This window comes from Desulfomicrobium norvegicum, assembly GCF_900114595.1.
Taxonomy (GTDB): Bacteria; Desulfobacterota; Desulfovibrionia; order Desulfovibrionales; family Desulfomicrobiaceae; genus Desulfomicrobium; species Desulfomicrobium macestii.
Map to the genome: position 1 here is coordinate 112,652 of NZ_FOTO01000003.1, position 56,942 is coordinate 169,593.

Genomic DNA, 56,942 nt, shown 5'->3' on the forward strand with positions numbered 1-56,942 from the left:
GAAGATTGCCTGTCATGATCCTGAGCAAGCGCGAAACCGCAGTCCTCACCGCAGTGGTCGAGACCTATGTGGAGTCCGCCCTGCCCGTGTCGTCCCAGGCTCTGGCCGTGGGCCTTGGACTGAGCCCCGCGTCGCTGCGGTCAACCATGGCCGCCCTGACCGAGAAAGGATATCTGCAACAGCCGCATACGTCCGCCGGGCGGGTTCCAACGGTTCCGGCTTTTCGCTATTATCTCGATGAGGTATTAAAGCTCGGGCCCCTGCCGCGCAGGGAACAGTCCCGCCTGCACGACCACATCCAGCCGGGCGCGGGGGATTTGCCCCAGGTCCTGCGTCGCGCCGTCCGGACCCTCTCGTCCCTGACCCGTCAGGTGTGCGTGATCATGGCTCCGCGTCAGGATCTGGCCCGCTGGCGGCAGATAGATTTCGTCCTCTTGCGGCCGGGCATGATCATGGCGGTGCTGGTCATGCAGGGCGGGCTGGTCAGCAATCGTCTGGTGCAGATGGACGAGAGCCTGAGCGCCGACGAGCTTGTGCGCTACGGGAATTACCTGAACAGCCTGTTCGAGGGCCGCACCACCCATGAGGTGCGCGGTGAGATCGAGCGTCAGCTGCACAACGTGCGCAAAACGCTGGATGCCTATCGCCGGGCCTGGGAACTGGCCGCGCAAGCCCTGGCCGAGGAAGAACAGCCCGAGGTTTTCGTCGGTGGCGCGAGCCATCTCACGGATCAGCCCGAATTCACGGAGCTGGAGACCATCCAGGAGCTGTTGCGACTCATCGAGGAGCGTTCGCGCCTGCTTGAACTCCTGGACAAGACCTCGGCCAGCCAGTCCGTCTCGGTCAGCCTGTCCCAGGACATGCCCGGACTCGCGGGATGCTCGCTGGTGGCCTCTCCCTACAGCGCTTTTTCCACCAATCACGGAACGTTGGCAGTGCTTGGGCCGGTGCGCATGAACTACGCACGCATCATGCCCATGGTTGACTTTGCCGCTCAAATACTTAGTCAGTGCCTCAAATCCCGCTTCTAAGGATATTCGTGAAGCGTTTTATCAAATATTTCAAGGATCAGGAGTTTTTCATGTCCAATAAGGAAAAAGAGGGCCAGAACCCGGAAGAAGTGCAGACCGAAATGCAGACCGAAGAAACGCCGGAGCTGACCCTGGAGGAGAAGTACGCCCAGGCCCTGGCCGACGTGGAGGAGCTCAAAAAAGACAACCTGCGCGTCCTGGCGGACAGTGAGAATTTCAAGAAGCGTTTGCTGCGCGAAAAGGAAGACTATTTCAAATTCGCGACCTCCGCCATCCTCGAGGAGATTATCCCGGTCATGGACAATCTCGACCTGGCCCTGGCCCACGGCAAGCAGACCGAGGCCTGCAAGGATCTGGTCACGGGCGTCGAGATGACCATGAACATTTTTCTCGACACGATGAAGAAGCATGGGCTGGAGCAGATCGCCGAAGTGGATGTGCCTTTCGATCCCGCGCGCCACGAGGCCTTGGGGCAGGTCGAGCGGGACGATGTCGGGGAAAACACGGTCTGTCAGATGCTGCAGAAGGGCTACATGCTCAAGGACAGACTGCTGCGTCCGGCCAAGGTCATGGTCAGCCGCAAGGCGGGAGCCTGAGGCCATGGCACAGATTGTCGCGGTGCTCGGAGCGAGCCACAAGCCGGAACGTTACTCGAACAAGGCCGTGCGCATGCTCAAGGAGCACGGGCATTCGGTCATCCCGGTCACGCCGGGTCGATCCGTCATCGAGGATCTGCCCGTCGTGCCCAGCCTGGACGCCATCGATCGCAAGGTGGACACCCTGACCCTTTATGTCGGGCCGGAGCGCAGCGCGCAGCTGCAGGACTCCATCCTGGCGCTAAGGCCCGGGCGTGTGATCCTCAATCCCGGCACGGAATCGGCGACCCTGGAACAGGCCCTGACCGAAGCGGGCATTCCCTGGGAGCACGCCTGCACCCTGGTCATGCTCAGAACCGGACAATTCTAGACGGTACGTCCCTGATCGGGGAGCCTCCGTGGCTCCTCGAAACCTCACCCCGCAAGCGCGCCGCTTTCAAGGGCCAGGGTCCATGCCCAGACCGCAAGTGCCAGCCCCGCCGCGCCGCACATAGCCCCGACCCTCGCCTTCCATCCCGTTGCCCCGTGCCAGTCGCCGACCAGCAATCCAAAGGGCAGACCACAGCACATACCGAAAAAATGCGCTCCCAGGTCCACGCGTTCCTCTCCCGCGCCAAGCATGGCCAGCAGGCTGAAACCGAAGCCCAGGGCCAGTAGAAGGACCTGTCCCCGTGAGCCGCGTTCGGCCCGGCCCGCACCTCCGGCCAGAACGCCGATCAGCCCGAATACGCCCGTGGACGCGCCCACGCTCAGGTGATCAGGCGCTTGCGCCCAGGCGTTCAGGGCGTTGCCGAGGCCACCCGAGAGCAAAAAGAGACCCCAGGTCAGACCCGATCCGATGCGGCGCGCCAGGAGCGAGGCGAGCACCGCCAACGCTCCGGCATTGGCCAGCAGATGCCCGGCGTCGGCGTGCAGGAACAGGGCGGTCACGCAGCGCCACCACTGTCCTTCAAGGATGAGCCCGGCGTCGGCCCGGCCCGCGACATGCCACGAGATGCGCCTGCCGAGCCCCTGGGCGTCGAACCACATGGTCAGGCCCAGAAAGATGGCGATGACCAGCAGGCTGACCCAGGAGTTGTCGGGTAAGGGAGCCGGACGGGATCTGGGCCGGTTTTCCTCTTCGTAGGCGATGATTTCCCGCACCGCGAGCGGCGCCAAGGCGGGCGCGACCAGCAGCGTTCCTTTATCGAAACGGTGCAGGAATCTTCGACTGGACAGGACCAGGGCCCAGGCGCGGATGGTGGCCTTGTCCGGGCTGTGCTTGGAGGTGGCCAGGGCCAGGGTGGGCAGGATGTCGATCACCTAGAAAACTGATATCTGCCCGCGCACGAAGGACCAGGCCAGACCCATGTATTCGTGCACGGCCATGTTGCAGGTTTTGATGTTGTCCGCGCCGGGCAGGAAATTCTCGGGCTCGCCCTTGTCACGGAAGCAGGTTGGAGCGGGGATGGGCTTTAGGCCCTGGTTTTCGAACAGTTTTACGGCGCGCAGCATGTGCGAGGCCGAAGTAACCAGCACAAAGGCGTCGGAACCGGCCAGGGCCCTTATGTGCATCGCTTCGTCGTGGGTGTCGAGGGCCTTGTCGGAGAGCATGATCCGGGCCGGGTCGAAGCCCAGGTCCACGGCTGCGGCGGCCATGACCTGTGCGCTTGACTGTTCGTCTTTGTATTTTCCGCCCGAAAGAACCAGGATGGAGCCCCGAAACCGGTTTGCCACCCGAATGCCTTCGGTGAGCCGGTACAGGGCCGCCTCTTCGAGCATGGACCCGGGGGACAGGCGCTTGTCCGTCCAATGCCCCGAGCCGAGCACGACCACCCATTTGACGGGCCTTCTGACGATTTCCGCGTTGGTCAGATCCAGGGGCGGGTGGGCGTCCTCAAGGGGACTGATCATGTATCCGGAGACGGAGTTGAGGGAAAAGGCGTAGAGCAGGAGCGCGCCCATGACAAAGGGGGCGATGGCGTCCTTGGAGCGGCGCAGCAGCACGTAGACCATGCCGAGGGCGAAAAGAATCAGACAGACCGACAGGGGCATGAAAAGCGTGCCCAGGGCTTTCTTGAGGATAAAGCCCGCGCCGACGCTCATGTGCCGCCCCCCATGCGCCGTTGCAGCAGAACCATGTCGGCCAGGACCAGCCGGACCATGGCCGAGAGCACCGGGACCACGCGCGGGATGGCGCAGATGTCGTGCCGTCCGCCGACGCGGATGGTCCGGGCTGCCCCGAAGCGGTCGCGGGTGTGTTGGTCGAGCGCGATGGACGGGATGGGTTTGATGGCGGCGCGCAGTACGATCTCCTGGCCGCTTGAGATCCCGGCCAGGATTCCACCGGCGTTGTTGGATGCAAAGCCCGTATCCAGCATGGCGTCGTTGTTTTCGCTGCCGCGCATGCGGCTGGCAGCGAAGCCGCTTCCGATCTCGATTCCCTTGACCGCGCCCACGCTCATGAGCGCGGCGGCCAGGCGGGCGTCGAGCTTGTCGAAGACCGGTTCGCCAAGTCCCGCGGGCACGCCCTGGGCGCGGATTTCGACGATGCCGCCCAGCGTGTCGCCTTGGGCCGCGACCTTTTTGACCAGTTCCTGCCAGCGCAGGACAGCATTGTCGTCAGCCGCGAAGAATTGGCGGTGTTCCGCACCTTTGATGTCCAGGCTCTCGGCCGCGATGCCGCCAAGTTCCACGGCGGCGGCCCGGACAGTGATCCCGAGCGGTTCCAGAAACGCCCCGGCCACGGCTCCACCCGCCACGCGCGAGACGGTCTCCCGGCCCGAGGAGCGGCCTCCGCCGCGATAGTCGCGCAGCCCGTACTTGGCCTCGTAGGTCATGTCTCCGTGACCCGGCCGGAAAACGTCTTTTATCTCGCCGTAGTCGCGGGAGCGCTGGTCCGTGTTCTCGATGGCGAAGCCGATGGACGTGCCTGTTGTGCGGCCCTCGAAGACGCCGGACAAGAGCCGGATGCGGTCCGGTTCGTTGCGGGCGGTGACGGCCAGGCCGCCCTGACCGGGTCTGCGCTTGTCGAGTTCCGTCTGGATGGCGGCCTCATTGAGGGCGATCCCGGCGGGACATCCGTCCACCACCCCGCCCAGGGCCGGGCCATGGGATTCGCCGAAGGTCGTCAGTTTGAAGATGCTGCCGAAAGTGTTTCCCGCCATCAGTTCTCCAGGGGCCCGGCCCCGGCTAGTAGTCTTTGCCGCGCTTGCACCAGTCGGCGTATACGTTTTCGAACTCTTCCTCGTCCAGGGGGCTTTGATCGTACATCCCTGCGGCCAGGCGCTGGCGCATGGCCTCGTAGAGGATGGTCGCGGCGGCCACGGACACGTTCAGGCTCTGAACCATGCCGAACATGGGGATGTAGATTTCGTCCGGCACATGAATCTTGACGTCGGGGTCCATGCCCCGGTGCTCGTTGCCGAGAATGATGGCCGTGGGTTTGGTGAAATCGATATCCATGATGGGCCTTGCCGTGGAGCTGAAGCCCGTGCCCACGATCTGCATGCCCCGGTCGCGCAGGCCCTGGATCATGGTTCCTGCTTCGCGGTGGCGGGTCAGGTCGATCCACTTCTTGGCGGAGCCGGATGAGCTGTTGGCCAGGGAAGGAAATTTTTCCTTGGTGTAATAGAGGTGCACGCCGAACACCCCGAAGGCGTCGCAACTGCGCAGGATGGCGGACACGTTGTGCGGGTCGTGGATATTGTTCAGTACCAGGGTCAGGTCGGGCTGGCGTTTGGCCAGTACGTTTCTGAGCTTGGTTTTGCGGTCTTCGGTCAGAAATCTGTCAGGCATGGGCTCGAATTTGGTTGAAGTGTTGACGATGAACGCGGTCTGTACCCGCATCGGCCTCTCTTGGCAAAGTCTGAGCTCAGCGCCGCAAATGGAGCAGGTATTCCTGGTTGCCCTTGGGGCCCTTGATCCCTGCCGCGACGGAGCCCAGGACGTGCAGTCCGAGCTCCTCCCGGGCGAATTCCCGTATTTCGTCCACGGCCCTGAGTTGCAATTCCTCCGAACGGACCACGCCCTTGACCGCATGCTCGGGGCCCAGCTCGAACTGCGGCTTGACCAGGGCCAGGATCTGTCCTTCGTCCTTCAGGAATTGCAGGCAGGGGGGCAGGATGAGCCGCAGGGAGATAAAGGAGCAGTCGGCCACCACCAGGTCCACTTTTTCGGGAAGGAGGTCGGCGGTGGCGTGACGCAGGTTGACCCGCTCCAGATTCACGACGCGCGGGTCCGTGACCAGCTTCCAGTGCAGCTGGGCGTGCCCAACGTCCACGGCGTAGACCCGCGCGGCCCCGAATTGCAGCAGGCAGTCCGTGAATCCGCCGGTGGAGGCCCCTGCGTCCAGGGCGACCATGCCGCTCACGTCCAGGGCGAAATGCTCAAGAGCCGTGAGCAGCTTGTAGCCGCCGCGCGACACGAAACGCTCCGCTTCCTTGAGCTCCAGCCGCGCATCGCGCGGAATCTGCTGCCCGGGCTTGGCCACGGGGGTCCGGGCCTCGCCCTGGAGCAGTAGAACCTGACCGGCCATGATCATCCGTTTGGCCTTTTCGCGGCTCTCGACCAGCCCCTGCTCGGCCAGGACCACGTCGGCCCGATCGACTTTCTTGGCCATCCTTCTACCCTTGGAGTTTCGGCGCGGGCTCGTCGGCCCAGAATATCAGGCCCAGGCTGTGCGCATCGCGCAGCAATGGGTGGTGCGGCAGGATGCGCACGGTGAAGCCGAACTTGCCGGTGGCCATGGGCATGGCCTTGCCGCGATACACGTACCAGCCGTCCGGGGTGCGTTCATCCGGGCTCATGAGGAAGGTGGACCTGCTGGCAAACTTGCCGGTGTGATCGAGGGGGCCGGTGTAGATCTCCACGCGGATGTCCTGGATGCCGAGTCCCTCGACCTTGACCTCGGCGCTGACCTCCAGGTTCTCGCCGACGAACATCTCGTGGGCCGTGATGCACTGCACGTTGCGGATGTCGAGCGCTCCCCAGTGGGTGAGCAGGTTCATGCGCCACTCGGCCAGTTCCACGACCGGGCGGTACTCGTTGGCCGAGAGCTTGCCGTAGCTGATGTTGGACGGGAGGTAGGCGCGCTTGGAATATTCCTCGACCATGCGGTGTCCGTTGAAGACCGGACCCAGGGTTTTGAGCGCCTGCTTCATTTTCTGCACCCAGCGTCTCGGGAAAGAGCCCTGCACGCGATCGTAGAAGAGCGGGATGACGTCTTTTTCGAGGATGTTGTAGAGGGTCTGGCTCTCCACGAAGTCCTGGTACTCGACGTCGTCGTATTCCTCGGCGTTGCCGATGGCCCAGCCCACGGAATTGTCCGGGCTCCAGGCTTCGTCCCACCAGCCGTCGAGGGTACTCAGGTTCAGGACGCCGTTGGCCATGGCCTTCATGCCGCTGGTGCCGCAGGCCTCAAGGGGGCGGCGCGGGTTGTTGAGCCAGATGTCGCAGCCCTGGACCAGGTAGCGGGCTACCTGCATGTCGTAGTCTTCCAGAAAGACCATGGACGCGCGGCTCTCGGGGGATTGGCAGAGGCTGATGAGCTCCTGGATGATTTTCTTGCCCTCGTTGTCGCGGGGATGGGCCTTGCCGGCAAAGACGAATTGCACCGGGCGGGCCGGGTCGGTGACGAGGCGTTTCAGGCGGTCATCGTCCTTCAAGAGCAGGTAGGCGCGCTTGTAGGACGCGAAGCGGCGGGCGAAGCCGATGGTCAGGGCCTCGGGGTTCAGGACATTGTCGGCCACTTCCAGCTCCCAGCTCCGGCCGCCGCGGGACATGATCTGCTGCTGCAGCCTGCGCCGGACGAAGTCCACGAGCCGCTCGCGCAGGCGTTCGTGGGTGCGCCAGAGCTCGATGTCGGGGATGGTCCCGAATTTTTCGCCCACGCGCTCGCAGTCCGGATCCTCGCGCCAGGACTGGCCGAGAAAGCGGTCGAAAAGGACGGACATTTCCGGGGCCACCCAGGTCGGGAAATGAATGCCGTTGGTGACCCAGCCGATGGGCACATCCTCTTCCGGGTACTGGGGCCAGACCTTGGCCCACATCTTGCGTGAGACCTTGCCGTGCAGCCGGCTTACGCCGTTGTTGAACCGGGATAGGCGCAGGGCCAGGATCGTCATGCAGAAGTGCTCGGCATCGTCGCGCGTGTTTTCACGGCCAAGGGCCAGGAAAACCTTCCAGGAGAGTCCCAGGTCCGCGGAGTATTCCTGGAAGTATCTGGCCATAAGGTCCGGGGAGAAACGGTCGTTGCCCGCCGGAACAGGAGTGTGCGTGGTGAAGACCGAGCTCTGGGCGACCAGTTCAAGGGCCGCTTCGAAAGACAGGTGCCGGTCCTGCATGAGCACGCGGATTCTTTCCAGACCGGCAAAGGCCGAGTGCCCTTCGTTCATGTGGATGACCCGGGGCGAGAGACCCATGGCCTCCAGGGCCTTGATGCCGCCGATGCCGAGCAGGTATTCCTGCATGAGCCGCATTTCCAGATCGCCGCCGTAGAGCTGGGAGGTCAGCTCCCGGCGCTCGGGCGGATTTTCGGGGATGTTGGTGTCCATCAGGAACAGCGGCACGCGGCCCACGTCGGCCCGCCAGACGCGAAAATAGAGGGGCTTGCCCTGCATCTGAAAACGCACTTTAAGGGGCAGACCTTCTTCGTCCAGCACGGGAGAGAGAGGCATCTGCTCAAAGTCGTTGGGCTGGTAGCGCTCCTGCTGCCAGCCGTCGTGGGTCAGGTACTGGCGGAAAAATCCGCGCTGGTAGCAAAGGCCGATGCCGACCAGGGGAATGTTCAGGTCACTGGCGGATTTGAGATGGTCTCCGGCCAGCACGCCAAGCCCTCCCGAATACACGGGCAGGCATTGGGCGATGCCGTATTCGGCGCTGAAATAGGCGACCACCGGCCCGCTGTCGAGGGCGTCGAGTCCGGTCATGGGGCCGCGCTTGGAGATGTATTTTTCGAAACCCGCCGCAATGGTTGACAGACGGTCCAGAAAGAATTCATCCTCGCCCAGCTCTTCCAGTGTGCTCTGGGGCAGATGGTTCAGGAACCAGACCGGATTGTGTTCGCTTTTTTCCCACAGTTCGCGGTCTATCTGGGCAAAGAACTCCTCGATTTCATGCTGCCAGGAAAAATAGAGGTTGCTTGCCAGCGTCTTGAGCGGCAGAAGTTTTTCCGGAAGCTTGGGCACAACTGTATAGACATGCAATGGTTGCATAAATCCCCCTGTCATAAATTTGTAACGCATCCCTGCATGCGCTTGGAGTACAAGCTAGCATGCCAAGGAGAAGAAATGAATCCCTGTTCCGGAATTGTCACCATGCCGGTCAAGGTCCGTTTTTTATCGGAAACGTGCCCGCCGGAGAAGTTCAACTATGCCACTTCGGGATCGGCCGGTATTGATCTGCGGGCTTGTATGGCGGAAGCGGAGGTCTTGATCCCCCCCGGAGGAAGGCACCGCTTTCCAACGGGCATCGCCGTGGAATGCACGATGCCGGGAGTGGCCGGTTTTGTCTATTCCCGAAGCGGCCTGGGAACCAAGGATGGACTGGTCGTCAGTCAGGGGGTTGGGGTCATCGATCCGGACTATCGCGGCGAGATCCTGGTCAGCCTCCTGAACACTTCGGACCAGACCCGCACCGTGACCCGGGGACAGCGCATCGCCCAGCTCGTTTTTCAGCCTGTCGTGCGCGCGGAGATCATCCCGCAGGAAAATCTTTCGGACACCGCGCGCGGTGCCGGAGGATTCGGGCACACCGGCACGATCTGATCCAACTCATTTGCGAGGAGAATTTCATGAACAGCGAAGATATAAAACAAGGCGAAGCCTCGGCCCTGTGCCGGACCTATGCACGTTATCCCCTGGCCGTGAGCCGGGCCGAGGGGACCAAGCTCTACACCCCCGAGGGGCGCGTCTACACCGATCTTCTGGCGGGCATCGCCGTCTGCAATCTTGGGCATTCCCATCCCGAGCTGGTCGAGGTCATTTGCGCGCAGGCCGGCAAGCTCATTCACGTCTCCAATCTTTTCTATCAGGAAGAGCAGGTCGCCCTGGCCAAAAGGCTGCTCGGCACCTCGCACCTGGAAAGGGTCTTTTTCTGCAACTCCGGCGCCGAAGCTAACGAAGGGGCCATCAAGCTGGCCCGGCGCTACATGCGCGAGGGCCGGGGCGAGGAACGCTACGAGATCATCACCCTGGGCGGGTCCTTCCATGGCCGGACCCTGGCCACTCTTACGGCCACGGGCCAGGACAAGATCAAGACCGGTTTCGGGCCGCTGCCCGAGGGTTTCATCACCGTGCCCTTTGCGGATCTGGCGGCCATGGAGGCGGCCATGAACGAGCGCACAGCCGCGGTGCTGATCGAGATGATCCAGGGCGAGGGCGGGGTCAAACCCCTGCCCGATGATTACGTCCGTGGGCTGGCCGCTCTTTGCGCCGCCAAGGGCGTGCTGCTGATCGTCGATGAAATCCAGACCGGCGTGGGACGGACCGGAAGATTCTGGGCGCACCAGCACGCGGGTCTCAAGCCGGATATCGTCACCGTGGCCAAGGGCCTGGCCGGGGGCCTGCCCATGGGCGCGGTCATGTGCACCGAAGAGGTCTCCAAGGGTTTTCCTCCGGGCAGCCACGGCACGACCTTCGGCGGCAACGCGCTCATCTCCGCCGTGGCGTCCAAGGTCATCGAGATCATCGAACGCGACGATCTCTGCGACCGGGCCGCGCGCATGGGCGACTGGCTGCGCGGGCGGCTGGAAGGGATCAGGAGCAGGTTCCCGGAGAAGATCGCCGAGGTGCGGGTGCATGGCCTGATGGTCGGCATCGAATTGACCCATCCCGGGGCCGAGGTCTGGAAGGAGCTGCTCGGGCAGGGCTTTGTCCTGAACCTGACCCAGGACACGGTGCTGCGTCTGCTGCCGCCGCTGGTCATCACCGAAGAGGAGCTTGAGTCGTTCTGCCTGGCTCTGGAATCGATCCTGGCCAAGGGCTGATTTTTGCCGAAATTTTGTTCGCGGGCCCTTTTCCCGAAGGAAGCGGGCCCTTTTTCAAACTTCAAATTCCAACGGTGCGCATCCCGTTATCAGGTTCATACATGTCAAACAAACTCGCCCGCCTTGCCCTCGCCTTTGCCCCGGAAAACGAGGATCTTGTCACCGGCCTGCTGTTTCTGCACACCCCGTGGGGTTGGGAGGACGGCGGCACAAAGGATGGCCTGCGCCGCCTGACCGTGCATTTCGACCGCCCGGAGCAGTCCGCCGAGACCGAGGCCGCGCTTCAGGCCGCGTGCCCCGAGGTGCGGCTCGAAAGGTCCAGCGTGGACAATGCGGACTGGACCAGCGCCTGGAAAAAATATTTCACGCCCATCCCCATCGGGTCGCGGTTCGTGGTCCTGCCGGCCTGGCTCAAGGACGAGCCCTGCACGGCCCAGCCCATCCTGATCGAGCCCAAGATGGCCTTCGGGACGGGGCATCACCAGACCACGGCCCTGTGTCTTGAGGCATTGGATCGCCTGGCGACGGAGGGCGTGCTGGCGGCGGGGCAGTCTTTCCTCGACCTGGGCACGGGTTCGGGTATTCTGGGCATCGCCGCCGTCAAGCTCGGACTCGTCGGCCAGGGGCTGGACATCGACCCCGTGGCCATCGACAACGCCCGCGAAAACGCGGTCCTGAACGCGGTGGAGGGCGCTTTCATAGCCGCCACCGGGAGCGTCACGGACATCCCCTCGGAGCAGCGCTTTGATTGCATCCTGGCCAACATCCTGGCCAATCCGCTCATCGACATGGCCGAGGACATAAGTGCCCGCCTGGCCCGGCCGGGGGTGCTCATCCTGTCCGGCATCCTGCGCGAGCAGGCGGACCGCGTCGTGCAGGCCTACGTCGGACAGGGCCTTGCGGCTCCCGAGATCTCATACTCAGGGGAATGGACCCTGCTCGTTTTTCGGACATGAACCGGGAAGCCGTGCTGCTTGACTACTACCGCGCGATGCGGGCCGAGCTGGGCCCAAGCCGGTGGTGGCCGGGAGACACGCCTTTTGAAATCGCGCTTGGTGCCATCTTGACCCAGAACACTGCCTGGGCCAACGTGGAGAAGGCGATGCACAACCTGCGCGAATCCGGCCTGCTCGAACCCCGGGCGCTTGCACGGTTGACCGACGGGGAGCTGGCGATGCTCATCCGGCCGGCCGGGGCTTTTCGGGTCAAGGCGGCGCGGGTGCGCAATTTCCTGAATTTCCTGCACGGGGCCTGTGATCTGGATATGGATGGATTGCGCGGCGAGACGGTGGAAGGGTTGCGCCCGGCCCTGCTTGAGGTTTCCGGCATTGGCCCGGAAACGGCAGACTCCATCCTGCTCTACGCCCTCGGGCTGCCGTCCTTTGTGGTCGACGCGTACACGCGGCGCATCCTGGGCAGGCACGGGCTGATCCCCGAAGACATCGGGTACGGGGAGCTGCGGGATTTTTTCATGGATGTCCTGCCGCCGGATGCGGCTTTGTATAATGAATACCACGCCCTCATCGTGCGCACGGGCAAGAATTGGTGCGCAAAGAAGGCGGGAAAATGCGCGAGCTGCCCCCTGGCGGTGTTTCTGGAAGAGTTCAGCCCCTTGACCTGCGTGGGAAAAAGCATCATCCCTCACCCATGAATCGTCCGTCATCCCGCCTCAAGCCGCGCTTTTTCGCGATCATCCTGATGCTCCTGGGCGGTCTTGTGTTCACGGCCACGCTCGGCCTTGCCTCTCTGGAAGAAGAGATGGCCGCCAAGAACAAGCAGTTGGCCGAGCGCAAAAAAGCCATCCAGAGCCTGACCGAAAAAGAGCGCAGCCTGCACAAGGATCTGGCCAAACTCGAAGGTTCGGTCAAGCAGGCCGCGGCATCCCTCCAGAAGCTCGAAGACGAACTGGCCGTTCTCAAAAAAGAGCAGGCCGAAGGCGCCAGTCGCCTTGATGCGCTGCTGAAGGAGCGGGAAAAGACCACCGGCCGTCTGCAGGAGCTGATGCGAACGCTGTGGCCCATCTACCTGACAGCCAAGGAAGAAGGTTTTGCCTCCGCGGAGCGGTGGGCAGAGGCCAACCGCCGGGAGGCCTGGCTGACGGCCCTGTATGGCGAGGCCCAATCCTTGCGGGAAGATATCGAGCGGCAGAGCCAGATCGTGGCCGACCAGCAGTCGGTTCTTGATCAGAATGCGGACCAGGCCGAGGCTCAGCTGAACAAGATCAAGGCGTCCAGGGCCGAGCTGGAAAAAAAGAGGACGCAGTACGAACGCCAGATTGCCGAGGTGCGGGTCAAGAAGAAGGAGAGCGAAAAGGAAATCCAGAATCTGATGGGTTCCATCGCCGGCATCCGCCACAAGATCAGCCTGCAATCCTCCAAGAAGATTTCAAAGCTGCAGGGCAAGCTGAGTTGGCCGGCCAAAGGCAAGCGGGTGGTGTCCTTCGCGCCAAGCGGAAATCCGCCCAGCAACGGGATTGGCCTGGCCCTGTCTGCCGGCACTCCGGTGCGCAGCGTCTCCTGGGGCAAGGTCGTGCACAACGACCAGTTGCGCGGTTTCGGACAGGTTGTGATTGTTTTTCACGGCGAGGATTATTATTCGCTGTATGCCTTTTTGTCCGACGCCCCCATCCCGGTGGGCCGGGAAGTGGAGCGCGGACAGCAGATCGGCGTGTGCGGATTCTACCCGGCGGCCAAGGGCGAAGGCCTCTATTTCGAATTGCGTTACAGGCAAAAAGTCATTAATCCTTTAAAATGGTTACAGTCGGGGTGAAAAGTGGGTTCGCATTTTTTCGGACTGGACTGCACCACGGTATCCGCTTTCAAGTGATTCCAACAATTTCTCGCCATTCCCTCAGGGAGGATATCATGCGTTTCAGCCATTTTCTTGGCACGATGATTCTTCTGGTCGGCCTTTGCGGCACGGCCTCGTCCAGTCAGGCCCGTGATACAGATCATTATCAGGCCTTGAAGCAGTTCAGCCAGGTTCTGGATCTGATCGAAAAGAATTATGTTCAGGAGGTCGACCGTACGGATCTGATCCACGGGGCCATCGAGGGGATGCTCAATTCCATTGATCCGCATTCCACATATATCGATCTCGACAAGTTCAAGATGATGCAGGAAGAATTTCAGGGTGAATTCGGCGGAATCGGCATCCAGATCGGAGTCCGGGACAAGCGCCTGACCGTCATAGCCCCCATTGAAGACACCCCCGCCGACAAGGCCGGTCTTAAGGCCGGTGACATCATCCTTGAGATCAACGGCGCTTCTGCGCTGGACATTTCCCTTGAGGACGCGGTGTCCAAGATTCGCGGTCCCAAGGGAGAGGCCGTGGAACTGACCATCCTGCACAAGGAGTCCCAGGCTCCGGAAAAGGTGACCATCGTGCGCGGCACGATTCCGCTGGTCAGTGTCAAATTCAAGGAACTCGAGCCCGGCTATGTGCATCTGCGTCTGACCGATTTCAAGGCCAACACCACCGACGACATGCACGACAAATTGCGCGAGTACTCGGCCAAGCAGGAGCTCAAGGGCATTGTCCTTGATCTGCGCAACAACCCCGGAGGCCTTCTCAATCAGGCCATCTCCGTGACCGACACTTTTCTGCGTGACGGGCTCATCGTCTACACGCAGGGACGCGATCCCAAAAGCAGAAAGGACGAGATGGCGTCCCGTCAATCGACGGACGTGACCTGTCCCGTGGTGGTGCTCATCAATTCCGGTTCGGCCTCGGCCTCGGAGATCGTGGCCGGAGCCCTGCAGGACCGCAAGCGGGCCATCCTGATCGGCGAGCGCACCTTCGGCAAGGGGTCGGTGCAGACCATCATGCCCCTGTCCGACGGTTCGGCGGTCAAGCTGACCATCGCGCTCTATTACACGCCAAACGGCCGCTCCATCCAGGCCGAGGGCATTGACCCCGACGTGGAGCTCCCCTTCACGCTCGCGGCCGAGGATGCCGCCGAGCTGCGTGAATTCAGGGAGGCGAATCTTTCCAAGCATCTGGACAATCCCAATGGGGATGCGGTGCTGGACCCGGAAGCGCTTGAAGCCAAGGAAGCATTGGCCAAGGACAACCAGCTGCGCATAGGTCTGAGCATGGTCAAGTCCCTGCCGCGCTTCATGCAGCTCACCAACTGATTCTCATCGCAATGCGGGACGGCTCCTGCCGTCCCGCGTTCTTTCCACCTCCATGCCCCCAAAAAAACGAAAAAAGAAGAAGCCAGCTGCCAAGGCGTCCGGCTTTTCGCTGTTCAAATCACTGCTCTGGATTTGCGTTGTCCTCCTGACCGGTCTGACCCTTTTCGTGGCCATGCATCTGCCGCTCAGAAACGCTCCGAGCAAGCCCGGGAACGTTCAGCCACCGGTCGTACACAAGACGTCCGAAGAGCCCGCCGCGCAAAGCCGCAAGGATTCCCGGTCCAGACAGGCTTCCACCAGGGACGCTTCGGTTCAAAAGAACCAGCCGCTGGCATACGAGGCCCAGATCGACGATTTTGACGCCAAGGTCCGCAGTGTCGATCTGGCCATACTCATGGGCCTTGCCGCCCAGGGCGAATCCGAGAGCCTCATGCGCCACAGGACCGTGGAGGTGCGGCGTCATGGCGGTCAGGAGTTCTATTATCAGAACCTGACCATCAATCTGGGGCACGAAGTTTTTCCCTTCCTGGCCGAGCTCAAGAAGAACCTGGATCAACTCGGGCCGGATTTTAGCCTGAAAACCGTGGACAGCAACCCGCGCGACCTTGAGATTTCCATCCTTGGCGAGCCGACCCATCACATCTTTCTGCCCCTGTCCCTGGTTCCCGAGCCGGAGCCCGAGGTCCCGACCGTGAGGGCCCCAAGGCTCGTCATCATCATCGACGACCTGGGCGAAAGCATGTCCGTGGCCAAGCGGCTGGCCGACCTGCCTTTCGCGGTCAGCTTTTCGGTGCTGCCGCACAACACCAAGGCGCGTCAGGTGGCCGACCTGGCCAGACAGGAAGATCTTGAGCTGCTGCTGCATCTTCCCTGCGAGCCGGAGGGCTATCCCAAGTCGGCCAATTCCGGTCCCGGCACCTTGCGCGTGAACATGAACCCGGCCGTTCTGGAACAGACTCTGGCCGACAATCTGGCGCGTCTGCCGGAAGTGGACGGAGTCAACAATCACATGGGATCGCGTCTGACCCAGGACAAAAAGGCCATGACCGTGGTGCTTGCTCATCTGCAAGGGCGGGGCAAATTTTTTGTTGACAGCCTGACCACGCCCAAAAGCTGCGTGCGCGACGTGAGCAAAACCCTGGGGCTGCGTTACTACAGAAGACATATCTTTCTCGACAACACGGCAAAGGAGCATGCAATCCTGCTGCAGCTCAAAAAGGCCGAGAGCCTGGCCAAGCGTACCGGGCTGGCCGTGGCCATCGGGCATCCCTACCCGGCGACGCTGTCAGCGCTTGAGTCATGGGCAAGGACCCGCGACATGAGCGTGGTTATCTGCAAAATACAAGATATTTGACAAAATCTTGCTTTTTCTCCAAGTAATGAAACCTGTAAATAGAGATGTATTTCAGCTCATCAGCAGGAGCCAAAGATGGAGCCGCTTACCCCTTCTTCGTGCATAAACGTCCTTCTCGGGATTTCCAGGGGACTTTCGCATCGCACCAGCATTCAAAAAACACTCGAAGAAATTTGTGTCCACGTGGAGAGCTTTTTTTCTCCCAGGCACTTGGCGTTTTTGCTTGTGGATCCGGACACCGGGGACCTGACTTTCAATCATGTTGTGGGGGAAAAGACCGATTTGGTCAGCGGAAAGAAATTGCGGAAGGGCACGGGCCTGGCCGGATGGGTCGCAGAGACCGGAGATGCCCTGCTGATTGAGGACACTGCGCGGGACCCGCGCTTCACTACACAATTCCTGACGGCCAAGACCAAGGGCTGTTCAACGGTCATGGCCGTGCCGCTCAAGAGCGGCGATATGGTTTACGGTGTCCTGGAACTCATCGACACCCGTCATGGAGAGCCCTTTACCAAGAGGAATCTGGCGGACTTCGCGGCCATTGCCGAGGTTACCTCCGTGGCTCTTGAGCGGGCATACTATTTTCAGGCCATGAGGCGCATGGCCGAAACGGACCAGCTGACCGGCCTGCCGAACAAGCGGACCTTTGACCGTTACATGGAGCGCGAGATCGAGGTCTGCAAGCGCTATGGAACCCCTTCGAGCGTGTTGATGGTCACGATCGAGAATTTGCGCAGGCTCAACGAGGAATATGGCCCGTCGAGCGTGGACAAGATCATCCAAACGCTCGCCGTGGTCCTGGGCGAGGAGGTGCGAAAAGTCGACGTGCCGTGCCGCATAGCCTCCAACAAGTTCGCGGTGATCATGCCCAATACGGCCAGGCCCGCTGCACTGGATGTCAGCCAGCGCATCAACACCAAGATCGCCCAGCAAAGCGCCACCAGGCAGATGCCCTATTTTTCGGTGCTTCTTGATGTCGTGTCCGGAGTTCAGGAAGATGTCGCCCCGCTGATCGGGATTTGCGATACGAGCAGGGCCACGACCCGGGGCTTTCGCAAATTCCGCAATGTGGCCGCAAATCTTGTGCTGCTCCTCAACGAGGAAAAGCAGGCCATGGAGCGCAGGCAGTATTACCGCAAGAATGTGCAGCTTGCCGGGCAGTTCGAAAATCCCGAAACGGGCGAGACGGGTGATTTTCTGCTGGAAAATGTCTCCCTGAACGGCGTCGGCTTCACGACCTTGCTTTCCCATCGCCTGGTCCGGGGGGCCCTGATCAAGGTCCGTTTCCGTCTGGATGATTCACGCAATACGGAAGTCACCCGGGTGACTCGGGTCAAATACATGAACGATAGGTATGTCGGATGCCAGTTCGCGGACCAGAAAAGCTACGACAGCGACCTCGGTTTTTATTTGATGCGCTGATCGTTTGAATCTTGAATTTGCTGAAAGCGGGCTCCGGGTCCGCTTTTTTTGTGCCTGCGGTCGGTACCCCCCTGCCGGATTCGCGCCAAATTTTGGAAGTTCGCTGCCGGAGGTGTTGACATATCGTCTGTCGGGATTAAATTTTCACCTATTCAAACTATAGGAGGCATCTATGTTTACTCTCCAACCGGCGGCAAAGGCGCAGCTGGACGAGCATTTTGGCGGCAAGGACAAGGAACCCATTCGAATATACCTGGCTTCCGGCTGCGGCGGACCCCGTCTCGGGTTGGCCCTGGACGAGCAGAAAGACACTGATCAGATCTTCGACGTGGACGGATATTCCTTTCTGGTCGAGGGGGCCCTGTTCGAGCAGGCCAAACCCATGACCGTTCTCTTTGATCAGAACGTGGGCTTTACCGTGGAATCGAGCATGGTCTTCCCCGAGGGCGAAGGCGGGTGCTCCTCCTGCGGATGCGGCGGAAGCTGCGGCTGATCGCAAGGAAAAATCATCAAGCGCGAAAAGGGCGGCCAAGGCTGCCCTTTTCGCGCTCGGAACCAAGACATTTTCGTTATCCACTCCCCATGTTCATCACACCCCGCGTACATATCGAAGACGAGGACATCCGCCTCGAATTCATCCGCTCCTCCGGTCCCGGCGGCCAGAACGTGAACAAGGTCGCGACGGCCGTGCGTCTGCGCGTTCGCCTGGACGCGATTCGCGGGCTGGACGAGGACGGGATGGCCCGTCTTGAGGCGCTGGCCGGAAAGCGGCTCACCGTGGACGGAGAGCTGGTCATTCGGGCCGAGTCGCATCGCACCCAGGAGGCCAATCGTAAGGCCGCCCTTGAGCGACTGGCGCATCTGGTGGCCCAGGCCGCCGTGCGTCCCAAGCCTCGCCGGGCCACGAAGCCCACCCGGGCTTCCAAGGAGAGGCGTCTGGCATCCAAGGCCAAACAGTCTCGTCTCAAGAATCTGCGCCGGAACGCAGAGGACTAGCCTTTTTTTCTTCCACGTTTCCCCCTCTCCTGCAGCGCAGGTTTTCCGCTCCAAGCCGGGCCTGAACATACAGCCCGAGGGCCCTCACGGCCCGGTCCGCATCCCTGAACACGGGCATGCCCCGTTCGCGCAGCATGGCCGCGAAGGGGTTGTACATCTCGCCGCCGTCGACCACTGCCACGATGGGCTTGGGACTGTGCCGCGCTATGGCGCCGATGCGCTCGGCAATGTTCTGGCTTGCGTCCATGTCCAGGGAGGACAGGGACGGAGTGAGCGGGATCATGCCGACGACGGCCAGGTCCACACCCGGGTCCGCCGCCAGCGCTTCCACGACCTCCGTGAAAAGTTCGTCGGTGGCCGCGGGGTTCATGTCCAGCGGATTCTTGACCTCGACCAGCCTGTCGAGTCCGCAGGCAGCCAGGGCCTTGGAGATGCGCTGTCTTGTGGCGGGACGGAATGCGGCCATGCGCAGCTCGAAGTCATCGGCCGTGATGTTGTCGGCCATGCCCACCGCCTCGTATCCGGCCGTTGAGACGGCGGCCATGCGGTTTCCGGCAATGGTCTTGCCATGCAGCCCCTTGGCCAGCATGTAGAGTTCCGTGAACTGGTTGAAGGATCTGGCCACCATGGCTCCGGCCTGGGTCAGGCAGGATTCGCAGACCGTGTAGTCTCCCGCCAGGGAGGCCGTGTGGCTGGACGTCGCGGTCTTGCCCTCGGGCGTGCGCCCGGCCTTGTAGAAGATGATCTCCTTGCCGGCCAGGACCGCCTCCCGCACGGCGCGGGTGAAGTGCACGCCGTCCAGGTCATTGAATCCTTCGCAGTAGACGCCGATCACGTCCGTGTCCGGATGGCTCCTGAAGTAGGCCATGAAGTCGCCCAGGGTCAGGTCGTTCTGGTTGCCGATGGAGATCAGATAGGCCGGGTCAAGTTCCGGGGCCCGGCTCATGCGTGTGGCCATGAACGCCCCGGACTGGCTGATGAAGGCGGAGTTGCGATGGTGCTGTCCCCGACCCTTGGGCAGCTTGTTCTCGGGAATGAACCAGGTGTCGTAGTTTCCCGGATGGGAAATGACGCCCATGGAATTGCCGCCCAGGAAGACGGGCCCGTCGCCCTGCCTGTGACCGTCGTCGATCCAGGCCATGATCCTTTCAGCCATGGCCTTGCTGTCCTGCGTTTCGCCCAGGCCGCCCGGGATGAGCAACACGGATGCGGCCTTTTTGCAGTACATGATCTCCTCGATCAGTTCGGGCAGGTTTTCGGCCGCCACGGCCACCACGAAGAGATCCACCGGCTCGTCAAGGGCGGACAGTTCCCGGACGCAGGCGACGCCGTCGATTTCCGTCGCGGCCGGATGGACGACCGTTATCCTGTCCGCCGGGAATCCGTGCGCCAGGACGTTCTGCAGGATGACGCGGCCAAAGTTCCGCCGGGAAGTGGACACCCCGATCAGGCCGATGCGGACCGGATGCAGCAGGGTGTGGATCTTTTCCACGGGCCTGGGGGCGGCCAGCGTCTTTTGCGGCAGCGAGAACCGGCACATTCCATCGAGCGGCACCATCATGAAGTCCGAAAAGGCGAAGGGGTTGATCTCCAGTTCCTCGATGACGAAGGGGGCGTCCACGGCCGTGGGCGAAAAGAAGTTACCGACCTGGATGAACGCCGAAAAGCATTCGATGAGCTGTTCGTCGGCGACCACGCGCTTCTGGCCGCGCGTCTTTCCGGCCAGGACCTTGTAGGCCACGGTGCGCCTGAAGAGTTCAAAAAAGGACTCGCCGTCGTTGAGTTCCGTGGAGGCCGAGACGATGCTGCGGTTCTTGCGGAAATTGTCGGCCAGAAGCTCCGTGTCCGTGCCGCCCACTCCGGCGGTGAGGACCATGCCGAATTCGCGCGTGGCGCGCAGGCCGACAATGAGTTCGTTGCCGAAAGAGGTGGCGTCCGGAGGAATGAACTGCACCAGGAGCACGCCCTGAATGTCCTGGGAGATGGCCGAGACCAGCGCATCGCCGGTCAGTCCCTGGTAGTGCGCCGGAGCATGGGCGGGGCGGCGCTCGATGCGATCGGCATAATTTTCGGCGACTTCATACATCATGCGCCGCCAGGTCGAACGGATCTTGTCCGGATGCTTGGGGATGATGCGCACGCCTCCGACGTCGCTCTTGTGCACGATGTAGGGCGAGACGATCTTGAGCACGACCCTGTCTCCGGGCAGGGCCAGCAGTTCCTCGTCCGATGGCCGCGTTCCGGCCAGGAGCAGGAGGCTGCGCGGCGGCGTCTCGGAGCCGAGGTTGCGCAGCAGGCTGTAAACCTCGTGCTCGTAGAGGAGGTCTCGTCCCTTGCGCCCGGCCTGCGCAAAAATCTGGGTCATGGCCGTGAAATCGATATGCGTGGCGACTTTGATGCTCATGGAAGTGCTCCCGGCGATGGATTTGCCGCAGCGTAGCGCAGGGGAGGGCGACAGGACAAGAAGAGGTTGGCGCGTCCACGAGGATGAGACGCGGGCTTGTCACGGCGTTGCCTCGGCAAAAGGCTGGACATTTTCGTTAAACGCGGCATGTTGCCATCCATGAACTCCAAACTTCGGCTCTACGCCTATTCCATCCCGTGGAACATATTTCTCCTGACCGTGGGCAGCTTTCTTATCGCCATGTCCATCAAGTCGGTGGCCGTGCCGCACGGATTCGTGACCGGCGGCGTGTCGGGCATCGCCCTTTTGATCTACTACTTCACGGAAACGCTGACTCCGGGACTGTGGCTCTTCGTCCTGAACATTCCCATCGCAGTGATCGGCTGGGTCATGATCAGCCGCAGATTCGTGCTGTACACGGCCTATGGCATGTGCGCCATCACGGCCTGGATGGAGATCATCAGCTTCACCCTTCCCGTGCACGACCATCTGCTCGCGGCCATTGCCGGTGGGGCCATGCTCGGCGCGGGATCGGGAATAAGCATGCGTTCCCTCGGATCGTCCGGCGGGCTCGATATTCTCGGCATCCTTTTGCACCAGCGTTTCGGATTCCGCATCGGCCAGGTCAGCTTCATATTCAACGCGGCCCTGTTCACCGTCAGCTTCTCGCTGCTGGAGACGGACATGGTGCTCTATTCCCTGATCATGGTTTTCGTGACCAGCCAGATCATGGATTATGTCCTGAGCATGTTCAATCAGCGCAAGCTTGTGTTCATCATCTCCGATCATGCGCAGGTCATTTCGGACGCCATCATCAAGAGCGCCAACCGGGGCGTGACCCTGCTCGAAGGGCGTGGCGGGTACACCGGGCAACCCAAGCAGGTGGTCATGACCGTGGTCAACAACGTGCAGCAAAAAAAACTTGAGGAATTGATATTCACTCTCGATCCCGACGCATTCGTCATTTTCGAGAACACGTTCAACGTCATCGGCAAGGGGTTTTCCCGGCGCAAGGTGTATTGAGCGCGGCGGGGGACAGGAGCGTACTGGCCAAGCCTGTGCCGGACGGGCAGATTTTCGCACATCAACGCATGGGTCAGGAAACATGAAGAAAATTTTGCGCAGTTTGATTCTCGGGGTTTGGACGGCGGTTTTCATCTCGCTCCTGAGCGCCTGCGCGGGCAAGCCCCGCCCCGAGATCCTGCCCGATTCCGGCCCTGCGCTGGTGGAGACGGACGAGACGCCGCAAGGTCCGGCACTGCTTTCGGAAATCGTCCTTGCCGTGCCGCAGCGGGCAAGCCTTGCAGTGCAGGTGTCGGATCAGCCGCTCATGGCCCCGGCGGAGCAGGTCGCCATGCACAACCAGGCCCTGGAGCGTTTTTTTGCGCCGTGGAAGCAGGTGCGTGCGTCATTGTCCGCGAAAGACATTTCCTGGGGCGTGCGCGGCCTCGGATCCAAACAGGGCTACGCCGAAAATCTGCAGCCGTATCCGCAGGACCGGTGGGTGCATGTCGTGGCCTTGCAGGATCTGCCCACATATCCCTCCTTGAGCGCTCCGGCCATCACCGTACGCAACACCTCCATGCGCGTGCTGCCCTCGAACCGGCCGTTTTTTCTGGACCCGAAACGGCCCGGCGAAGGCTTCCCCTTCGACTATTTTCAGAACACCGCCGTGTGGATGGGCACGCCTGTCTTTATCACCCACGTCTCTTTGGATCGGGCCTGGTATTACGTCGAGACGGCCTTTGCCAACGGATGGGTGCGTAGCGAGGACGTGGCCCTGACGGACGAGAATTTTTGCGCGCAATACGAATCAAGGGCCATGGTGGCCCTGCGCAAGGACGAGACTTCGCTGATCGGGCAGGACATGTTTCTGGGACAGACCCATATCGGGGCCATTTTTCCCCTGCATTCCCGGGGTGGGCAGGGTTTCATGGTCAAGGTTCCTGTCCGGGACGCCACGGGCCGGGCAAAGGTGGCCCTGGCCGAGCTTGGCTATCTGCAGGCGTCGCGCATGCCGCTGCCGCTGACTTCGCGCTCCGTGGCAGATCTGGCCGACGCCATGTCCGGGCAGCTCTACGGATGGGGAGGCATGTTCGAGAATCGCGACTGCTCATCCACCATGCGCGATCTGTTCCTGCCCTTTGGCATCTGGCTGCCGCGCAACTCCTCGCAGCAGGCGAAACACGGAGGAGAATCCCTTTCCCTGGAGGGACTGGACGCTGTCGCCAAGCTGCACGCCATCCGCACCCAGGGAGTGCCGTTTGCTTCCCTGATCTGGCTGCCGGGCCATATCGGGCTCTACCTCGGCACAAGCGACCGGAACGAACCGCTCATGCTGCACAATCTTTGGGGCGTGCGCACCGCTTTGCCGGAAGGGGGCGAAGGGCGTGCCGTGGTCGGTCGTCTCGTAATCTCGACCCTGCGCCCCGGCGAGGAGCGGGACGATGTGCGTCGGGACGACTTCCTGGACAAGGTGCGTGGATTGACGCTGATCGGCGCGAAGTCTTCCGTGATCGGGAAATAGAGACACGCGGATGTTCGTCGTGACGATATGCGGATTCACGCCAATCAAAAAAAATGGCGGGCGCATCCTTGAGAACGAGAAGCAGGAGCTACGAAGAATTGATACAAGCACGGAAAAGAAAAGGGCTTGCGCGGGGGCTAGACCAGGATGAGGTTGTGAAAAAAAGGTCATTCCCCGGGTGTGTTTTCCTTGTCTCATGTCTGCAGGTAGTGACAAACAATCATATTGAATAACCATCAGCGGGGCCCGATTTCGGGTCTCGCGCCTTATCAGCGGGAGATGGCCATGACGGCAACAAAATCAGTGTTCAGTGTCTGCGGCATGTGCACCGTGCGCTGCCCAATCCAGGTGGATGTGCAGGACGGCAAGGCCGTTCGCGTCCAGGGTAACGAATTTTCTCCGCTCAAGAAGGGGCTTTGCGCCCGCGGGGCGGCAGGTATCGCCCTGGAGCAGGATCCGGAAAAGCCCCAGACTCCGCTCATTCGCGTGGGCGAGCGCGGCGAAGGCAAATGGCGGGCAGTGTCCTGGGACGAAGCCCTGGATTACGTGGCCGACAAACTCAAGGGGATCATGGCCGAGCACGGCCCCCGTTCGGTGCTGTGGAGCGACCGCGGAGGTCCCTTCCCGGATCTGCATCAGGCCTTCATGCGCGGCATCGGCTCGCCCAACTACTGCAACCATGACGCCTCCTGCGCCCGCAACGTGCAGCACGGCGCGCAGTCCGTCATAGGCGTGGGCCGCAAGATGGTGGCCTATGACCTGCGCAACGCCAAGCACATCATCCTCCAGACCCGCAATATCATGGAGGCCATCAACGTGGCCGAGGTCAACGCCGCCCTGGACGGCATCGCCGGGGGCGCAAAGCTGACCGTCATCGACATCCGCGGCAACGTCAGCGCGAGCAAGGCCGACAATTTCTTCCTCATCCGTCCCGGAACGGACTACGGCTTCAACCTCGGCGTCATCCACGCGCTCATTTACGAGGGGCTCTACAACAAGGAATACGTCGAGCAGTTCGTGGACGGCTTCGAGCAGCTCAAGGAATTCGTGAAGCCCTACACGCCCGAGTGGGCCGCCGCCGAGACCGGCGCTTCGGCCGAGGCCATCGTCGATCTGGCCCGCCAGCTCTCCGCCGCCGCCCCGAGCGTGGTCTGGCATCCCGGCTGGATGGTCGCCCGCTACAACGACTCCTTTCAGGTCTGCCGCACAGCCTACATCATCAACGCCCTGCTCGGTTCCATCGGCGCCAAGGGCGGACTGCCCTTCGTCAATGCGGCCAAGGAAGTGGGCCGCAAGGGCCTGAAGAAGCTGGTCGATCTCTTCCCCAAGCCGGAAGAGAAGCGGGCCGACGGCGTGGGCTGGAAATACCCGCAGTTCGACGGCGGCCCGGGCCTTGTGAACCTTGCCTATGACGCCATCGTCACGGGCGAACCCTACCCCGTCAAGGCCTACCTCTGTTTTCGCCACGATCCGCTCATGGCCATGCCCGATCCCGAGGCGTTGAAGAAAAAATGGGCCGGGCTCGACCTTCTGGTCAGCATCACCTTCTCCTGGTCCGACACGGCCTGGAATTCGGATGTGGTTCTGCCCCTGTCCACCTACCTGGCGCGTGAGAGCATCATCGCCGGCAAGTCGGGCCTCAAACCCCAGTTCTTTGTCAGGCACCGGGCTCAGGAGCCGACCTTTGACTCCAAGGCCGACTGGGAAATCATCTGCGGTCTGGCCAAGCGCCTGGGTCTTGATCCCCTGGCCTTCGAGACCATCGAGGACCTCTGGAACTACCAGTTGCAGGAGACCGGCGTGAGCATCGAGGACTTCAAGGCCAAGGGTTTTGTGGAATTGGCCGACAAGCCTCTGTACCGCCCCATGTCCGAAATCAAGCTGCCCACGCCATCGGGGAAGATCGAGATGTTGAGCGGCAAGTGGGCCAAGGCCGGACATGACACTCTGCCTCCGTACGTTTCTCCGGCACGTCCGCCGCAGGGGATGTTCCGCATCGCCTTTGGCCGGGTCGGCGTGCACACCCAGGGGCACACGGTCAATAATCCTCTCCTGGCCGAGCAGATGCCCGAGAACGTGGCCTGGATTCACACCAGCCGCGCCGCCGAGATGGGTATCGCCGACGGCGACCTGGTCGAGGTCTTCTCGGTCAGGGGTGAAAGCGGAAGAATTCGGGCGTTTGTGACGGATTGCGTGCATCCGGAAGCCCTGTTCATGGTTCACGGATTCGGGCACAAGCTGCCGGTGGAATCGCGGGCCATAGGCAAGGGCGCGGCCGACCATGAGCTCATGCCCGGCGGTCTGGAAAGCTGGGACAAGGGCGGGGGATGTCTCTCCATGCAGGAACATTTTGTCGGCGTGCGCAAAATCTAGGGGGCAGCGATGAGCAATTACAGAATGAAATTGGACAAGAAGCGTTGCATTCACTGCAAGGCCTGTGAAGTGCACTGCAAGGTCAAGAATAATAATCCCGTCGGGATCAAATACGCCGTACACACCTCCGGCAAGCCAGAACTCAAAGACGGCAAGATCGTGATGAAGGCCTCTTTTCGAAGCTGCTATCATTGTGACGACCCCGCCTGCGTTGCGGCCTGTCCCACGGAAGCCATGGTGCGCCGGGAGTCCGATGGTCTTGTGTACGTGGTTAAGGACTTGTGCATCGGATGCGAGGCGTGCATCGCGGCGTGCCCCTGGAACATTCCTGTCCTGCACGAGGAGGACAATATCGTCGGGAAATGCGATTATTGCATGGACCGCCTTGATGCCGGTCTGGAACCGGCCTGCGTGACTGCGTGCACCACGCATGCGCTGTGTCTGGAACGCAAGAAGTAAGGCTTGCTGTTCCCTGTCATTTCGACGCCCCTGGACTGGATGCAGTGCAGGGGCGTTTGTTCTGAAAAGAGGGCTCGACGCGTAATTCCAGGCCTTTTGTAAAAATTGAATCACTTGATACGAATTAAATGAACACGAAATGTTGAAGTCCCCTGAGTGCTGGGTTATGCGGGAGTACTCTTTGAAAAGGCTCGTGTTCAAATCAAACAGTTGGAGTGTGGCATGAAACTCAGATTTAAATTTGTCCTCCCGCTTTTTATTTCGGTGGTCGTCCTTGGCCTTGCGGGTGCGTTGCTCATCCGCTCGCAGTTGACTGATTTTCAAGGGCAACTGCTGCGCTCCATTGCCGAGGAGAAATCGCGCGAGGTGGACACTGCCATTGCCACGCTGGCGACTCAGGGACTTGAAAAGGCCGCGCTTTTTTCCCGGCGCACGGATGTGGTGCAGGCCTTTGAGCTGGCTCATATGGGTAATATCGAAAATGAAGCGGATCCGCTCATGCAGCAGGCCCGGGACGAGCTCAGGCGGTTGCTTGAAGACGATCTGGCCGGGTTCAAGAGCGTCTCGGGCAAGTCCATGCAGCTTCATTTTCATCTGCCCAAGGCGCGCAGCCTGGTGCGCCTGTGGCGGGAGAAGCAGACCAAGCGCGGCGGGGAGTGGGTCGACATCTCCGACGACCTGACCTCTTTCAGGGAGACGGTGGTGCAGGTCAACACCAACGGCAAGCCCATCAAGGGTATCGAGGTCGGCAGCGGCGGTTTCGCCATCCGGGGCATAGCTCCGGTAGTGGATGCCGACGGCAAGCAGTTGGGGTCGGTCGAGACCCTTGAATCCTTCGAGTCAGTCATCGCGGGAGCCGCCTCCGGAGAAGGGCAGAGCATGGTCGTGTACATGAACGCCGCGAACCTGTCCGTGGCCACGGCCCTGCAAAATCCGGAAAAGAACCCCCTGGTCGGCGACAAGTTCGTTCTGGTCACACCCACCGAGGACGGCCGGGTCGAGGGTCTCGTGACTTCGGATTTTTTGCTTAAAGGACAGCAGGGCACTGTTTACGAACGATACGGCGATGTCGCGTTGGCGGCTTTCCCCGTCAGGGATTATGCGGGCGGGCAGGTCGGCGTTCTGGTCTATGTATTCGATGCGTCCTCCTGGACCTCGGCGATCCGCGATGTGGGATTCTATATCCTGGCCCTCATGGCGGTGGTGCTCATAGCTGCCGGATTGATCAGCTCGTTTGTGCTCATGCGTCTCATCATCCGCCCGCTGTCGCTCATGAAGACGCGTATCGTCGACATCACGGAAGACCGGGCCGACCTGACCGACAGCCTTGCGGTCACGTCCAGCGACGAGATTGGCGAGCTGTGTTCCTGGTTCAACAAGCTCATGGAGAAGATCCGGAACATGCTCGCGAGTGTGGCGCAAAGCTCGAATCAGGTGGCCAGCGCCTCCCAGGGGCTGTTGCAGCTGGCCGGCAGCCTGAACGGCTACGCGGACACGATGACGCAAACTTCCAAGGCGGCGGCATCCTCCACGGACGACATGAGTTCGAACATGAACACCGTGGCGGCGGCCATGGAGGAGTTCACGGTCAACATCAGCACCGTGGCCACCAATTCGGATGAAATGAGCTCGACCATCTCCGAGATCGCGGTCAGCACCGGCAAGGCCAAGGAGATGACTGTCCGGGCCGTGTCCGCCGCGAGCAAGGCCACGGCCCAGGTCAGTGAGCTGGGCGCGGCAACGAGGGATATCGGCAAGGTGACAGAATCCATCACCGCCATTTCCTCGCAGACCAACCTGCTTGCGCTCAATGCCACCATCGAGGCGGCCCGGGCCGGTGATGCCGGACGGGGTTTTGCCGTTGTCGCCAACGAGATCAAGGAACTGGCTCAGCAGACCGCAAAGGAGACCGAAGAGATCCGCAATCGTATCCAGGGCATCCAGCAGGCGACCGGTCATACGATTTCGGAAATCGCAGAGATCACTGAGGTCATCGGTGATGTGGACGTCATTGTCGGGTCCATCGCCGCAGCAGTTGAAGAGCAGTCCGTGACCACGCGCGACATTGCCGAAAACGTCGGCCAGGCCTCTGTCGGAGTTCAGCAGGTCAATGAGAGCGTGGCCCATGTGGACTCGGTGGTGCGCGACATCGCCCGTGACGTGGGGCAGGTGCGCAGCGTCGCCGAGGAAGTAACCTCGACGGCAAAATCCGTGCACGAGAATGCGCAGAACCTGTCCGGTCTGGCCGAGGGCCTTGACACCATGGTCAGCAAGTTCAAGATTTAGGAGCGCAAAGTTTCAGGTCCGGTTTTATGGAGAACCCGCCTGGCGTATGTCGTGAAGAAATGATTGGCAGGAGAGTCGTCCTTTGGGGGCGGCTTTCCTGTTTTTGGGGATTCTTCGCTCCGTCCGGCGCTTGGTTACGGGCTGAGCCTGGGACGTCATTTAAAAAAAGGACACGTGATGCTGAATATCGGATGTCATCTTTCCTCTTCCAAGGGCTTTTTGGCCATGGGGCGCACGGCCATCGAAATCGGTGCGAGCACGTTCCAGTTCTTCACGCGCAATCCGCGCGGCGGGAAGGCCAAGGATATCGACCCGGCGGATGTAGCCGCGTTCAGGGCGCTGGCCGTGGAGCATGGACTTGGCCCCTTCCTGGCTCACGCGCCGTACACGCTGAATCCGTGCTCGGCCGATGCCAAGGTCAGGAACTTTGCCCTGGAGACGATGCGGGACGATCTGGCGCGCATGGAGCATCTTCCCGGAAACATGTACAATTTTCATCCCGGAAGCCATGTGGGGCAAGGCGTGGACGAGGGGATACAGCTCATCGCGGCGCAACTGGACGCCGTGCTCACGATGCAGACGATGACCTTGGTCCTGCTTGAAACCATGTCCGGCAAAGGTAGCGAGGTCGGGAGTACTTTCGAGGAGTTGCGGGAAATCATGGACCGTGCGCGGATGCCGGAAAAGATCGGGGTCTGTCTGGACACATGCCATGTTCATGACGCGGGATACGATATCGTAGGAGACCTGGACAGCGTGCTGGCCGAATTCGATCGAGTCGTCGGCCTTGAAAATCTGCACGCAATTCATCTGAACGACAGCCTGAATCCCAGGGGCAGCCGCAAGGATCGTCACGCCCGGATCGGCGAGGGGCATATCGGGCTGGCGGCATTTAGGCGCATCGTCAATCATGCGCGCTTGCGGCATCTGCCGTTTTATCTGGAAACGCCGAACGAACTGCCGGGATATGCCGAAGAAATCAGGCTGTTGCGTGGGATGCAGCAAGAATGGCCCGCTGGCCAGGCCGTGACGTAAAAAGCGCTTTGAGCATTTGCTTCGGGACCGGGGCCTGCCCTGAATGACGGGATCGAAGCGTGTTTGAACCCGCGCATGTCCAGGAGCGGGATTTTACCGGCGTCCCGTTCGCGGACCGTGCCTCCCGAGGCCGAAGAAGGGCGATGGTTTTTATCGGCGATGCATCATGCGGGCAGGAAGATGCTGATCACGACCTTGCCGTCCTTGCTGCTCACGATGGCGTCCCCGCCGTGCGTCCTTGCGATAAGCCGAGCGGAATATGTCCTGAGCCCGGTTCCGCTTTTTTTGTCGCATGCGTATTTTTCGAAGAAGATATCCCGAAGTTCCAGGGGCGCTTCTGTCTTGCAGGTGATGTCGATCCGAATCAAGCTCGATGATTTGGATTCAATGGACACCAGAACGGAGTCCTCTTGCGGGGAAGCCTCCACGGCCCAATCGACGATGTTCCAGATCATGGAGTGGCAGAGCAGTTCCTCGCCCATGAAATGAACCGGGGCGGGGGTGTCGGCGCCGTTGACGATTAGTTGCAGCCTTATGCCGCGCGTCCGGGCGGCATCTTCGAGGGCCGAGAGGACCTTGTGTGCCTCGGCGGTCAGGTCCATTTTCGCGGGAGCCAGGGTGTAGGCTTCCTGCTCCATCTTGAAGAGCGCGGAGGAGAGATTGGTCATGGCCAGTAGCGAGCGCCCGGCGTCCTCGATGCGTTGCAGCATGTCGCGCAGTCCGTTGGAAAGATTTTCGTCCGAGAGCATGCGCTGCGGCAGGTCAATGACCGTGGTCAGGGGAGAGTTGAGGTCATGCCGCGTGATTTGCTCCACATCTGCCTTGAACCGGGCAGCTTCGCGCAGGGCGAGGTGATTTTTGACCCTGGCCCTGACCACCGCGCTGCTGAAGGGCTTGGTGATGAAGTCGGCGGCACCGAGGTCAAATCCCCGGGATTCGGTGGCCATGTCGGAGAGGGTGGTTACGAAGATGATCGGAACGTCGGAAGTTGCCGCATCGCCCTTGAGCTTCGCGCAAACTCCAAAGCCGTCCAGTCCGGGCATCATGATGTCGAGCAGAATGAGGTCGGGGGGATTGGCGGCGACACTTTCCAGGGCCGCGAAGCCATCGGATGCCGTGCTGACATCATATGTGTCGCCGAGAAATTCCACCAGAATGTCGATGTTCACTTCAGTGTCGTCGACAATCAGGATTTTGGAACGTTTCTTTCCGGTCATTGGTTATCTATCCATAAGGCCCTACAGGCCTGGGTGGCGGAAGAATTATGTCACCTGTCGAAAGAAAGCATTGAACCGTTCAATGTTCGACAATGCCTGATAACTGTTCACAAAACAATTGGATGCTGTTGGCGCATGCGGATTGCGTGCTTACAAAACAACATGTGAATACGGCAAGATGTGTCACGCTCGGACTCGCCAATACATTTTTCTTACAAAAAAAAGCAAACCGTGCGTCACCTCTTGGCGTACCATATAGTTTTGACCCGCTGGGAGGATCAGCGGAAGCCAAAACAAAAAAGCCGTCATTTCTGACAGCTTCGTTGTTTGCGGCATTCAAGTAAACGTAATGTTTTTTAAGCGTTTAAGTGGTGGAGCTACGCGGGATCGAACCGCGGACCTCTTGAATGCCATTCAAGCGCTCTCCCAGCTGAGCTACAGCCCCACAACGCGAAGCCGCCTTTTGATACATTCGCCATCGGCTGTCAACAGGAAAAATTGTCATACGCTCAAGTATGGCGCAAAAGGTTCGTCCCTGATAGGGGGGCCTGACAAATCCGGCCTTGAGAGCTTTCCAGATCGACGTGGTTCGAAGGAGCCAGGCGGCCGGGGCGGGCTTTTTTCCGATGTCGGAAACCGGCCTGTCGCAACCTTAGCGGAGATTTTTTTGATGCGATTTTTTTTGAAGATGGTTTTATTCACTGGTTTTTGCATTTTGGGGCCCGGAGTGCTCCTGGCGGCCGAAAAGGCTCCCGGGCAATGGGATATCGATATGGAGCATTCTTCCGTGGGTTTCCGGATTCGTCATATCGTGGGCTATGTGCCCGGCGTCTTCAGTCGGTTTTCCGGCCAGGTCGAGTATGATGCAGCCTCGCCCGAGAAAAGCCAGTTCTATTTTTTGATCGACAGTTCAAGCGTTCATACCGGCGTACCCGCTCGTGACGATCATCTGCGCAGCCCGGATTTTCTGGATGTGGAAAAGTCGCCCCGGATGATTTTCGCTTCCAGAAAAGTGGTCCTCGAAGAAGGCGGCGTCCTCGCCGTCACCGGAGACCTGACCATCCGCGACGTGACCGCCGAGGTCAGGGTTCCGCTGCGGGTGCTCGGCATCGCACCTCATCCCTTCACGGACAAGATGCCCGGCACCAGGGTGCTCGGCCTGCATGCCGCGTTTTCCATAAACCGCCTGGATTTCCACGTGGGCTCCGAGGAATGGACCCGGATGGGTGTCATGGGCGAAACCATTGATCTGACTATCGACATGGAGCTGCTGCAACGCTAGTACTGTCCTCCGGTCCGGGGCCCACTCCCGGTCAACTTGCCCGCAGCCAGAGGAAGCATGGACAGTCTTGAGATTCATCTTCGGCACGTCGATGTGGATTTGGGCACAGCCCGCATCCTGCACGACCTGAACCTGACCCTTGGTGGTCGTGAACATTTCGCCGTTCTCGGCGACAACGGGGCGGGCAAGACTACCTTGCTGCGCCTGCTGGTCGGCGAGCTGTGGCCTTCGCAGCGAAGCTCCGGCCAGCGCATCTACCGCCTTTTCGGGGAAGAATCTTCGTCGCCCATCGGCGTGCGTCCGCATGTGCGCCTGGTCACGCCTTCCATGGCGGATTGGTACCTGCGCCACGACCTGCGCGTGCCGGTCTGGGAAATCATCTGCGCCGGGCTGCACAACACCCCCTTTCTCTATCACGAACCTGCCGAGGCCGAACGCGAAAAGGCGCGCGCCCTGGGTCTTGAAATGGGTTTGGGGCTGGTCCTGGATCGTCCCATGCGGGCGGTATCCACGGGTCAGGCCAAACGCGCGCTTTTGGCCCGGGCGCTCATCGCCTCTCCAAAACTGCTCGCTGTCGATGAACTGACCCAGGGGCTGGACCGGCAAGGGCAGCTGAAGCTGCTCGATGCGCTGAACCGCATCGCGGCCACGGGCCGCACCCGCCTCCTGGTCAGCGGTCACGGCCTGCTGCCGGTGCCCGAAGAGGTCCGGGGGCGGATATATCTTGAGCACGGACGTCTGGTGGATCGACCAGCGCAGGTACGACCCGGCACCCTGGAACTGCCCCAGGGGCAGGCCGCCTCGGCCCGGTCTGGCGTCGTGGTCGAGCTTGAATCCTGCACCGTGGTCATGGAAGGCCGCGCCGCCGTGGACAACCTGAGTTGGACGGTCAACAGCGGTGAATGCTGGGGCGTGCTCGGGCACAATGGCGGGGGCAAATCGACTCTGCTGCAGCTTGTCACCGGATATCGACGGCCCTGGCCGGGAGGCGAGGCGAGGTGGTTCGGACGTTCGGGGCTCACGCGCATGGCGCAGATCCGGGGCCGCATAGGCATTCTGGCTCCCTGGATCGGGGAGCGCATCGAGCCCAAAGCCACCTGCCGCGACGTGCTGCTTTCGGGCCTGTGCGACGGATTGGGCGTGCATCGCGGCCTTTCCGAGGCGCAAGTCAGCCAGACGCGGGAGCTGGCCCGGGCCTGGGGCATGGAGGACTGGCTGGACCGGCCCCTGGGTTCGCTTTCCTACGGTCAGGCGCGGCAGGTCATGCTGGCCCGCGCCGTTGTGCATGGTCCGGAACTCTTGGTCCTGGACGAACCTTTTTCCGGCCTCGACGCCTCCTGGCAGGCGCGCATGGTCGAACTGCTTCGGCACTGGGCCGACCAGGGGCGCACCCTGGTGCTGGCCACCCATTCTCCGGAATACATGGACGAGCTGCTGACCCACGGACTCATCCTCGACCAGGGACGGCTCGTGGCCGCCACGGAATGGTCCGCATTGCGGCAGACTCCCGCCTTTGCCGCTCTTTTCGAAAGCGCGGAGCGGCCGGCAGGCGGATCATGAACATCGTCTGTCTGGATTCGAGCCTGGGCACGGCTCTGGCCGACCTCGGACACACCGTGAAGGACCTGCGTCCGGGGGCGGGCATCGTGCGCCTTGCCCCGCTTCTGGGGGATTTTGTTCCCGACCTCTTGATCCAGCAGGAAGCCCTTGGCCCCCGGACCCTCGTCGTCGATCTCGACGCTTTTTCCTGCCCCAAGGTTTTCTGGTCCATAGACACGCATTTGAACAGTTTCTGGCATCAGTATTACGCCCGCCTTTTCGACCTCTTCTGCACAACCCAGAAGCATTGGCAGGCCTGGTTCCGGGAGCGGGGCACGGCCCGGACCCTGTGGCTGCCCTGGTATGGATCGCAGCGCGCCCTTGCGCCCTGGGACGAGCGGCGCAGGGGGTTGGGGTTTGTAGGCCGGGTCACCCCGGAGAGGCCGGTCCGGGGATGGTTTCTGGACTGGCTCAAGGAGTTGGGGCCGCTTGAGGCGCGGGCGGATTTGGGCTTTGCGTCCATGCTCGATTTTTACGACCGCAGCCGGATCGTGCCTAACGAATCCATTTTCGGGGAGATCAATTTCCGCCTGTTCGAAGCGGCTTCCTGCGGATGCGCCCTGATCAATCCGGCTACGCCCGGCCTTGAGGAACTGTTCATCCCGGACGAGGAGGTGGCCGTGTATCGCGATGGCGCGGAGCTTGCCGCCTGGGCCCGGCGGCTGGGTTCGGAGGATCTGCTGGCCCGCAGCATGGGCCTGCGCGCCCGTGAGCGGGTCAGGCGCGAGCATCTGCCAGAGCATCGCGCCACGACGCTGCTGGACGCGGCCGAAGATATCGGCGGCCGGTCGGCGGCCGGGGGCGTCGAAGCGCGGGTGGCCTGGTGGCTGACGCTGTATCATCTCTGGGAGGCCGGGCGGCTGGACATGGACGCAAACGCTCTTGCGGCGGGGCTTTCGGCCCTGCCCCTGACGGAAGAGATTCTGGCCGTATTGCTGCGGCTGCAGGCCCGGCTCGGCCGGGACGAGTTCATGCGCCTGGCCGTGCCGGTGGCGGAGAAAGGGCAGTACGAGTCCTCGCCAGAAGTCAATCTGGCGGGCGGCATGGGGTCGCTCCGGTTTGAGGATGTGCGCCTGTCGCGTCTTTTTTTTCTGCGGCACAGGCGTCACTGCGCGCCTTCGTCCCCGGACCCGGGGAGCACGCCGCTTTTGATTTGCCTTGCCTGGGCCAGGGAGCTACAACGTTGCAGGCAGGTTTTCAGGCCCGGATTCGTGTTCAACCCCAAGAAGCACCTGCCGGCATCAAGCCTGGAATGTCTGGTGCTGGCCAGCGAATTCGAGCCACAAAACACGGACGTGTACCGGGAGATGGCCCGAATCCTCGCCCGCGACAGCGGATGGGACGGCCTGCGGCTCAAGGCCCTGTCCTATCTCTCATTGCGCGAACGCACGAACTGGCGGCTGACATTGGAACTCGGGGCCACCAATTGCCGTGCCTTTCGCGTGCGGCAGGGCCTCGAAGAACTGCTGGCGGCCAGGGACGAAGCCCTGCGCCAGGGGCAGGAAGATCGCTTTTGGCGACGGCTTGAGGCCCATGACGAATCCGGACGGATCCGGGACCTGCTGCGCCCCGCGATCGTTCCGGGAACGCACGCAACCTAAGCACAAGGCGGATATGCTCGAAACACTGCGCATTCGGAATCTGGCCCTCATCGACGATGTCGAGCTTGAATTTTGTCCGGGACTGAACGTGCTCACGGGCGAATCCGGCGCGGGCAAGTCTTTCATCCTTCGCGCCCTGGATTTCATCCTCGGCGAGCGCATCGCCGCCGACCTGGTCCGCCCCGGCCGTGAAAAGGCCCTGGTCGAGGCCGTGTTTCACCTTGAAGGCGAGGAGCTTTTCCTGCGCCGCGAACTCTCCGCCAAGACCGGCCGCAGCCGCCTCTTCATCAACGACGACCTGGGTTCCCAGGAGCGCCTGGCCGAGCTTCGTCCCCGCCTCCTGATGCACACCAGCCAGCACGGTCAGCAACGTCTGCTTTCGCCGGAACATCATGTCGAGATCCTGGATGCGTTCCTGGCGGATCCGCAAATCCTTGTCTCCCAGCGCGAGGCCCGCGAAGCATTGCAGGCCATCCTGGCGCGCAAGGCCGAGGTGCAGCGGCGCATGGCCGGGCTGCTGGAGCGGCGCGAATTTCTGGAATTTCAACTGGCCGAGATCCGCAAGGTGGACCCCCGCCCCGGAGAGGAAGATGAGCTGCTGCGCCTGCGTGACGCTTCCCGCAGGGCCGAGAAGACCCATGCGCTGGCCGATGAAGCCCAGGGCCTGCTGCTGGGCGAGAACGGCCTGCAGGACGCGCTGACGTCTCTGGAACGGGCCCTGGCCGGGCTGGGCGAGGCGGACGAGGGATTTGGCGAGCATGCCAGGGAGGTCGGGCGTTTTCGTGATGGCATGTCCGACATGGTGCGCGACCTGCGCGCCCTCGGTTCGGACCGGAACGCGGATTTCGATGCCGAAAAAGTGGAGAAGCGCCTGTGGGAGCTGCAACAGCTGCAGCGCAAGCTCAAGCGATCCCTGGATTCCATCGTGGCGCTTGGCGAGGAGATCGAGGAGAATCTGTCCTTCCTGGACGAAAGCGGCCTTGCCTTGCAACGCCTGGAAAAGGACGAGGTCCAGGCGGCGAAGGCCCTGGGGCTGGCCACGGCGGCGCTGAATTCCGCGCGGGAGGCGGCCTCCGTTGATCTGACAGCGGGGCTCAAGAGCGAGCTCGTCAATCTGGGATTTTCGGAGCATTTGCGGGTGCTGGTCGATTTTCGGACCCTGACCATCCATGCGGGGATTGACGAACTCAGGCCCCGGTTTTTATGGGTGCCCAACCCCGGTCTCGATGCCCAGCCCCTTGATCGTATCGCCTCGGGGGGCGAGCTGTCCCGTTTTCTGCTGGCCGTGGTCAGCCTGCGCGCCAGGGATCAGCTCCCGGCCCTGCTTTTCGACGAGGTCGATTCGGGTATAGGTGGGCAGACCCTGATCAAGGTCGCCGAGCGCATCCGCCTTTTGTCCGCACGCCAGCAGGTCATCCTGATCACCCACTGGCCGCAGCTGGCCCGGCTGGCCGACGAACATTTCGCCATCCGCAAGGAAGTTCACGATGGCGTGACCTACACCTTGTGCGCAAGCCTCTCCCCCGCCGAGCGTCAGGCCGAACTGGCCCGCATGGTGGGCGAGGTTCCACCCGTCACCCATGACCCAGGACAAGAGTCCGGGAATTTCATATGATCGACAGTCAAACACCATGCCGGGATCTGGAGGTTCTGTCCTGCCGTCCCGGAAGCGACCCTTCCCTCATCGACCTTGTGCTTTCCGCGCCCGGCTGGACATGCAAGCCCGGACAGTTCGTCATGATCCGCCCCGCGCATTGGGGCGTGGAGCTGGTCTGGCCCCGTCCCTTTTCCGTCTGCGACGTGTCCGACAAGGGCTTGCGCATCATTTTCCAGACCGTGGGACGCGGCACGCGCAAGCTCGCCGAGCTTGAGCCCGGACAGAAAGTCACGGTCTGGGGCCCGCTTGGACGCTGGTTCCGCATCGACGAGGCTCGTCCCAACCTGATTCTGGCCGGAGGAGTGGGCATCGCCCCCTTTGTCATGCTCGCCCGGCGCGAACGTACGGACAATCTGTCCATGCTCTTCGGACATCGCCTCGACCTTGAACATTATCCGTACGACGAGATAGCGGCCCGCATCAAAAGCGAGGCCATGCAGCAGAAAACCCCGGCCGACATCGCCCAGTTCGAGACGGTGCTCTCGGAGCGCATCAAGGCTCTGGCCGGTGTGGGGCAGGTGCTGGCCTGCGGGCCGGAGCCCATGCTCAAGGTCGTGCGCAAGTACTGTCTTCTGCACGGCACGGACGGCCAGGTTTCCCTTGAAAATCGCATGGGTTGCGGTGTGGGGGCATGCCTTGGCTGCGTCTGCAAGACCACGGCCGGGGACTACGTGCAAAGCTGCGTGCACGGTCCCGTCTTTGACGTGCGCGACATCGAGCTGGGGGTATAGTCATGGATCAGAAAGTACAGCTTGGACCCCTGACCCTCAAGAATCCGGTCATCACCGCGTCCGGCACCTTCGGGTACGGCCTTGAGTTCATGCGTTACGGCGACCTGTCCGCCATAGGCGCGATCTGCCTCAAGGGCATCTCCCTGGCTCCGCGCGCGGGCAACCCCATGCCGCGCATAGCCGAGACCCCGTGCGGCATGCTCAATGCCATCGGCCTGCAGAATGTGGGTGTGGAAAAATTCCTGAAGGAGAAGCTGCCCTACATTCCCGCCGGGGCGACGCTCATCGCCAACCTCTACGCCCAGACTCCCGAGGACTTCGGCGAGCTGGCCGGCATTTTTTCGACCGAGGACAAGATCGCGGCCCTTGAGGTCAACATCTCATGTCCCAACGTGCGCGAGGGCGGCGTCCAGTTCGGCCAGGACCCGCACATGGCGGCGGCTGTCGTCGGCGCGGTCAAAAAGCGGTCCGGAACCAAGCCGGTCATCGTCAAGCTGAGCCCCAACGTGACCGATGTGCGGGTCATCGCCAAGGCCGCCGTGGACGCGGGGGCGGACATGCTCTCGCTCATCAACACCCTCTCGGGCATGTCTGTCGACATCCGCACGCGCAGGAGTCGCCTGGCCAACGTGGTCGGTGGGCTGTCCGGCCCGGCCATCAAGCCCGTGGCCCTGCGCATGGTCCATCAGGTGGCGCAGGCCGTGAATGTGCCGATCATCGGCATGGGCGGAATCACCAGTGCCGAGGATGTACTGGAATTCATCCTGGTCGGCGCGCATGCGGTGCAGATCGGCACCTACAATTTCATGCGTCCCGACAACGCCTTTCGCCTGGTTGAAGAGGTGCGGGTGCTGGCCGAGTCGCTGGGGATAGAGTCATGGGATGACTATCGGGGGACGCTTCAGGTTTGAGCGGTTGCAGAGGAGTACTCAGAGAAATGCATGGATTCCCGCCTTCGCGGGAATGACATGGGTGACCTGCGTTACGTCAGCCGCTTGCCCATCTGTGGGAAAAGGCATGACCGCATATCGTGACGTCATCCCCGCGAAGGCGGGGCTCCATGCCTTACTGAGCGCGTCGCCCGTTAACGAGGCATCACCCAAGGAGGGAAGGGATGATCAAGAGATTCTGCGACATCTGCAGTGTGGAGATCAAGGGCCTCAAGGATGGAATCTACGAGGAACGCTACACGCTGGTCGTTGAGGACCCGGCCAATCTGACCCGCCTCGGCGGGCAGCTCGGCAAGATGAATCCGGTCATCGAGATGAAGCTCCAGAATAGCAACAATACCGATATCTGCCGAGAATGTCTGGAAAAGATTCTGGTCAAGGAGTTCCATCGGCGGGCCAGAAAGCCGGAGTAGCATGGCGGAGAGGTCTTTTTGTCCGCGTCTTTTGCCTGAGCGAAGATGCGGGGGCGGCCTTTTTTAGCTTTTACGCAGGACCGCGCCGTAGAAAAATTCACCCAATCCTTCCGAAGGATCGCTTGTGGATTGCCGCAGGCAGGAGAAAGAGGGATGGTCGCGGGTGAACCGTTCGATCTGCTTCTCGTTTTCTTCCGGATTGAGCGTGCATGTCACATAGGCCAGACATCCTCCCGATGTGAGAATATCGGCCGCTGCCCGGAGAATTTCTCCCTGCAGGGCGACCAAGCCCGCGCAATCGGCCGCTGTACGCTTCCATTTGATGTCGGGCCGCCGGGAGATAACGCCAAGGCCCGAGCAGGGCACATCAAGAAATACGGTGCGGGGCATCTGCAGCAGGGGATAGGGGCCTTGCCCCTGGGCCCGGAATGCCGGGATGTCAAAGCCGAGCCGCGCGCCTTCTGCCTTTAGCTGCCTCAGACGAAAGACATTGACATCCGACGCCCAGACGCTTTTGCCCCGTTCGGCCACCAGATACGTCTTGCCGCCGCGACCGGCGCAGGCGTCGAGCACGGGGGACGGCCAATGGTCAACGCCGAGGAAGTCCATGATTTTTTGTGCGGCAAGGCTCTGACGCGTCGCCGCCCCTTCGCTCACTGCCTGTTGCAGGAATTCCGGCCACTGCGTCACGGCAAATCCCCAATTCGAGGAATCCAGTTTCAGAGGCTGCAGATTGTTTCGCAGCTCTTCCGCCCGGGCGTGCCCGCGGTTGATTCTGACTCCCAGCGGCGGCGCGCCGAGTGTCGCCTGCAGGAAGGCCTGGGTCCGCTCCTTGCCGTAGCTGTTCAGCCACATGCGCACCAGCCACTTGGGGCAGGAGTACCAGGCGGAAAGGAACTGGTCGTGACCGGCGGTCTTGGTCTGGTAATAATCCTCGAAGCGCACGGCCAGCCCAAGGCGCAGCAGGCTTCGCAGCACGCCGTTGGCCACCTTGCCCATGGTCTGGTCCAGTCGTTCGCGCACCAGGGTCACCGCCCAGTCCAGGGTGGCGTAATCGGGGATGCGGCTCAGGAAAAGGAGCTCGTATATGGCCACGCCGAGAATGCGCTTCATGATGGGGGAGGTCTGGACCGGGTTCTTGAGCAACTGGGAGAGAAGAAAATCTATGCGTCCGCGCATGCGCAGATAGCCGTAGGCCAGTTCCGTGGCCAGTCCCTTGTCCTGTGGGGTCGCGGACGACGCGGACAGCACGTCGTCCACGGCGGCCTGCAGATCCTGGTTGTTGTCCAAGGTGCGGCGCAGGATGTCCATGACCAGGCGGCGGGCCGAGGGCGTGCTCATGCCAGGAACTCCTTGATGGCCCACTCGACCTTGTCCAGGGCGACGTCGGTATCCAGGCAGGGGCCGAAGGGGCGGGAGTTCAGGATGCCGTAGACGGGCAGCGGGTGGGTGTCCTGGATGCCGCTGGCCAGGTCGCGCTCGCAGGCCACGGCGATGATGAGCTTGGGCCGGTGCTGGACCACGATGCGCCGGGCGATGGTTCCGCCCGTGGCCACGGCCAGCTTGATGCCGTATTTGTCACGCAGGTTCAGCAGGCCCGCCAGGGCGCATTCGCCGCAGCGTTTGCAGTTGTCGATGTCGTAGGTCAGCCGGTACTTGCAGCGGCTGTTCTGGATGCAGTGGGGCATGAGCAGCAGAAGCCTGTCGGCGGGGTAGCGGTGCCCCTCGCCCCGGACCAGCTCGTTGTTGACCTTGATGAAGGAGGCCCGCACCGTCTGTTTGGGGATGCCCACCGCGCGTCCCAGCAGGGTCATGAGCGGCAGGAAGAGCTTGACCGTGATGCCGCGCAGGCGCTTGGCGAAGAGCACGGGGCGGCCTAGCAGGATGTTCAGGACCAAGGCCAGGGCCGCCCAGCCGATAGCCAGGATCAGGGCGACGGTGATGAAGCCGAAAACCCAGGGTGCGGCGGGATGGATGGTGGTCAGCCCGACAAAGGGGATGAACCAGACCATGGCCAAAAAGAGGCAGATCAGCACCGAAGAGCCGGTGATCAGACCGATGAAGACACGCTTGCGGGTCTGAAAGGAATCCCGGATCTCCTGTTCCAATGGGCTTCTTGTTTTGGCGCTCCTGGGACTGGCCATGGAATTATTCGCCCGGGCAGGCAGGTTCGGGTTTGAGCAGATGGTCGCCGGAGCAGCGACTCAAATAGCCGCAGTAGAACTCCCGGCCCCGCAGGGGCTTGCTGTTCGCGGGCTTGATGACCGGTACCGCATACAGGCGGTCGGCGCAGGCGATGAGCACGCTGTCGTCGGCCACGCCGTGGATTTCACCAGGGTGCACGCCTTCGGGCAGTGGGTCGCCGATGGTTCCCGGATGCACGGTCAGGCGCAGGGTCTTGCCGGGCATGCCGTCCCAGTCGAACCAGGACCCGGGCCAGGGGAAAAGGCCGCGGATGCGGTTGTGCACGTCCAGCACCGGCCGGTTCCAGTCGATGCGCCCCTCTTCCTTGGAAAGCTTCGCGGCATAGGTGGCCCGGGCGTGGTCCTGGGGGATGCGCACGAGGCGTCCCTGATCCATTTTTTCCAGGGCGTCGACCAGAAGCTTGCCGCCCATCTCGGCCAGCTCGTCGTGCAGGGACTGGGCCGTGTCCATGATGCCGATGGCGCGGCTGCGCTGCAGCAGGATGTCGCCGGTGTCGAGGCCCGCCTCCATCTGCATGATGGTGATGCCCGTCACGGGCTTTCCGTCCATGATGGCGCGCTGAATGGGGGCCGCGCCCCGGTACTCGGGCAGCAGGGAGGCGTGTACGTTGATGGCCCCGAGCTTCGGGATCTCAAGCACCGTGCGGGGCAGGATCAGGCCGTAGGCCGCCACGAGCAGAAGGTCGGGCTCAAGGGCCGCCAACTGATCCACGTCCGCCTGCTCCTTGAAGTTCAGCGGTTGGAATACGGGGAGCCGCGACTCCATGGCCAGCAGCTTGACGGGCGGGGGCGTGCAGATCTGTCCCCGGCCGCAGGGGCGGTCGGGCTGACAGTAGACTCCAACGACGTCGCAGCCGCCCCAGTCAAGGAGATGTTTCAGGGACGCGGCCGCGAAATCCGGCGTGCCCATGAACACCACTTTCAGTCTTCGTTTTTCTCTTTCAGCCATTTTTTGAGCTTTCTTTCATACAGGGTGCGTTTCAATTTGCTGATCTTGTCGATGAACAGGACGCCATCGAGGTGATCCACTTCGTGTTGCAGGCAAATGGCCATGAGGTCGTCCGCATCCATCTCCACCGGGTTGCCGTCCAGGTCAGTGGCGGAAAGGTGCAGGCGTTCGGCGCGCTTCACCGTGGTGCGGTAGCCGACGACGGACAGGCATCCTTCCTCGGATTCCACCGTGCCCTCAAGGTTGGAGAGAACGGGGTTGACGAAGACCAGCGGGTCTTCGCGCTTGTCCGGGCCGCTAAGGTCCACGGTGATGAGGCGGATGCTCTCCGCCACTTGCGGGGCCGCCAGCCCGATGCCTTTGTCATTGTACATGATTTCAAGCATCTCGGCGGCCAGGGCGCGTATTTCGTCCGTGATCTCCGTCACCGGCGCGGCCTTTTTGGCCAGCACCGGATGGGGATAGGTAATAATCGATCTCGACATGATGTTTACTCTTTGGGCTTTTCTCGCAGGCGCAGGCCCAGGTCGCGCAACTGTGTGTTTTCGACCGCCGACGGGGCCTCGGTCATGAGGCAGGTCGCCTTTTGGGTCTTGGGGAAGGCGATGACGTCGCGGATGGACTTGGCTCCGGTCAGGAGCATGATCAGACGGTCCAGGCCAAAGGCGATGCCGCCGTGGGGCGGGGCGCCGAAGACCAGGGCGTCGAGCAGAAATCCGAATTTGGCCTGGGCTTCCTCGGCATCTATCCCGAGCGCGGCAAACATCTGCTGCTGAGTCTCGGGATTGTGGATGCGGATGGAGCCGCCGCCGACCTCGGTGCCGTTGAGCACGAGATCATAGGCCCGGGCGACCGCCGACCCTGGATCGGAGGCCAGTGCGTCCATGTCCTTGGGGGCGGTGAAGGGATGATGCATGGCCACCCAGCGCTTTGCCTCGGGGTCCCATTCCAAAAGCGGGAAATCCGTGACCCACAGGGGCGCAAACGTTCCCTCGGGGATGAGCCCGAAGCGCTCGCCGAGCCTGAGGCGCAGGTTGCCGAGGGCGCTGTTGACCATGTCCGGGGCGCCCGCCTGGAAGAAGACGATGTCGCCAGGCTTGAGATTCAGGGCCTCGGTAAGTCCGGCCCGTTCGGCATCGCTCAGGAACTTGGCGATGGGGGACTGCCAGCCGTCCTCCTTGATCTTGATCCAGGCCAGGCCCTGGGCGCCGTAAATCTTGACGAATTCGGTGTAGTCGTCGATCTCCTTGCGCGAAAGCTCCGCGCCGCCGGAGACGGGCAGGGCTTTTATCAGGGCGGCCGTGGCGAAGAGCTTGAACTCGGAGCCGCGCACGATTTCGGTCACGTCGGTGAGCTTCAGGTCAAAGCGGATGTCCGGCTTGTCCACGCCGTATTCGGCCATGGCCTGCTCGTACTTCATGCGCGGGATGGGCAGGGCGAGCTCCTGGCCCAGGGACTCGCGCAGCACGCGGGCGATCATGCCCTCGGCCATGCCCATGACCTGCTCTTCGTCCACGAAGGACATCTCGATGTCGATCTGGGTGAACTCGGGCTGGCGGTCGGCGCGCAGGTCCTCGTCGCGAAAGCATTTGACGATCTGGAAATAGCGGTCCATCCCGCCGCACATCAGGAGCTGCTTGAAGAGCTGGGGCGACTGGGGCAGCGCATAGAACTGGCCCTGATTGACGCGGCTCGGCACCAGAAAGTCGCGCGCGCCCTCGGGGGTGGACTTGGTCAGGACCGGGGTCTCGATTTCAAGGAAGCCGAGCTCGTCCAGATAGCGGCGCACCGACTGGGAGACGCGGCTTCTGAGGATGAGGTTGTCGGCCATGGTCTTGCGGCGCAGGTCCAGAAAGCGGTATTTGAGGCGCAGGTTCTCAGACACGTCCACGCGGTCCTCGATGGGGAAGGGCGGGGTCTTGGCCGTGTTCAGGAGCTTGAACTCCGTGACGTAGACTTCGATGGCGCCCGTGGCCAGCTTGGAATTGACCATGTCATCGGGACGCGCACGGACCACGCCCTTGATGGCCAGCACGAATTCCGTGCGCAGCACGTGGGCGCGGGCGTGGGCCTCGGGAGCGACTTCGGGGGAGAAGACGACCTGGGTCAGGCCGTGGCGGTCGCGCAGGTCGATGAAAATCAGCCCGCCGTGGTCACGGCGATACTGCACCCAGCCCATGAGGCAGGTTTCCCGGCCCAGCTCTTCCGGTCCGAGATCCGCACAGGTGTGGGTTCTGCGCCAGCCGCCGAGGGAGTCCATCCCGAGTTCCGTGTTTCTGTCATCCATATATGTTCCTCGCTTGGGTACGATAAGCTGCAAAATGTGTGTGTAAAGCCCTAGGGCTTGCGAAAACCCAGGGCCTGCTCCAGATCATCCTGGCCGATATTCTTCTGCACGCCCGTGGCCATGTCCTTGACCACGATCTGTCCCTTTTCCATTTCATCCTGACCAAGGATGAGGCACGTCTTGACGCCGAGCTTGTTGGCCTGGCGCATCTGGGCCTTGATACTGCGCGCCTCGAAGGATACCTCTCCGGCGAAGCCCCGCTCGCGCATGCGCTGGGCCAGAAGCAGGGCCGTGTTCAGGGCGCGGGAGTCGAGCACCGCCAGATAGAAATCCGGGGCCGGGATCTGGGCCTGACCGTAGAGCAGGGCCAGGCGCTCCATGCCGCACGCGAATCCGATGCCCGGCAGGTCGGGGCCGCCGAGCTGCTTGATCAGGCCGTCGTAGCGGCCTCCGCCGGCCACGGCGGTCTGGGCGCCGATCTCTCCGGAGACGACCTCGAAGGTGGTGCGCTGGTAGTAGTCCAGACCCCGCACAAGGCGTTCGTTCAGGCGGTAGGGCAGAGCGGCGCTGTCCAGGATGTCGCGCACCTGGGCGAAATGTTCGTCGCATCCGGGGCACAGGGAGTCGGCGATGCTGGGGGCGCCTTCGACCAGCGCCTTGCAGGCCGGGACCTTGCAGTCCAGGACGCGCAGGGGGTTGGTTTCACTGCGGCGTTTGCAGTCCTCGCACAGCTTGGACTGGTCCACTCCGGCCAAAAAGTCCCGCAGGCGCTGGTGGAAGACCGGCCGGCACTCGGGGCAGCCCAGGGAGTTGAGCTCCAGGGAAAGATTTTTCAGGCCCAGCTTGCACAGGAAGGTCCAGAGCATGAGCACGACCTCGGCGTCGGCCTGGGGGGCGTCCGTGCCCAAAACCTCGACGTCGAGCTGATGGAACTGGCGCAGGCGGCCTTTTTGCGGGCGCTCGTAACGGAACATGGGGCCGCAGGCAAAAAGCTTGGTCGTGCCTTCGGATCCGCACTGGCCCGACTCGATGAAGGCGCGCAGCACTCCGGCCGTGGCTTCTGGGCGCATGGTCAGGGAGCGTCCCTTGCGGTCGGCGAAGGTGTACATTTCCTTTTGTACGACATCGGTTTCTTCGCCGATGGAGCGGGCGAAAAGCTCTGTTTTCTCCAGGATGGGCACGCGCACTTCCTGGCAACCGTATGTGGCGAAAACCTGGCGGGCCAGGTTTTCCATCAGGGTGTGGACCGTGCTCTCCGGGCAGAAGAGGTCAGAAAAGCCTTTAATTTTCTGAATTTTAGACATAGAAAATATCTGTCCTTGACGAATGGGATGGGGGATGCGCGCCTTGAGCCAGGCTCCGTTTACGGTGGGGCGGGACTTGCGGCGATGCGCATGGGAAAATTGAATTGGTTAATTGATGAACGAAGGATTGTCAAAGACGGAGGAGCAATGTTCAAGGCTGTTTCAGTGGTGGGTTTCAAGAAATCAGGCAAGACCACTCTTGTGCTCGACCTTGCCCGTGAATTGACGGCGCGGGGGCACAGGGTGGCTGCGGTCAAGTTCTCCCATCACGGGCTGGACCTCGAGGGCACGGATACGTCCCGTTTTGCGCAGGAATGCGTCAGCGTTGCAGGCATCGGCCCCAAGACCACGGCCTTGCTGTGGAATTCGGCGCGGCAACTGCAAGACATCTTGCCTTTGCTGGATGCGGACATCGTGCTGGTCGAGGGCGGCAAGTCCCTGACCTGGCTGCCCCGGATCGTGGCCCTTGGCTCCGGGGAAGACGAGTCCATGCTGGACAACGGCCTGGCCCTGGCTTCCTGGGGAACCGGAGCATTGCCCGGAGTGCGCAAGGCCGACTCCGTGGCGGACCTGGCCACGCTGGCCGACAGCCGGGCCTTTTCCCTGCCCGGGCTTGATTGCGGAGCATGCGGCAGGGAGTCCTGCCTGGCGCTGGCGCGGGAAATCGTGGCCGGCAAGGCCGACGCGGATTTCTGCGTGGCCATGCATGCCAAGCTCTGTATCCGGATCGGAGGCAAACGCCTGGCGCTGAATCCCTTTCTGGACAGGCTGGTCACGGGAACGATTCGCGGACTTTTGACCGAGCTCAAGGGCAATGTGCCTGGGCAGAAAGTTGAAATCATCCTGGAATAAACCCGCGAACAAATGGCGAGGAGAATTCATGCGCAAAGACCCGGCTGAATACGACCGGATCATGGCCATGGGCAGGTGGCTCCTGAATTTTGTGCTCATCGGCGTGGTCAGCGGCCTGGGGGCGGTACTTTTTCATTTGCTGTGCGAAGGCGGCAATTTTCTGTTCATGGACATGCTGGCCGGATACCATCCGCCCGCACCGGCCGGTGAGCGGCATCTGCTGCCCAGCACGGGGAACGAGTTCAACAGGTACATGCTCCTCGTGCTTCCGGCTCTGGGCGGCCTGGTCAGCGGCTGGCTGGTGTACACGTTCGCGCCGGAAGCCGAAGGCCACGGCACGGACGGCGCCATCGACGCCTACCACCGCAAGGCGGGGCACATTCGAGGGCGTGTGCCCATCATCAAGACCCTGGCTTCGGCCATAACCCTGACCTCCGGCGGGTCGGGGGGACGCGAAGGCCCCATCGCGCAGATCGGGGCCGGTTTCGGATCCTTCCTGGCCACGCGGCTGAAACTTTCGGACCGGGACCGGCGGATCATGTTGGCCGCGGGCATGGCCGCCGGGGTGGGCAGCATTTTCAGGGCCCCCCTGGCCGGGGCGCTGTTCGCGGCCGAGGTGCTGTATCGCGATCCTGAAATAGAGGGGGACGTGATCATCCCTGCCGGTCTGTCCTCGGTGGTGGCGTACTGCATCTTCTGCATGTTCTTCGGTTGGGGGAATCTTTTCAGGGCGCCGCATATGGAGTTCTCGAATCCCCTGGCGCTGGGGCCATATACGGTTCTGGCCGTTGTTCTGGCCGGCGTGGGCTGGCTTTACGTGACCAGCTTCCATCGCATCACCGCTTTTTTCAGATCGTTGCGCATGCCCCGGCACCTGCGCCCCGCCCTCGGGGGGCTTGCCGTCGGCGTGATCGGCTTCTGGCTGCCCCAGACCCTGGGTTTCGGATACGGTTTCGTGCAGATGGCCCTGGACGGCGACGCGTCGTTGTGGCTGCTGGGGACGGTCTGTTTCGGCAAGATCCTGACCACTTCGCTGACCATCGGCTCCGGCGGTTCCGGCGGCGTGTTCGGTCCTTCCGTGGTGATCGGCGGCGCCGCCGGTGCGCTGGTCGGAATTTTCTTCCATCATTACATGCCCTCGGTGGTTCCGCAGCCCGCGGCCTTCGTGCTGGTGGGCATGGCCGGATTTTTCACCGGAGTATCCAACACGCCCATTTCGACCATCATCTTCATCAGCGAGATGAGCAATTCCTATCAATTGCTGTTGCCGAGCCTGCTGGTCTGTTCCCTGACCTACCTTCTGTCCAAGCGCTGGACCATCTACACCTCGCAGGTGGACGGGCCTGTCGATTCTCCCGCGCATGCCGGGACGCTCTTCGTCGATGTGCTGCAGAAGCTTAAAGTCGAGGAATTGCAGGACCGCCTTACTCCGCCCTGTCTCATTCCGCATAACATGACCCTGGCCCGCTTCAAGGAACGTTTTTGCTCCACCAAGGAACATTATTTTCCCGTGGTGAACGGCGACGAGCGCATGATCGGGATCTTCTCCGTCAACGATGTGCGCGAGTTTCTTTTTGAACCGGGCCTTGACTCCCTGGTGGTCATGTCGGAATTGGGTACCAGGGACGTCATATCCACCACACTTGGCGAGGACCTCAATTCCGTTCTTTCCAAGGTGACGGTGAAGAATATTGACTCCATACCGGTGGTTCGGGATGATGACCCAGATATTGTGCTGGGCATGCTCAGCAGGAGAACCATCATCGACTTTTACAACAGGCGTCTGGCCACGCTTCGCCAGCGCAAGGAAAAGGGGTGACCATGCAGATACGGATCAAATGTTTCGCGACGCTCAGCGACCATACTCCGCAAGGCGGCAGCCTGCAGTTGCCCGAGGGCGCGACGGTGATGGACGCCATGACCCTGGTCGGGCTCAAGGAGACGGATGTGAAGCTGATCTTTGTCAACAGCAAGAGCGCGGGGCTCGATACCGTGCTGGCCGATGACGATCAGTTGGGCATATTTCCGGCGGTGGGCGGGGGATGAGCGACTCGTTCGCGCGCGGCCTTGAGCGGGTAAGCGGCCATGACGCCCAGCGTAGGGTGCGCACCGTTTCGCTGGCGGAGCTTGGCGCGTTGTGTGAACGCGAGGGCATGACTCCGGCCCAGGGAGGGCGGCAGGCTCTGGCGCATGACGTCACGCCCCTGCCGTTGCTCAAGAGCAGGCATGGCATCAGCCTGTCCGAACAGGCCGCGCTCATGGACTCGACCGTGCTGTTGGTCGGGGCCGGAGGGCTGGGCGGTTATGTGCTGGAACTGCTGGCCCGGTTTGGCGTGGGGCACATAGTCGTTGCAGACGGCGATGTTTTCGAGGAGAGCAATCTCAACAGGCAATTGCTCTCCAGCGTGGCGGATCTGGGCCGCAACAAGGCCAGGGTCGCGGCGGAGCGGGTGGCGCGCATTGCCCCCTTGGTGGAAGTGCGGGCGCTTGAGATGTTTCTGGACCGAAGCAATCTGCCCCTGGCCCTGCAAGGGGTCGGGGTGGTCGTCGATGCGCTGGGCGGGATAGAGCCGCGCATCGCCCTGCACGATGTGGCGCTTAGTCTTGGAATTCCGGTCGTGGCCGCCGCCGTGGCCGGCTGGACGGTGGTGGTGGGCAGCGAGACTGAAGCGCGCCGGGGCATCTCACGAATGTGGTCCGATCCCGGCGCTTCGGACGCGGAGCACACCCTGGGCAGCCTGGCCCCGGCGGTTTCGCTGGCAGCGGCGCTCATGGCGGCCGAGACCTCCCGCTATCTGCTCAAGGGCGAGCTTCGGTTGGCCGGGCGCATGCTGCACGTCGATCTGGCTTCCTTTTCTTTTGAAATCTATGATCTTGAATAAGATACGAGACAATGAGATGAATACAATCGTTTTGGCAACGAGCAACGCGGGAAAAATCCGTGAATTGGGGGCCATGCTGGCCGAGCAGGTGCCTGATATCCGGGTTCTTGGACTGTCCGATTTTCCCATGATCAAGGACATCCCCGAGACAGGAGTGACTTTCGAGGAAAACGCGCGCATCAAGGCCGTGGCCGTGGCCCAGGCAACGGGGCTGGTGGCCGTGGCCGACGACTCCGGCCTGGCCGTGGACGCTCTTGGCGGTGCTCCGGGTGTCTATTCCGCCCGTTACAGCGGTGAGGGCGCCACGGACGAAAAGAACGTGGTCAAGTTGCTTGACGCCCTGGCTGATGTGCCGGATGCCGAACGGGGCTGTCATTTCGCCTGCGTCATGCTGGCGGTCACCCCCGGCGGAGAGGAGTTGATCGGCCGGGGAGCCTGGCAGGGCCGGGTGACCAGAGCGCCCTCGGGCAGCGGCGGCTTCGGGTATGACCCTGTATTTTTCGACGAGACCTTGGGTGTGACGGCGGCACAAATGGAAGCGCAGGTCAAGAATGCGCGCAGTCATCGCGGCCTTGCCCTGCGGGATCTGCTGCGCGGCTGGCCTGAATTCTGGAAAAAAGCTCAGCTGGAACTGGAGAAATAAGCATGTGCGGAATCATCGGATACACGGGGCATCGTCCGGCCATTCCGGCCATTGTCGAAGGACTGCGACGCCTGGAATACAGGGGTTATGATTCGGCCGGGGTGGCTTACGAAGAGCCGCAGGGGCTGCGTGTCATCCGCGCCGAAGGCAAGCTCGGGGCCCTGGACCAGAAGATAGCGGGGCTGGACACGGCGTCTTCTGTCTGCGGCATAGGGCACACCCGCTGGGCCACCCACGGACTGCCCGTGGAGCGCAACGCCCATCCGCACATGGATGGGGACTGCCGGTTCGCCCTGGTCCATAACGGGATCATCGAGAACTACGCCGAACTCAAGGCCGAGCTCATGGCCGAGGGGAATGTCTTTCATTCCGAAACGGACACCGAGGTGCTGGTGCACATCATCGCCAAGGGCGTGGATCTGACCGGCGACGTGCGCCGCGGCATCTCCTGGGCGCTTTCCCGGATCGACGGGGCCTACGCCTTCGCCCTGCTCTCGCGCGAACATCCCGGAAAGATCTGGGCCAGCCGCAAGGCCAGCCCGCTGCTGATGGGCATCGGAACGGGCGAGAATTTCCTGGCTTCCGACATCCCAGCCTTCCTGCCGTACACCCGCGAGGTGGTTTTTCTGGACAACGGCGAGCTGGTGGAGATCGACGCGGGCTCATGGCAGGTCTTCGATTCCCTGACCCTTGAGCCCAAGGTCAAGGAAGTGAAGCACATCTCCTGGGATGTGCAGGCCGCCCAGAAGGACGGGTACAAGCATTTCATGCTCAAGGAGATCTTCGAGCAGCCCAAGGTCATCCGCGACTGCCTGACCGGACGCATTCAGAAGGGCCGGGTCGTGCTGCCCGAACTCGATGCGCTGGACATCCCCGGCCGCCTGACCATAGTGGCCTGCGGAACCTCGTATCATGCCGGGCTGTGGGCCAAGTATCTGCTTGAGTCCTGGGCCCGCATCCCCGTGCAGGTCGAGATCGCCTCGGAGTTCCGCTACCGCGACAGCGTCTTTCTGCCCGGCGACCTGGTCCTGACCATCAGCCAGTCCGGCGAAACCGCCGACACCCTGGCCGCCATCCGCATCGCTCGCGAGGCGGGCGCGCCCATCCTCGGCCTGTGCAACGTGGTCGGGTCCTCCATCGCGCGCGAGTCCGACTCGGTCGTGTACACCCAGGCCGGACCCGAGATCAGCGTGGCCTCGACCAAGGCCATGTGCAGCCAGATGGTCCTGCTGCTGCTCATGACCCTGTCCTGGGGCGTGCGCAAAGGCGTGTTGCAGGGTGACATCCTGGAGCGCTGCCTGCACGATCTGCCCCTGCTCCCCGACCAGCTGGAGGCGGAGCTGCCCACCATCCGCGAGAAGGCCAAGACCTTGAGCCAGGGTTACGCCGACGCCCGCAGCTTCTTTTTTCTGGGGCGCGGACTGAACTTTCCCCTGGCCCTCGAGGGTGCGCTGAAACTTAAAGAGATTTCCTACATTCACGCGGAAGGGTACGCCGCCGGCGAGATGAAGCATGGCCCCATAGCCCTCGTCGACCAGCATTTTCCGACCTTCGCCATGGCGCTGGGGGACGAATTGCTGCAAAAAGTAGCCTCGAATCTGCAGGAAGTGCAGGCCCGGGGCGGACGGATCATCGCCCTGGTCAACCCCGGGGCCGCGCCTGCCGTCGAGGACCCATGGGTCCTGCCCGACATGTGGGGGCCGCTGAAGAGTTTTCTGGTGCTGCCGGCAGTGCAGCTTTTCGCCTATGAAATGGCCGTCTACCTGGGCAAGGACGTGGACCAGCCCCGGAATTTGGCCAAATCCGTGACCGTGGAATAAGGATGTCTTTACGAAAACCGCTTGGAATTGTTTTTGCCCTGGTGCTGGTGCTTGGGTTTGCCTGTGTTGCCCTGGCTTCGGCCAAGAGCGAGTACACGCGCGGGGTCACCGCCTTCAATTCATTGCTGGCCAACGAAAAAAGGGCCGGGCTGCGGGCGGAGTGGGAAGCGGTCATGAAGCCGTTTTTGCGCTCTCTTGGGGCTGATCCCAAAAGCGAGTATGCGCCCCGCTCCATGTTTTTTCTCGGCAGATGCTACGAGGAACTGGCCCGCCGCTCTTTTTCCCGGACCGATCGGCTCAAGGCGCTCGAAGCCTACGACCGCATGCTCGCCGTTTACAAGAAGCATGGCTGGGCCGATGACGCCCTGTTCCGCATGGGGCTGGTCTGGCTGGAACAGTTCAAGGATTCCGCTCGGGCAGCCAGGGTTTTACAGGCCGTCATCGACGACTACCCCAAAGGCGACAAGGTCTCCGAGGCTCGCGAGCTCCTGGCGCGAATTCAGGGCGGTGAACCGGCAAGGCCCGAGGCGTCTGCCCAGGCGAAGCCCGAACAGACAACGCCCGAGCAGCCACAATCCGCAGGCACAAAACCAGCCGTGATTCCGAAGCAGGCCGCTGTTCCGGCGGCAAAGCTCAAGGACGGGCTGACCCTGCTTGGCATCCGCCACTGGTCCAGTCCGGACTATACCCGGGTGGTCATGGATATCACCCAGGATGCACACTATGAACGGGCGCTCGTCGAGAAGGCCAAAAACGGCAACAAGCAGTTGCAGATCACGCTGCAGCAGGCCGGTATCGCGGCCGACGTCATGCCCGTGCGCAGTATCGAGGACGGAATCCTTTCCAAGATTCAGGTTGCTCCGGATCCGGCCGGAGGAGCGCTCATCACCTTCGATCTGATGGCGATGGATCACTATCGGGTTTTTACCCTGCCTGAGCCGTACCGCGTGGTCATCGACATATACGGTGCTGCCGGTGGGACCACTCAAAAGTCCGGGGCCGTTGCCGCCGCTTCGGACGTGGAGGTGGACCATGTTCAGGCGGCACTGGCCGAGTTGCAGGCAAAACAGGCGCAACCCGCCTCCTCCAAGAAGGACGCCGCGGTAAAGCAGGCCGGCAAGATTCCGGCGACCAAGAGCACGGCCGCGAAGACCAAGCCCCCGGTTCAGGCGGCAGCCAAGGGGACTAGCCCCCCGGCTGCCAAGACGCCGGAGATCAAGGTCAGTTCGACGCAGAAAAAATATACCGGATCCCTGGTCGAACAGCTCGGGCTCAAGGTACGCACCATCATGATCGATGCCGGACATGGCGGCAAGGACCCTGGCGCAGTGGCCAACGGTCTTCATGAAAAAAAACTCAATTTGCGCATGGCCAAGATTCTGGGGGAGATGCTCAAGGAGCAGGGCTTCGAGGTGCATTATACGCGCACCGGGGACACATTCATCCCTCTGGAGGAGCGCACCGCCATGGCCAACGCCAAGAACGCGGACCTGTTCATTTCCATCCATTGCAACGCGCACAAGGATAAGACAGTCAACGGCCTTGAGGTCTACTACCTGAACCTGGCCACCGACGCACAGGCCGTGCGTGTCGCGGCCCGTGAAAACGGCGTGTCCGCCAAGAAGATAAGCGACATGCAGTTCATTCTCTCGGACCTCATGCTCAATTCCAAGATCAACGAGTCGCGGCAGATGGCGGCCCTTGTCGAAGAGGAGACTTTGCGGATCATGCGTTCCAAGTACGCTCTCTCCAGCCACGGCTCCAAGGGCGCGTTTTTCTACGTCCTGACCGGGGCGCGCATGCCATCCATTCTGGTGGAGCTCGGCTACCTGACCAATGCCAAGGAGGCGGGCAGACTCAACACGGACGCCTATCTCAAAAGCATGGCTCAAGGTCTGACGCGCGGGGTGCTGGCGTACAAAAAGAAACTGGAACGATTTGCCCTCAACTCATCGGGCAAATCCTGAGAAATCGTTTCTGGCGAGATTTTTGCCGCCCACGCTCCGTTTTGGGGTTGGGCGGTCTTTTTTTAACAATTCGCAGTGGAGTCACGTGTCATGGTTTTTCCCCTCGGTTCGGTGATCAACGCGCTGGCCATTTTGGCCGGCGGCACTTTGGGGCTGCTTTTGCATGGCCGTTTGCCGGAAAAAATGCGGCAGGTCGTTTTTCAGGGCCTCGGGCTTTGCGTTCTGGTCATCGGCATGCAGATGGCTCTGCAGGGAAAGAACGGGCTGCTTGTGGTTCTTAGCGTCCTTATCGGCGGGGTGATGGGCGAGGCCCTGCGGCTCGAAGACCGCTTTGCGGGCCTGGCCGGCAAGCTCAAGGGTCTGGTGCGCTCAAACAACACCCGTTTCGTGGACGGCATGGTCAACGCGTCCCTGATCTACTGCATCGGTGCCATGGCCATTCTCGGCTCTTTTGACGAGGGCATTCGAGGCGATCACTCTATCCTTTTCACCAAGGCGCTTTTGGACGGATTCGCCTCCATCGCCCTGGCTTCGACCTACGGTGCGGGGGTGCTCTTTTCCGCCTTGCCGGTCCTTGTCTACCAGGGCCTTCTGACCCTTTTCGCCGGGTCCTTTCAGTCGTATTTTTCGGATTATCTCATCGCCCAGCTCACGGCCACCGGCGGGACCCTGATTCTTGGCATAGGCATCAACCTGCTGGGGCTGACGGCCATTCGCCTATCCAGCCTGCTGCCGTCCCTGGTCGTGATCGTCATCCTCTCCATCATTTTTCCGTAAGGGGCGTCCGTTCCTTCCTGGCGGAGAAGAGTTTTGCTTTTCAAAGCCTTGCCGATATGTTTAAAAAAGAAAGGTCAGAGTCGGTTTTTTCCGCTCGGGCATGTGTGGAGTCAAACTTTCAGCGGTGGGCAGATGGCGACCTCCTCAAGAATTCTTCCAACCGACGTCAGCGGTCGCCTGGGTCGCAAGCTGCTGCTCTGGATCCTTCTCGGGAGTACCGTGTTCACCGTGCTTGGAACGGTGGTGCAGCTCACTTTCGATTACCGCAACGACAGGGAAGCCATGCTTTCACAGCTGGAACAGATCCGCACATCGCGTTTGTCCAGCCTGACCAGCGCCCTGTGGCATCTGGACGAGGTGCAGATCCTGGTTCAGCTCGAAGGGGTTCTGGAGATGCGCGACATGATGTACGCCGAGGTCATCACTCCGGAAGGGATACGGTATTTTCGTGGCGCGCAGGCCGAGGAAAAGAACCTGATCGTTCGGAAGTTTCCTCTCCAGTACAGGGTGCTGGACCGCATCGACATGATCGGCACCCTCGTCGTGGCCGCCGACAAGAGCGCCTTGTGGCGCAGACTTCTGGACAAGAGCCTGGTCATCGGCATCACCCAGGGCGTGCAGATCTTCCTGGTGGCCATCCTTGTCGTTTTCATCTTTTACATGCTGGTCACGCGTCATTTGCGTCGGATGGCTCTCTACACTTCCGGACTGACCATCGACAGGCTGCAGGAGCCGCTCTTGCTGGACAAGTCCTCGTCCCGGCCCGACGAGATCGACATCGTGGTTCGCGCCTTCAACGACATGCGCGAAAACCTGCTCCGGGATATCAAGCAAAGGGAAGACGCCGAAAAGAAGCTCAAGGAGGCGGAAGGGTACATCCGCAACATTCTTGATTCGATGCCCTCGATCCTGGTCTCTGTCGATGTGGATGGACGTATCACCCAGTGGAACCAGCAGGCGGTGCTCAAAACCGGCGTTTCGGTGGAAGCTGCCATGGGCCGTCAGGTCACGGACGTATTTCCCGGGGCTCCGGTCAGCATGGAGCAGATCAGGGCTGCAGTGAACACCAACCTTCCGGTCAAGATACCCAAGGTGCCCAGGAAAAACGAAGACGTGGTGGTCGAATATGTGGATGTCACGGTCTATCCCCTGATGACCAACGACGTGCAGGGCGCGGTCATCCGTATTGACGATGCCACGGAACGGGTGCGGCTCGAAGAGATGCTCATCCAGTCGGAGAAAATGATTTCCGTAGGAGGCCTGGCTGCGGGCATGGCCCACGAGATCAACAATCCCCTGGCCGGAATTCTGCAAAACGGGCAGGTCATCAGGAACAGGATTTCCCCCGAGTTGCCCGCGAACAGGAAGCTGGCGGAAGAACTGGGCACGGACATGGAGCTGATCAGTACCTACTTCGAACGGCGTGGCTGCCTGCGTATGATGGACTCGATCATGGATTCGGGCTTGCGCGCGGCGCGGATCGTGGAGAACATGCTCTCTTTCAGCCGCAAGAACAATTTGCGCATGGCCGAGGTCGACATTCCGGCTCTCCTGGACCGCACTCTCGAGCTTGCGGCCAATGACTACGATCTCAAAAAGCAGTACGACTTTCGAAAGATCAGGATCGAGCGCGAGTACGAGGAGAATCTGCCGCTGGTCCATTGCGAGGAAAGCAAGATCCAGCAGGTCTTTTTCAACCTGATCCGCAACGGGGCCCAAGCCATGGGTTCCCAGGACCGTCCTCCCTGTTTCATCCTGCGCGTCATGGGCGCCGGCACGGAGGTTCGGATCGAGATCGAGGACAACGGGCCGGGCATGTCCGAAGAGTTGCGCAAGAGGGTTTTCGAGCCGTTTTTCACCACCAAGCGGGTGGGGGAAGGCACCGGCCTTGGCCTCTCGGTTTCCTATTTCCTGATAGTTGAAAACCATGGCGGCAGGATCGATGTGGAATCCAGCCCCGGCAAGGGTTCCGTCTTCATCATCCATCTGCCTCTCACTCCGGTGGATAAAACCATCGGCGGAGCTTCATGATGTCGGAGAACACGATCACTCAAAGCACGGTAACGGTGCTCGTTCTGGACGACGAACCGAACATTCGGGAGAGTCTGGCCGAGTACCTGATGGACTGCGGTTTTGGCACGTTGACGGCCGAGAGCGCGGAGGACGCCCTTGAACTTCCCGAGCTTGGCGACGTCGCGGTGGCTGTGGTGGACATCCGTCTTG

The 56,942-nt window shown here is 61.7% G+C and carries 51 protein-coding genes and 1 tRNA gene (2 of these 52 running past the window's edge); 37 read left to right on the plus strand and 15 right to left on the minus strand.

Going from position 1 to position 56,942, the window contains the following annotated elements:
* The 4 genes in view from rfbD to BMZ24_RS06340 are tightly spaced (at most 50 nt apart) and all read left to right on the plus strand, a layout consistent with a single transcriptional unit that may run on beyond the window.
* Positions 1–18, plus strand: the 3' end of a protein-coding gene (gene rfbD, locus BMZ24_RS06325) for a dTDP-4-dehydrorhamnose reductase (RefSeq protein ID WP_092190435.1). The gene continues 846 nt to the left of window position 1, outside the view; only the last 18 of its 864 coding nucleotides appear in the window; the start codon falls outside the window, past its left edge; its stop codon occupies positions 16–18.
* The gene (gene hrcA, locus BMZ24_RS06330; protein ID WP_092190438.1) at positions 15–1,031 is read left to right on the plus strand and encodes a heat-inducible transcriptional repressor HrcA; all 1,017 of its coding nucleotides are present in this window, start codon (positions 15–17) and stop codon (positions 1,029–1,031) included. Before rfbD ends, hrcA begins: the two co-directional genes overlap by 4 nt.
* A 50-nt stretch (positions 1,032–1,081) precedes the next feature.
* On the plus strand, positions 1,082–1,627 hold the full coding sequence (gene grpE / locus BMZ24_RS06335) for a nucleotide exchange factor GrpE (RefSeq protein ID WP_092190884.1): 546 nt from the start codon (positions 1,082–1,084) through the stop codon (positions 1,625–1,627).
* Between the two features lie 4 nt (positions 1,628–1,631).
* A complete protein-coding gene (locus BMZ24_RS06340; RefSeq protein ID WP_092190440.1) occupies positions 1,632–1,997 on the plus strand; it encodes a CoA-binding protein in 366 nt (121 codons plus the stop codon).
* 44 nt (positions 1,998–2,041) lie between these two features.
* Here the strand turns inward: BMZ24_RS06340 and BMZ24_RS06345 are convergent, their stop codons facing one another.
* The 6 genes from BMZ24_RS06345 to glgP all read right to left on the minus strand — a co-directional run bounded on the left by BMZ24_RS06345 (position 2,042) and on the right by glgP (position 8,820).
* A complete protein-coding gene (locus BMZ24_RS06345; protein WP_092190442.1) occupies positions 2,042–2,929 on the minus strand; it encodes a rhomboid family intramembrane serine protease in 888 nt (295 codons plus the stop codon).
* Complete coding sequence (locus BMZ24_RS06350; protein WP_092190444.1) at positions 2,930–3,712, minus strand: YdcF family protein; 783 nt, start codon at positions 3,710–3,712, stop codon at positions 2,930–2,932.
* Positions 3,709–4,773 (minus strand): chorismate synthase, encoded by a 1,065-nt coding sequence (gene aroC / locus BMZ24_RS06355; RefSeq protein ID WP_092190446.1) that lies wholly within the window; start codon positions 4,771–4,773, stop codon positions 3,709–3,711. The genes BMZ24_RS06350 and aroC overlap by 4 nt, the downstream gene beginning before the upstream one ends.
* Positions 4,774–4,798: 25 nt before the next feature.
* Positions 4,799–5,404, minus strand: coding sequence for a TrmH family RNA methyltransferase (locus BMZ24_RS06360; RefSeq protein ID WP_092190886.1), 606 nt, complete (start codon positions 5,402–5,404; stop codon positions 4,799–4,801).
* Positions 5,405–5,480: 76 nt separating this feature from the next.
* Positions 5,481–6,227 carry a TlyA family RNA methyltransferase gene (locus BMZ24_RS06365; protein ID WP_092190448.1) on the minus strand — a complete coding sequence of 249 codons (747 nt, stop codon included), beginning with the start codon at positions 6,225–6,227 and terminating at the stop codon, positions 5,481–5,483.
* A gap of 4 nt (positions 6,228–6,231) precedes the next feature.
* Positions 6,232–8,820, minus strand: a complete 2,589-nt coding sequence (glgP, locus tag BMZ24_RS06370) for an alpha-glucan family phosphorylase (RefSeq protein ID WP_092190450.1) — start codon at positions 8,818–8,820, stop codon at positions 6,232–6,234.
* 75 nt (positions 8,821–8,895) lie between these two features.
* Here glgP and dut point away from each other — a divergent pair, with 75 nt between their 5' ends.
* The 10 genes from dut to arfB all read left to right on the plus strand — a co-directional run bounded on the left by dut (position 8,896) and on the right by arfB (position 18,500).
* Positions 8,896–9,372: a dUTP diphosphatase gene (gene dut / locus BMZ24_RS06375; protein WP_092190452.1), complete on the plus strand. Its 477-nt coding sequence runs from the start codon at positions 8,896–8,898 to the stop codon at positions 9,370–9,372.
* Positions 9,373–9,398: 26 nt separating this feature from the next.
* On the plus strand, positions 9,399–10,592 hold the full coding sequence (locus BMZ24_RS06380) for an aspartate aminotransferase family protein (protein WP_092190454.1): 1,194 nt from the start codon (positions 9,399–9,401) through the stop codon (positions 10,590–10,592).
* Between the two features lie 101 nt (positions 10,593–10,693).
* Entirely contained in the window at positions 10,694–11,548 is an 855-nt protein-coding gene (gene prmA, locus BMZ24_RS06385; protein ID WP_092190456.1) for a 50S ribosomal protein L11 methyltransferase, read from the plus strand.
* Positions 11,545–12,243 (plus strand): endonuclease III domain-containing protein, encoded by a 699-nt coding sequence (locus tag BMZ24_RS06390; RefSeq protein ID WP_092190888.1) that lies wholly within the window; start codon positions 11,545–11,547, stop codon positions 12,241–12,243. Before prmA ends, BMZ24_RS06390 begins: the two co-directional genes overlap by 4 nt.
* On the plus strand, positions 12,240–13,361 hold the full coding sequence (locus BMZ24_RS06395; protein ID WP_161949060.1) for a murein hydrolase activator EnvC family protein: 1,122 nt from the start codon (positions 12,240–12,242) through the stop codon (positions 13,359–13,361). Before BMZ24_RS06390 ends, BMZ24_RS06395 begins: the two co-directional genes overlap by 4 nt.
* A gap of 95 nt (positions 13,362–13,456) precedes the next feature.
* Complete coding sequence (locus BMZ24_RS06400; protein ID WP_092190460.1) at positions 13,457–14,728, plus strand: S41 family peptidase; 1,272 nt, start codon at positions 13,457–13,459, stop codon at positions 14,726–14,728.
* 52 nt (positions 14,729–14,780) lie between these two features.
* A complete protein-coding gene (locus BMZ24_RS06405; RefSeq protein WP_092190462.1) occupies positions 14,781–16,082 on the plus strand; it encodes a divergent polysaccharide deacetylase family protein in 1,302 nt (433 codons plus the stop codon).
* Between the two features lie 75 nt (positions 16,083–16,157).
* Entirely contained in the window at positions 16,158–17,504 is a 1,347-nt protein-coding gene (locus tag BMZ24_RS06410) for a diguanylate cyclase (protein ID WP_092190463.1), read from the plus strand.
* A gap of 172 nt (positions 17,505–17,676) precedes the next feature.
* Positions 17,677–17,997 (plus strand): IscA/HesB family protein, encoded by a 321-nt coding sequence (locus tag BMZ24_RS06415; RefSeq protein WP_092190465.1) that lies wholly within the window; start codon positions 17,677–17,679, stop codon positions 17,995–17,997.
* Between the two features lie 89 nt (positions 17,998–18,086).
* Positions 18,087–18,500 (plus strand): alternative ribosome rescue aminoacyl-tRNA hydrolase ArfB, encoded by a 414-nt coding sequence (gene arfB / locus BMZ24_RS06420; RefSeq protein ID WP_092190467.1) that lies wholly within the window; start codon positions 18,087–18,089, stop codon positions 18,498–18,500.
* Here the strand turns inward: arfB and BMZ24_RS06425 are convergent.
* Positions 18,469–20,904, minus strand: a complete 2,436-nt coding sequence (locus BMZ24_RS06425) for an acetate--CoA ligase family protein (protein WP_092190469.1) — start codon at positions 20,902–20,904, stop codon at positions 18,469–18,471. The genes arfB and BMZ24_RS06425 overlap by 32 nt on opposite strands.
* A 159-nt stretch (positions 20,905–21,063) precedes the next feature.
* Between BMZ24_RS06425 and BMZ24_RS06430 the strand changes: the two genes are divergently transcribed.
* From BMZ24_RS06430 to BMZ24_RS06455, 6 genes are all read left to right on the plus strand, one after another.
* Positions 21,064–21,927 carry a YitT family protein gene (locus tag BMZ24_RS06430; protein WP_092190890.1) on the plus strand — a complete coding sequence of 288 codons (864 nt, stop codon included), beginning with the start codon at positions 21,064–21,066 and terminating at the stop codon, positions 21,925–21,927.
* Between the two features lie 82 nt (positions 21,928–22,009).
* A complete protein-coding gene (locus BMZ24_RS06435; protein WP_092190471.1) occupies positions 22,010–23,431 on the plus strand; it encodes an SH3 domain-containing protein in 1,422 nt (473 codons plus the stop codon).
* A 285-nt stretch (positions 23,432–23,716) separates the two neighbouring features.
* Positions 23,717–25,804, plus strand: coding sequence for a molybdopterin-dependent oxidoreductase (locus BMZ24_RS06440; protein WP_092190473.1), 2,088 nt, complete (start codon positions 23,717–23,719; stop codon positions 25,802–25,804).
* A 9-nt stretch (positions 25,805–25,813) separates the two neighbouring features.
* Positions 25,814–26,263, plus strand: a complete 450-nt coding sequence (locus BMZ24_RS06445) for a 4Fe-4S dicluster domain-containing protein (protein WP_092190475.1) — start codon at positions 25,814–25,816, stop codon at positions 26,261–26,263.
* A gap of 222 nt (positions 26,264–26,485) precedes the next feature.
* Positions 26,486–28,549 (plus strand): methyl-accepting chemotaxis protein, encoded by a 2,064-nt coding sequence (locus tag BMZ24_RS06450; protein WP_092190476.1) that lies wholly within the window; start codon positions 26,486–26,488, stop codon positions 28,547–28,549.
* A 177-nt stretch (positions 28,550–28,726) separates the two neighbouring features.
* Complete coding sequence (locus tag BMZ24_RS06455; RefSeq protein ID WP_092190478.1) at positions 28,727–29,584, plus strand: deoxyribonuclease IV; 858 nt, start codon at positions 28,727–28,729, stop codon at positions 29,582–29,584.
* Between the two features lie 164 nt (positions 29,585–29,748).
* Here BMZ24_RS06455 and BMZ24_RS06460 read toward each other — a convergent pair whose 3' ends face one another.
* Together BMZ24_RS06460 and BMZ24_RS06465 are read right to left on the minus strand one after the other, a co-directional pair.
* A complete protein-coding gene (locus BMZ24_RS06460; protein WP_092190480.1) occupies positions 29,749–30,801 on the minus strand; it encodes a hybrid sensor histidine kinase/response regulator in 1,053 nt (350 codons plus the stop codon).
* Positions 30,802–31,170: 369 nt separating this feature from the next.
* Positions 31,171–31,246: transfer RNA gene (locus BMZ24_RS06465), tRNA-Ala, on the minus strand.
* 327 nt (positions 31,247–31,573) lie between these two features.
* Between BMZ24_RS06465 and BMZ24_RS06470 the strand changes: the two genes are divergently transcribed.
* The 7 genes from BMZ24_RS06470 (at position 31,574) to BMZ24_RS06500 (ending at position 39,034) form a co-directional block, all read left to right on the plus strand.
* Positions 31,574–32,083, plus strand: a complete 510-nt coding sequence (locus tag BMZ24_RS06470) for a YceI family protein (protein ID WP_161949061.1) — start codon at positions 31,574–31,576, stop codon at positions 32,081–32,083.
* 57 nt (positions 32,084–32,140) lie between these two features.
* Positions 32,141–33,643, plus strand: a complete 1,503-nt coding sequence (locus BMZ24_RS06475; protein ID WP_092190484.1) for an ATP-binding cassette domain-containing protein — start codon at positions 32,141–32,143, stop codon at positions 33,641–33,643.
* The gene (locus tag BMZ24_RS06480) at positions 33,640–35,283 is read left to right on the plus strand and encodes a glycosyltransferase (protein WP_161949062.1); all 1,644 of its coding nucleotides are present in this window, start codon (positions 33,640–33,642) and stop codon (positions 35,281–35,283) included. Before BMZ24_RS06475 ends, BMZ24_RS06480 begins: the two co-directional genes overlap by 4 nt.
* Positions 35,284–35,296: 13 nt before the next feature.
* Entirely contained in the window at positions 35,297–36,898 is a 1,602-nt protein-coding gene (locus tag BMZ24_RS06485) for a DNA repair protein RecN (RefSeq protein ID WP_092190488.1), read from the plus strand.
* Complete coding sequence (locus BMZ24_RS06490; RefSeq protein ID WP_092190490.1) at positions 36,895–37,671, plus strand: iron-sulfur cluster-binding protein; 777 nt, start codon at positions 36,895–36,897, stop codon at positions 37,669–37,671. The genes BMZ24_RS06485 and BMZ24_RS06490 overlap by 4 nt, the downstream gene beginning before the upstream one ends.
* 2 nt (positions 37,672–37,673) lie before the next feature.
* Complete coding sequence (locus tag BMZ24_RS06495) at positions 37,674–38,582, plus strand: dihydroorotate dehydrogenase (RefSeq protein WP_092190492.1); 909 nt, start codon at positions 37,674–37,676, stop codon at positions 38,580–38,582.
* 203 nt (positions 38,583–38,785) lie between these two features.
* Positions 38,786–39,034 (plus strand): hypothetical protein, encoded by a 249-nt coding sequence (locus tag BMZ24_RS06500; protein WP_092190494.1) that lies wholly within the window; start codon positions 38,786–38,788, stop codon positions 39,032–39,034.
* A gap of 63 nt (positions 39,035–39,097) precedes the next feature.
* On the opposite strand, the gene BMZ24_RS06505 is transcribed toward BMZ24_RS06500, so the two are convergent.
* The 6 genes from BMZ24_RS06505 to hisS are packed head-to-tail and all read right to left on the minus strand — an operon-like array spanning position 39,098 to position 45,778.
* Positions 39,098–40,375, minus strand: a complete 1,278-nt coding sequence (locus tag BMZ24_RS06505; protein ID WP_092190496.1) for a transcription antitermination factor NusB — start codon at positions 40,373–40,375, stop codon at positions 39,098–39,100.
* Positions 40,372–41,178, minus strand: coding sequence for a DUF116 domain-containing protein (locus tag BMZ24_RS06510; RefSeq protein ID WP_092190498.1), 807 nt, complete (start codon positions 41,176–41,178; stop codon positions 40,372–40,374). The genes BMZ24_RS06505 and BMZ24_RS06510 overlap by 4 nt, the downstream gene beginning before the upstream one ends.
* Positions 41,179–41,182: 4 nt before the next feature.
* Positions 41,183–42,187: a methionyl-tRNA formyltransferase gene (fmt, locus tag BMZ24_RS06515; protein WP_092190500.1), complete on the minus strand. Its 1,005-nt coding sequence runs from the start codon at positions 42,185–42,187 to the stop codon at positions 41,183–41,185.
* Positions 42,160–42,672 (minus strand): peptide deformylase, encoded by a 513-nt coding sequence (gene def / locus BMZ24_RS06520; protein ID WP_092190502.1) that lies wholly within the window; start codon positions 42,670–42,672, stop codon positions 42,160–42,162. The genes fmt and def overlap by 28 nt, the downstream gene beginning before the upstream one ends.
* A 5-nt stretch (positions 42,673–42,677) precedes the next feature.
* Positions 42,678–44,474: an aspartate--tRNA ligase gene (gene aspS, locus BMZ24_RS06525; RefSeq protein WP_092190504.1), complete on the minus strand. Its 1,797-nt coding sequence runs from the start codon at positions 44,472–44,474 to the stop codon at positions 42,678–42,680.
* Positions 44,475–44,524: 50 nt separating this feature from the next.
* Positions 44,525–45,778: a histidine--tRNA ligase gene (gene hisS / locus BMZ24_RS06530; RefSeq protein WP_092190506.1), complete on the minus strand. Its 1,254-nt coding sequence runs from the start codon at positions 45,776–45,778 to the stop codon at positions 44,525–44,527.
* A gap of 147 nt (positions 45,779–45,925) precedes the next feature.
* Here hisS and BMZ24_RS06535 point away from each other — a divergent pair, with 147 nt between their 5' ends.
* The 10 genes from BMZ24_RS06535 to BMZ24_RS06580 all read left to right on the plus strand — a co-directional run.
* A complete protein-coding gene (locus BMZ24_RS06535) occupies positions 45,926–46,630 on the plus strand; it encodes a molybdopterin-guanine dinucleotide biosynthesis protein MobB (RefSeq protein WP_092190508.1) in 705 nt (234 codons plus the stop codon).
* A gap of 28 nt (positions 46,631–46,658) precedes the next feature.
* The gene (locus BMZ24_RS06540; RefSeq protein WP_092190510.1) at positions 46,659–48,449 is read left to right on the plus strand and encodes a chloride channel protein; all 1,791 of its coding nucleotides are present in this window, start codon (positions 46,659–46,661) and stop codon (positions 48,447–48,449) included.
* 2 nt (positions 48,450–48,451) lie between these two features.
* Positions 48,452–48,676: a MoaD/ThiS family protein gene (locus BMZ24_RS06545; protein WP_092190892.1), complete on the plus strand. Its 225-nt coding sequence runs from the start codon at positions 48,452–48,454 to the stop codon at positions 48,674–48,676.
* Positions 48,673–49,512: a HesA/MoeB/ThiF family protein gene (locus BMZ24_RS06550; protein WP_143077846.1), complete on the plus strand. Its 840-nt coding sequence runs from the start codon at positions 48,673–48,675 to the stop codon at positions 49,510–49,512. The genes BMZ24_RS06545 and BMZ24_RS06550 overlap by 4 nt, the downstream gene beginning before the upstream one ends.
* A 16-nt stretch (positions 49,513–49,528) precedes the next feature.
* The gene (gene rdgB, locus BMZ24_RS06555; RefSeq protein WP_092190512.1) at positions 49,529–50,155 is read left to right on the plus strand and encodes an RdgB/HAM1 family non-canonical purine NTP pyrophosphatase; all 627 of its coding nucleotides are present in this window, start codon (positions 49,529–49,531) and stop codon (positions 50,153–50,155) included.
* Positions 50,156–50,157: 2 nt separating this feature from the next.
* Positions 50,158–51,975, plus strand: a complete 1,818-nt coding sequence (gene glmS / locus BMZ24_RS06560) for a glutamine--fructose-6-phosphate transaminase (isomerizing) (protein ID WP_092190514.1) — start codon at positions 50,158–50,160, stop codon at positions 51,973–51,975.
* Positions 51,976–51,977: 2 nt separating this feature from the next.
* On the plus strand, positions 51,978–53,942 hold the full coding sequence (locus BMZ24_RS19970) for an N-acetylmuramoyl-L-alanine amidase (protein ID WP_225940250.1): 1,965 nt from the start codon (positions 51,978–51,980) through the stop codon (positions 53,940–53,942).
* Between the two features lie 90 nt (positions 53,943–54,032).
* Entirely contained in the window at positions 54,033–54,719 is a 687-nt protein-coding gene (locus BMZ24_RS06570) for a DUF554 domain-containing protein (RefSeq protein WP_092190516.1), read from the plus strand.
* 132 nt (positions 54,720–54,851) lie between these two features.
* Positions 54,852–56,750, plus strand: coding sequence for an ATP-binding protein (locus BMZ24_RS06575; protein ID WP_092190518.1), 1,899 nt, complete (start codon positions 54,852–54,854; stop codon positions 56,748–56,750).
* Positions 56,750–56,942, plus strand: the 5' portion of a protein-coding gene (locus tag BMZ24_RS06580) for a response regulator (protein ID WP_161949063.1). 212 nt of this gene lie beyond the right edge of the window; 193 of the gene's 405 nt are visible here — the first part of the coding sequence; it begins with the start codon at positions 56,750–56,752; the stop codon falls past the right edge of the window. Before BMZ24_RS06575 ends, BMZ24_RS06580 begins: the two co-directional genes overlap by 1 nt.

Coding starts and splice junctions, on each gene's coding strand:
- hrcA (WP_092190438.1), top strand. CDS start 15: ATGATCCTGAGCAAGCGCGAAACCGCAGTCCTCACCGCAGTGGTCGAG.
- grpE (WP_092190884.1), top strand. CDS start 1,082: ATGTCCAATAAGGAAAAAGAGGGCCAGAACCCGGAAGAAGTGCAGACC.
- BMZ24_RS06340 (WP_092190440.1), top strand. CDS start 1,632: ATGGCACAGATTGTCGCGGTGCTCGGAGCGAGCCACAAGCCGGAACGT.
- BMZ24_RS06350 (WP_092190444.1), bottom strand. CDS start 3,712: ATGAGCGTCGGCGCGGGCTTTATCCTCAAGAAAGCCCTGGGCACGCTT.
- aroC (WP_092190446.1), bottom strand. CDS start 4,773: ATGGCGGGAAACACTTTCGGCAGCATCTTCAAACTGACGACCTTCGGC.
- BMZ24_RS06360 (WP_092190886.1), bottom strand. CDS start 5,404: ATGCCTGACAGATTTCTGACCGAAGACCGCAAAACCAAGCTCAGAAAC.
- BMZ24_RS06365 (WP_092190448.1), bottom strand. CDS start 6,227: ATGGCCAAGAAAGTCGATCGGGCCGACGTGGTCCTGGCCGAGCAGGGG.
- glgP (WP_092190450.1), bottom strand. CDS start 8,820: ATGCAACCATTGCATGTCTATACAGTTGTGCCCAAGCTTCCGGAAAAA.
- dut (WP_092190452.1), top strand. CDS start 8,896: ATGAATCCCTGTTCCGGAATTGTCACCATGCCGGTCAAGGTCCGTTTT.
- BMZ24_RS06380 (WP_092190454.1), top strand. CDS start 9,399: ATGAACAGCGAAGATATAAAACAAGGCGAAGCCTCGGCCCTGTGCCGG.
- prmA (WP_092190456.1), top strand. CDS start 10,694: ATGTCAAACAAACTCGCCCGCCTTGCCCTCGCCTTTGCCCCGGAAAAC.
- BMZ24_RS06390 (WP_092190888.1), top strand. CDS start 11,545: ATGAACCGGGAAGCCGTGCTGCTTGACTACTACCGCGCGATGCGGGCC.
- BMZ24_RS06395 (WP_161949060.1), top strand. CDS start 12,240: ATGAATCGTCCGTCATCCCGCCTCAAGCCGCGCTTTTTCGCGATCATC.
- BMZ24_RS06400 (WP_092190460.1), top strand. CDS start 13,457: ATGCGTTTCAGCCATTTTCTTGGCACGATGATTCTTCTGGTCGGCCTT.
- BMZ24_RS06405 (WP_092190462.1), top strand. CDS start 14,781: ATGCCCCCAAAAAAACGAAAAAAGAAGAAGCCAGCTGCCAAGGCGTCC.
- BMZ24_RS06410 (WP_092190463.1), top strand. CDS start 16,158: ATGGAGCCGCTTACCCCTTCTTCGTGCATAAACGTCCTTCTCGGGATT.
- BMZ24_RS06415 (WP_092190465.1), top strand. CDS start 17,677: ATGTTTACTCTCCAACCGGCGGCAAAGGCGCAGCTGGACGAGCATTTT.
- arfB (WP_092190467.1), top strand. CDS start 18,087: ATGTTCATCACACCCCGCGTACATATCGAAGACGAGGACATCCGCCTC.
- BMZ24_RS06425 (WP_092190469.1), bottom strand. CDS start 20,904: ATGAGCATCAAAGTCGCCACGCATATCGATTTCACGGCCATGACCCAG.
- BMZ24_RS06430 (WP_092190890.1), top strand. CDS start 21,064: ATGAACTCCAAACTTCGGCTCTACGCCTATTCCATCCCGTGGAACATA.
- BMZ24_RS06435 (WP_092190471.1), top strand. CDS start 22,010: ATGAAGAAAATTTTGCGCAGTTTGATTCTCGGGGTTTGGACGGCGGTT.
- BMZ24_RS06440 (WP_092190473.1), top strand. CDS start 23,717: ATGACGGCAACAAAATCAGTGTTCAGTGTCTGCGGCATGTGCACCGTG.
- BMZ24_RS06445 (WP_092190475.1), top strand. CDS start 25,814: ATGAGCAATTACAGAATGAAATTGGACAAGAAGCGTTGCATTCACTGC.
- BMZ24_RS06450 (WP_092190476.1), top strand. CDS start 26,486: ATGAAACTCAGATTTAAATTTGTCCTCCCGCTTTTTATTTCGGTGGTC.
- BMZ24_RS06455 (WP_092190478.1), top strand. CDS start 28,727: ATGCTGAATATCGGATGTCATCTTTCCTCTTCCAAGGGCTTTTTGGCC.
- BMZ24_RS06460 (WP_092190480.1), bottom strand. CDS start 30,801: ATGACCGGAAAGAAACGTTCCAAAATCCTGATTGTCGACGACACTGAA.
- BMZ24_RS06470 (WP_161949061.1), top strand. CDS start 31,574: ATGGAGCATTCTTCCGTGGGTTTCCGGATTCGTCATATCGTGGGCTAT.
- BMZ24_RS06475 (WP_092190484.1), top strand. CDS start 32,141: ATGGACAGTCTTGAGATTCATCTTCGGCACGTCGATGTGGATTTGGGC.
- BMZ24_RS06480 (WP_161949062.1), top strand. CDS start 33,640: ATGAACATCGTCTGTCTGGATTCGAGCCTGGGCACGGCTCTGGCCGAC.
- BMZ24_RS06485 (WP_092190488.1), top strand. CDS start 35,297: ATGCTCGAAACACTGCGCATTCGGAATCTGGCCCTCATCGACGATGTC.
- BMZ24_RS06490 (WP_092190490.1), top strand. CDS start 36,895: ATGATCGACAGTCAAACACCATGCCGGGATCTGGAGGTTCTGTCCTGC.
- BMZ24_RS06495 (WP_092190492.1), top strand. CDS start 37,674: ATGGATCAGAAAGTACAGCTTGGACCCCTGACCCTCAAGAATCCGGTC.
- BMZ24_RS06500 (WP_092190494.1), top strand. CDS start 38,786: ATGATCAAGAGATTCTGCGACATCTGCAGTGTGGAGATCAAGGGCCTC.
- BMZ24_RS06505 (WP_092190496.1), bottom strand. CDS start 40,375: ATGAGCACGCCCTCGGCCCGCCGCCTGGTCATGGACATCCTGCGCCGC.
- BMZ24_RS06510 (WP_092190498.1), bottom strand. CDS start 41,178: ATGGCCAGTCCCAGGAGCGCCAAAACAAGAAGCCCATTGGAACAGGAG.
- fmt (WP_092190500.1), bottom strand. CDS start 42,187: ATGGCTGAAAGAGAAAAACGAAGACTGAAAGTGGTGTTCATGGGCACG.
- def (WP_092190502.1), bottom strand. CDS start 42,672: ATGTCGAGATCGATTATTACCTATCCCCATCCGGTGCTGGCCAAAAAG.
- aspS (WP_092190504.1), bottom strand. CDS start 44,474: ATGGATGACAGAAACACGGAACTCGGGATGGACTCCCTCGGCGGCTGG.
- hisS (WP_092190506.1), bottom strand. CDS start 45,778: ATGTCTAAAATTCAGAAAATTAAAGGCTTTTCTGACCTCTTCTGCCCG.
- BMZ24_RS06535 (WP_092190508.1), top strand. CDS start 45,926: ATGTTCAAGGCTGTTTCAGTGGTGGGTTTCAAGAAATCAGGCAAGACC.
- BMZ24_RS06540 (WP_092190510.1), top strand. CDS start 46,659: ATGCGCAAAGACCCGGCTGAATACGACCGGATCATGGCCATGGGCAGG.
- BMZ24_RS06545 (WP_092190892.1), top strand. CDS start 48,452: ATGCAGATACGGATCAAATGTTTCGCGACGCTCAGCGACCATACTCCG.
- BMZ24_RS06550 (WP_143077846.1), top strand. CDS start 48,673: ATGAGCGACTCGTTCGCGCGCGGCCTTGAGCGGGTAAGCGGCCATGAC.
- rdgB (WP_092190512.1), top strand. CDS start 49,529: ATGAATACAATCGTTTTGGCAACGAGCAACGCGGGAAAAATCCGTGAA.
- glmS (WP_092190514.1), top strand. CDS start 50,158: ATGTGCGGAATCATCGGATACACGGGGCATCGTCCGGCCATTCCGGCC.
- BMZ24_RS19970 (WP_225940250.1), top strand. CDS start 51,978: ATGTCTTTACGAAAACCGCTTGGAATTGTTTTTGCCCTGGTGCTGGTG.
- BMZ24_RS06570 (WP_092190516.1), top strand. CDS start 54,033: ATGGTTTTTCCCCTCGGTTCGGTGATCAACGCGCTGGCCATTTTGGCC.
- BMZ24_RS06575 (WP_092190518.1), top strand. CDS start 54,852: ATGGCGACCTCCTCAAGAATTCTTCCAACCGACGTCAGCGGTCGCCTG.